The sequence below is a fragment of the Microcoleus sp. D3_18_C2 genome (genome assembly GCF_036702395.1).
Lineage (GTDB): Bacteria > Cyanobacteriota > Cyanobacteriia > Cyanobacteriales > Microcoleaceae > Microcoleus.
The window spans coordinates 1-45,968 of record NZ_JAUBTG010000052.1 but is presented as its reverse complement, the minus strand read 5'-3'; the positions used below and the strand labels follow the sequence as shown (position 1 = coordinate 45,968).

At 46.1% G+C, this 45,968-nt stretch carries 38 protein-coding genes and 1 pseudogene; 18 read left to right on the top strand and 21 right to left on the bottom strand.

From position 1 onward, the window contains the following. Positions 1–194 precede the first annotated feature (194 nt). Positions 195–1,067: a 6-carboxytetrahydropterin synthase gene (locus QUA88_RS23675; RefSeq protein ID WP_333055196.1), complete on the bottom strand. Its 873-nt coding sequence runs from the start codon at positions 1,065–1,067 to the stop codon at positions 195–197. A 441-nt stretch (positions 1,068–1,508) separates the two neighbouring features. Between QUA88_RS23675 and QUA88_RS23670 the strand changes: the two genes are divergently transcribed. Then, positions 1,509–3,008 carry a cyclic nucleotide-binding domain-containing protein gene (locus QUA88_RS23670; protein ID WP_333274149.1) on the top strand — a complete coding sequence of 500 codons (1,500 nt, stop codon included), beginning with the start codon at positions 1,509–1,511 and terminating at the stop codon, positions 3,006–3,008. 152 nt (positions 3,009–3,160) lie between these two features. Here QUA88_RS23670 and QUA88_RS23665 read toward each other — a convergent pair whose 3' ends face one another. The 7 genes from QUA88_RS23665 to psbD all read right to left on the bottom strand — a co-directional run bounded on the left by QUA88_RS23665 (position 3,161) and on the right by psbD (position 12,850). After that, positions 3,161–3,841, bottom strand: coding sequence for a J domain-containing protein (locus tag QUA88_RS23665; protein WP_333055200.1), 681 nt, complete (start codon positions 3,839–3,841; stop codon positions 3,161–3,163). Between the two features lie 555 nt (positions 3,842–4,396). Beyond that, positions 4,397–5,359: a cysteine synthase A gene (gene cysK, locus QUA88_RS23660; RefSeq protein ID WP_333055201.1), complete on the bottom strand. Its 963-nt coding sequence runs from the start codon at positions 5,357–5,359 to the stop codon at positions 4,397–4,399. Positions 5,360–5,415: 56 nt separating this feature from the next. After that, positions 5,416–5,856 carry an RrF2 family transcriptional regulator gene (locus tag QUA88_RS23655; protein ID WP_015176708.1) on the bottom strand — a complete coding sequence of 147 codons (441 nt, stop codon included), beginning with the start codon at positions 5,854–5,856 and terminating at the stop codon, positions 5,416–5,418. A 400-nt stretch (positions 5,857–6,256) separates the two neighbouring features. Then, the gene (locus tag QUA88_RS23650) at positions 6,257–8,518 is read right to left on the bottom strand and encodes an iron uptake porin (protein ID WP_333274146.1); all 2,262 of its coding nucleotides are present in this window, start codon (positions 8,516–8,518) and stop codon (positions 6,257–6,259) included. A 292-nt stretch (positions 8,519–8,810) separates the two neighbouring features. Continuing rightward, complete coding sequence (locus QUA88_RS23645; RefSeq protein ID WP_333211581.1) at positions 8,811–10,463, bottom strand: HD domain-containing phosphohydrolase; 1,653 nt, start codon at positions 10,461–10,463, stop codon at positions 8,811–8,813. A 141-nt stretch (positions 10,464–10,604) separates the two neighbouring features. After that, complete coding sequence (locus tag QUA88_RS23640; RefSeq protein ID WP_333274143.1) at positions 10,605–10,886, bottom strand: 4a-hydroxytetrahydrobiopterin dehydratase; 282 nt, start codon at positions 10,884–10,886, stop codon at positions 10,605–10,607. A gap of 905 nt (positions 10,887–11,791) precedes the next feature. Next, positions 11,792–12,850 carry a photosystem II D2 protein (photosystem q(a) protein) gene (gene psbD, locus QUA88_RS23635; RefSeq protein WP_333055206.1) on the bottom strand — a complete coding sequence of 353 codons (1,059 nt, stop codon included), beginning with the start codon at positions 12,848–12,850 and terminating at the stop codon, positions 11,792–11,794. An 89-nt stretch (positions 12,851–12,939) separates the two neighbouring features. On the opposite strand from psbD, the gene QUA88_RS23630 reads away from it, so the two are divergent. From QUA88_RS23630 to QUA88_RS23620, 3 genes are all read left to right on the top strand, one after another. Beyond that, positions 12,940–13,119, top strand: coding sequence for a hypothetical protein (locus QUA88_RS23630; protein ID WP_333055207.1), 180 nt, complete (start codon positions 12,940–12,942; stop codon positions 13,117–13,119). A 146-nt stretch (positions 13,120–13,265) separates the two neighbouring features. Continuing rightward, positions 13,266–13,535: a hypothetical protein gene (locus QUA88_RS23625; protein WP_190663726.1), complete on the top strand. Its 270-nt coding sequence runs from the start codon at positions 13,266–13,268 to the stop codon at positions 13,533–13,535. Next, positions 13,532–14,230, top strand: a complete 699-nt coding sequence (locus QUA88_RS23620; RefSeq protein WP_445243057.1) for an energy-coupling factor ABC transporter ATP-binding protein — start codon at positions 13,532–13,534, stop codon at positions 14,228–14,230. Before QUA88_RS23625 ends, QUA88_RS23620 begins: the two co-directional genes overlap by 4 nt. Before the next feature lie 129 nt (positions 14,231–14,359). Here QUA88_RS23620 and QUA88_RS23615 read toward each other — a convergent pair whose 3' ends face one another. Next, positions 14,360–15,145: a DUF4058 family protein gene (locus QUA88_RS23615; RefSeq protein WP_333274137.1), complete on the bottom strand. Its 786-nt coding sequence runs from the start codon at positions 15,143–15,145 to the stop codon at positions 14,360–14,362. Between the two features lie 158 nt (positions 15,146–15,303). Further along, on the bottom strand, positions 15,304–15,546 hold the full coding sequence (locus QUA88_RS23610; protein ID WP_333055211.1) for a hypothetical protein: 243 nt from the start codon (positions 15,544–15,546) through the stop codon (positions 15,304–15,306). Positions 15,547–15,675: 129 nt separating this feature from the next. On the opposite strand from QUA88_RS23610, the gene QUA88_RS23605 reads away from it, so the two are divergent. Continuing rightward, on the top strand, positions 15,676–15,888 hold the full coding sequence (locus tag QUA88_RS23605; RefSeq protein ID WP_172192515.1) for a helix-turn-helix domain-containing protein: 213 nt from the start codon (positions 15,676–15,678) through the stop codon (positions 15,886–15,888). A gap of 65 nt (positions 15,889–15,953) precedes the next feature. Next, positions 15,954–16,121: pseudogene (locus QUA88_RS23600) on the top strand (helix-turn-helix domain-containing protein); the annotation flags it as partial. A 269-nt stretch (positions 16,122–16,390) separates the two neighbouring features. On the opposite strand, the gene QUA88_RS23595 reads toward QUA88_RS23600, so the two are convergent. From QUA88_RS23595 to QUA88_RS23590, 3 genes are all read right to left on the bottom strand, one after another. Next, positions 16,391–16,873, bottom strand: coding sequence for a DUF6887 family protein (locus tag QUA88_RS23595; protein WP_333055213.1), 483 nt, complete (start codon positions 16,871–16,873; stop codon positions 16,391–16,393). A 16-nt stretch (positions 16,874–16,889) separates the two neighbouring features. Beyond that, positions 16,890–17,048: a DUF6888 family protein gene (locus QUA88_RS29565; protein ID WP_445251910.1), complete on the bottom strand. Its 159-nt coding sequence runs from the start codon at positions 17,046–17,048 to the stop codon at positions 16,890–16,892. A 294-nt stretch (positions 17,049–17,342) separates the two neighbouring features. Then, positions 17,343–18,851: a UbiD family decarboxylase gene (locus QUA88_RS23590; RefSeq protein WP_333055214.1), complete on the bottom strand. Its 1,509-nt coding sequence runs from the start codon at positions 18,849–18,851 to the stop codon at positions 17,343–17,345. Positions 18,852–19,026: 175 nt separating this feature from the next. Here QUA88_RS23590 and QUA88_RS23585 point away from each other — a divergent pair, with 175 nt between their 5' ends. The 3 genes from QUA88_RS23585 (at position 19,027) to pstB (QUA88_RS23575) (ending at position 23,852) form a co-directional block, all read left to right on the top strand. Continuing rightward, the gene (locus QUA88_RS23585) at positions 19,027–20,469 is read left to right on the top strand and encodes an IS1/IS1595 family N-terminal zinc-binding domain-containing protein (RefSeq protein ID WP_333055216.1); all 1,443 of its coding nucleotides are present in this window, start codon (positions 19,027–19,029) and stop codon (positions 20,467–20,469) included. Positions 20,470–20,951: 482 nt separating this feature from the next. Then, a complete protein-coding gene (gene pstA, locus QUA88_RS23580; protein WP_333055217.1) occupies positions 20,952–22,874 on the top strand; it encodes a phosphate ABC transporter permease PstA in 1,923 nt (640 codons plus the stop codon). Positions 22,875–23,036: 162 nt separating this feature from the next. Beyond that, a complete protein-coding gene (gene pstB, locus QUA88_RS23575; RefSeq protein WP_333055218.1) occupies positions 23,037–23,852 on the top strand; it encodes a phosphate ABC transporter ATP-binding protein PstB in 816 nt (271 codons plus the stop codon). Positions 23,853–23,904: 52 nt separating this feature from the next. Here pstB (QUA88_RS23575) and pstB (QUA88_RS23570) read toward each other — a convergent pair whose 3' ends face one another. From pstB (QUA88_RS23570) to QUA88_RS23555, 4 genes are all read right to left on the bottom strand, one after another. Then, entirely contained in the window at positions 23,905–24,708 is an 804-nt protein-coding gene (gene pstB, locus QUA88_RS23570) for a phosphate ABC transporter ATP-binding protein PstB (protein ID WP_333055219.1), read from the bottom strand. Further along, a complete protein-coding gene (gene pstA, locus QUA88_RS23565; RefSeq protein ID WP_333055220.1) occupies positions 24,702–25,697 on the bottom strand; it encodes a phosphate ABC transporter permease PstA in 996 nt (331 codons plus the stop codon). The genes pstB (QUA88_RS23570) and pstA (QUA88_RS23565) overlap by 7 nt, the downstream gene beginning before the upstream one ends. A gap of 223 nt (positions 25,698–25,920) precedes the next feature. After that, entirely contained in the window at positions 25,921–26,850 is a 930-nt protein-coding gene (gene pstC / locus QUA88_RS23560; protein WP_333055221.1) for a phosphate ABC transporter permease subunit PstC, read from the bottom strand. A gap of 170 nt (positions 26,851–27,020) precedes the next feature. Further along, positions 27,021–28,046, bottom strand: coding sequence for a PstS family phosphate ABC transporter substrate-binding protein (locus tag QUA88_RS23555; RefSeq protein WP_333244745.1), 1,026 nt, complete (start codon positions 28,044–28,046; stop codon positions 27,021–27,023). 333 nt (positions 28,047–28,379) lie between these two features. On the opposite strand from QUA88_RS23555, the gene QUA88_RS23550 reads away from it, so the two are divergent. The 4 genes from QUA88_RS23550 (at position 28,380) to hppD (ending at position 33,771) form a co-directional block, all read left to right on the top strand. Next, positions 28,380–29,651, top strand: coding sequence for an APC family permease (locus QUA88_RS23550; RefSeq protein WP_333233303.1), 1,272 nt, complete (start codon positions 28,380–28,382; stop codon positions 29,649–29,651). Positions 29,652–29,693: 42 nt separating this feature from the next. Then, positions 29,694–31,103, top strand: a complete 1,410-nt coding sequence (locus QUA88_RS23545) for an NYN domain-containing protein (protein ID WP_333055226.1) — start codon at positions 29,694–29,696, stop codon at positions 31,101–31,103. A gap of 184 nt (positions 31,104–31,287) precedes the next feature. Further along, positions 31,288–31,995, top strand: coding sequence for an SDR family oxidoreductase (locus QUA88_RS23540; RefSeq protein WP_333055228.1), 708 nt, complete (start codon positions 31,288–31,290; stop codon positions 31,993–31,995). 714 nt (positions 31,996–32,709) lie between these two features. Then, entirely contained in the window at positions 32,710–33,771 is a 1,062-nt protein-coding gene (gene hppD / locus QUA88_RS23535) for a 4-hydroxyphenylpyruvate dioxygenase (protein WP_333212120.1), read from the top strand. A gap of 20 nt (positions 33,772–33,791) precedes the next feature. On the opposite strand, the gene QUA88_RS23530 is transcribed toward hppD, so the two are convergent. Both QUA88_RS23530 and QUA88_RS23525 read right to left on the bottom strand, forming a co-directional pair. Further along, positions 33,792–34,325 carry a GNAT family N-acetyltransferase gene (locus QUA88_RS23530; protein WP_333212118.1) on the bottom strand — a complete coding sequence of 178 codons (534 nt, stop codon included), beginning with the start codon at positions 34,323–34,325 and terminating at the stop codon, positions 33,792–33,794. After that, positions 34,306–36,396, bottom strand: coding sequence for a diguanylate cyclase domain-containing protein (locus QUA88_RS23525; protein WP_333233305.1), 2,091 nt, complete (start codon positions 36,394–36,396; stop codon positions 34,306–34,308). The genes QUA88_RS23530 and QUA88_RS23525 overlap by 20 nt, the downstream gene beginning before the upstream one ends. A 537-nt stretch (positions 36,397–36,933) precedes the next feature. Between QUA88_RS23525 and QUA88_RS23520 the strand changes: the two genes are divergently transcribed. After that, a complete protein-coding gene (locus QUA88_RS23520; RefSeq protein WP_333057969.1) occupies positions 36,934–37,620 on the top strand; it encodes an HAD family hydrolase in 687 nt (228 codons plus the stop codon). A 153-nt stretch (positions 37,621–37,773) separates the two neighbouring features. Here the strand turns inward: QUA88_RS23520 and QUA88_RS23515 are convergent, their stop codons facing one another. Further along, positions 37,774–38,385, bottom strand: coding sequence for a CPP1-like family protein (locus QUA88_RS23515; RefSeq protein ID WP_333057970.1), 612 nt, complete (start codon positions 38,383–38,385; stop codon positions 37,774–37,776). A gap of 243 nt (positions 38,386–38,628) precedes the next feature. Further along, positions 38,629–39,507, bottom strand: coding sequence for a peptidoglycan editing factor PgeF (gene pgeF, locus QUA88_RS23510; protein WP_333212114.1), 879 nt, complete (start codon positions 39,505–39,507; stop codon positions 38,629–38,631). A gap of 160 nt (positions 39,508–39,667) precedes the next feature. Here pgeF and QUA88_RS23505 point away from each other — a divergent pair, with 160 nt between their 5' ends. From QUA88_RS23505 to QUA88_RS23490, 4 genes are all read left to right on the top strand, one after another. Next, positions 39,668–40,855: an RNA-guided endonuclease TnpB family protein gene (locus QUA88_RS23505; RefSeq protein WP_333057972.1), complete on the top strand. Its 1,188-nt coding sequence runs from the start codon at positions 39,668–39,670 to the stop codon at positions 40,853–40,855. A 265-nt stretch (positions 40,856–41,120) separates the two neighbouring features. Continuing rightward, positions 41,121–42,935: a peptidoglycan DD-metalloendopeptidase family protein gene (locus tag QUA88_RS23500; RefSeq protein WP_333212111.1), complete on the top strand. Its 1,815-nt coding sequence runs from the start codon at positions 41,121–41,123 to the stop codon at positions 42,933–42,935. A 176-nt stretch (positions 42,936–43,111) separates the two neighbouring features. Next, a complete protein-coding gene (locus QUA88_RS23495; protein ID WP_333057974.1) occupies positions 43,112–45,391 on the top strand; it encodes a hypothetical protein in 2,280 nt (759 codons plus the stop codon). Positions 45,392–45,457: 66 nt separating this feature from the next. Continuing rightward, positions 45,458–45,673 (top strand): hypothetical protein, encoded by a 216-nt coding sequence (locus QUA88_RS23490; RefSeq protein WP_333057975.1) that lies wholly within the window; start codon positions 45,458–45,460, stop codon positions 45,671–45,673. Positions 45,674–45,968: the final 295 nt, after the last annotated feature.

Sequence of the window (45,968 nt, the reverse complement as noted above, 5' to 3'; positions counted from 1 at the left end):
AACCAAAATTGGGACGTATTCTCCGCTTATAAAGCCAGTTTAGGCTTTGTTTGGGCTTAAAATTTGTTTAAGTCCCGCTAATCCGGTTGAAAAACTCTCGGAATCATCATTAGGCTGGTAGGGCGGGCTTCACCAATCTGCACAATTAGCCAAAGATCCGGGTGAACCCGCCCCAAACGATGCGATTTTTAAATCTAAACCTTAGCTAAAATCGCTTCCGGCTGCTGACTTTGTGCCGCCACTTCCTCTAAATCAGCACCGTAAATTTCACAGCTATTATTCGGACTTTCAATCAGTTTAATCTTGTGCAACTCGGCGCCCAATTCCCGAACGGGCGATCGCAATAATTGCCCGATCCGAACAGCTATATTCTCCGCAGTAGGCACAACCTTCTCAAAATAAGCAATATCCTTATTTAAAAAAGTGTGATCGAACGGTTCAACAACATAATCATCAACGGCTTTTTGCAAAGCTCCCAAATCAGCAATCATGCCAGTCCGCGCATCCATTTCCCCTTTAACAGTCACCTCTAAATGATAATTGTGACCGTGACCGTTGGGACGAGCACATTTGCCGTAAATTTCCGAGTTTTCTTCAAAGCTCAAATCGGGACGAGCCAACCGATGGGCCGCGCTAAAATGAGTGGACAAAGTTAGATAAGCTTCCATTCCGTTTCCTAAATATTCAGCCCAAAGTTCGGGATGTTCAAACAATTGAATTTTGGTCACAGGCAAATGAGGGGCTAGGCGCAGCCAAATTTGCCGTGCTATGTTTTCGGTAGTTGGCAGAGTCTGCTCAAATTCCGGCCACGCTTCGTTGAGAAAGGAAAAATCGAGATCCTTGATAACTTCCCGCTTGATGACGTGCTTGACATCAGACAGGTTGAGCACCATGCCGTACTCGTCGAGTTCGCCTATCATGGAAACGTAAAGAACGTAATTGTGTCCGTGTCCCGGTGCGCGGGCAGTTGGGCCAAACCGCTCAAAGTTCTCGGCTTCGCTTAACTCCGGCAGCCAGTACCGGTGACTCGCCGAAAACTGTGCCCGACGATTGATGATGCACTGCATAAAAGTCAAGTAGGGTAAGCTTGTTAAGTTCTGTAAAGGACTCGCTTCTTAAGGATAAACTAATTTTTGCTGGAATTTTTCGATTATTTGAGGGTGCTGTAAATGAATTTCTACCAATTTTCCCAATATTGGCAACAAGTCGGCGATCGATCGAGCCACAGATCCCATTTTACGCCACAACACAGATATCCGGCCGAAAATACCGCTACAAAACAGTTTCTCGCCATCTGTTACTAACCCATCAGTTACGAGTCTTTGAGAAAGTACGCGCGTGCGTATCTATCCCCTTGGCGAAGCGTTCCCGAAGGGTAGGGAATAGACCTTTTTTGCCACACAGGACACTCCACAGTTCGAGTTTTTCCCCTAAGCTCTGCAATAGTTAGCAGTTTGCGGTTCAGTTGCGCTAAAAACTAATCACCATTTACCCATTACCAAATATTAATGAATTCGATTACTGCACGAGCCGATCGCTTTTTTGAACATTTCTGGGGTGCGATGACAACCCCGCTATTCTATATCGGGGACACTCATCTGTCCATCAGTGCGATCGTCAAACTCATAATCTTAGCTATATTTGCCTTGATTATAGCTAAGATTATCAGTGAAGGAATCAAGCGCAGTTTGCTAGTTCGGATGGGATTGGATCGTGGCAGTCGAGAAGCAATTTCCACCATCATTAGCTATATTTTAGCAACTCTTGGCTGTATATTTGTCCTGCAAAGTGCCGGCCTCAACCTCACGTCTCTCACCGTTTTAGCTGGGGTTGTCGGCATTGGTTTCGGCTTCGGCTTGCAAAATCTAGCCAGCAACTTTATCAGCGGTCTCACCCTGCTATTTGAACACCAAATTAGAGTCGGAGACTTTATTGAAATAGACAATTTATTAGGAACAGTCGAAACAATTTCGATCCGTTCCACAATTATTAAAACAATTGACGGACTATTTGTGATCGTACCAAATATTAAGTTTGTCGAAACTAACATTATTAACTGGAGTTACAGAGACCCCAGATGTCGCCTCCACATCCCCGTCGGTGTTGCTTACGGATCTGACCCAGTAATAGTTACGGAAGCACTATTAATTGCGGCGCGGATGGAATCGAATGTCTTGTCCCATCCTTCTCCTAAAGTATGGTTTCGCGGTTTTGGAGATAACGCTTTAAATTTTGAACTTTTAGTTTGGATTGACCAGCCACAGGAAAGCGATGCTATTAAAAGTGCAGTAAATTTTTTAATAGATTACGAGTTTCGCCACCGAAATATCGAAATCCCTTTTCCACAGCGGGATTTGTGGCTGCGAAATCCGCAAGAGTTAACTCATTTTTTTCACAATAACAAAGACGAGAATTCCAACGGCAAAGTTTTTCCGCAGAATACCAAACATTCAGCAGATTTAAAATCTAATTCCACCCTTTCTGAACCTAAAAATCCCGTACCTAAATCCCCTAATAATTGGACGCTGCGAGATTTGTTGCGGCGAGTAACTTATTTTGAACAGTGTACGGATTTAGAACTGCGGCAGTTAATTGAATATGGCTACCGACAACTGTTTCCAGCGGGACAGGTGGTATGTAAAGAAAATGACCCAGGCGATTCTTTTTATATTATTCTTTCGGGTACTGTAGAAGTTCTTTCTCAAAAAGCCGATCAGTATATTGCTACGCTTCATGAGGGCGAGTTTTTTGGGGAAATATCTTTGCTGTTGGGTACTCCGAGAACGGCGACTGTTAAAACTAGCGAAGATGCAATTTTGTTTGTGGTGGAACGTCACGATTTGCAAAAACTTTTAAGAGAACAACCCAATTTAGCCGATCAGATTGCTCAAAAATTGTCGGAACCCCAGCAAGCTTTGAGAGACTTGGGATTGTTGGATGGCGACTCTCTGGGACAAACTCCTTTTATTAAAATTCGCAAGCGCATTCAAGTTCTTTTTGGAATTTGAAAGAGGGAAGTTCGGCAACGAGCAATGTACGGGATGTAAAGGATAGAAGGAAGAAGGAAGAGGGAAGTTCGGCAACGGATTTTGTAACGGATGTAACGGATGTAAAGGATAGAAGGAAGAAGGAAGAGGGAAGAGGGAACAATCTGCTTTTATTAAACTTTAATTTTTAATTCCTCCTGCGCTTCCCGCCGCAGTCTAGCGGCAATTCTAAACAGTTCTTGACCGGTGTGCAAGTGGCGATCGTCATAATTGAGGGTAAATAAATACAATTCTTCTATGCCGTCTCCGACTTGATTGATAGAGTAGTAGAGATGAGCGGCAACTCCGGCTACATTAGATGGATTAGGCATTGATGTAAGAAAGTTATGAGCTTTTTTGAGGAACTCGCGGCTGGTTTCGATATAAAGTTGAAACTTTTCTATCAGTTCGTCATCAAATGGATCTGCGGACAATTCGTCTATTTCTTTTTTAAGCGGCTTCAAGATACTGTTGAGCATTCTATTGACGGGTTTGTATACTTTAATCAGCCACTGTTCCATTAGTTCATCCGCGTCCCTTGCTGTTTGTGTTTGCTGGCGGCTGACGTTTGGTGCGGCTGGTGATTGCTGTTCGGTTTGCTCGGAAAATTGGCGATCGTAAGATTGTCTGTGCTGGGGGTCTCCTAATATTTCATAGGCTGCATTGAGGCGGACAATCTCTTCGTGACCCGCTGTGTCGCTGCGACTGTCTGGATGAAATAATTTGACTAAACGGCGGTATGCTTGTTTAATCTCGGCTTGTGTTGCGCTTGGGCTAATCTTTAGGGTTTTGTAGTGATTGATAACGGAAGACACGCTGTTATTTCCTTGAAATCTGGATAATCTGTGAAAAAGTGCTTGACAAAAATATCATTTTTTGCTAAGTTTTTAAGTATTTATCTGATATAAATGTCAAAGATTGTCAGTAAAAAAACTCAGTTTTCAACTTATCATAAATCTATTTTAGAAAAACATTGAGGCTTTGGAAGTGGTAAGCCGATCGACCTTGGGAACTCATATAGCGCTGCTCCCGCCAACAGTTAGCTCCTTCTTTTCTTTTCTCTTCCTTCGCCACAAAAGCGGTCAGCGCCCGCTTCGCTAACACGCCGAAAGCGGTTCAAAAAAAAGCGCCTTCAGAAAATCGGCATCATATCAAATCCGGTAGCATCGTCCTGTATTCATCTCTGTATTCTCTCCCTCTGCGTTCTCTGCGCCCTCTGCGGTTAAATCATTCCGATGCAACCGGAAACGATATCGATCGCGATCGAGAAAGCTACAATCTATCGCCATTCTTTCATCTACTAAAAAGCCAAGCAGAGCGTACAGTCTACGCCCTGCCCTGTGTTTCTGCGACTTGGGCCGGAGGCTAGCCTAGTTGAGGGCCATCGCCAGATTGAGTTCTGGATCTTGGAACAAGGGAGTGCTCAGATAGCGTTCGCCGAAGCTAGGCTGAATCATCACAATCAATTTCCCTGCATTTTCGGGACGCTTGCCGACTTTCACCGCCGCACATAGTGCCGCACCGCTGGAAATACCCGACAAAAGTCCTTCTTCTCTGGCTAAGCGACGGCCGTAGGCGATCGCCTCGTCATCCGTAACAACTATAATTTCGTCGATCGAATCCACATTCAGCACCGGCGGTACAAAACCAGCACCGATACCTTGAATTTTGTGAGGCCCAGGCTTTCCGCCGGAAAGTACCTGACTGTTAGCCGGCTCAACTGCGATCGCCTTAAACTCGGGTTTCCGGGACTTAATCACCTCCGAGATACCCGTAATCGTACCGCCAGTCCCAACCCCAGAAATCAGGAAATCCACTTCGCCGTCTGTATCTTCCCAAATTTCCTCAGCCGTTGTCGAACGGTGAACCTGCGGGTTTGCTGGATTCCGAAACTGCTGCAACATATAGGCATTGGGAGTTTTGTCCACAATCTCTTGAGCGCGGCGGATGCAGCCACTCATGCCCTCAATTCCGGGAGTCAGTTCTAGTTGGGCCCCGTAAGCTCGCAGCATCGATCGGCGTTCCGTGCTCATCGTATCCGGCATGGTCAAAATCAACTGGTAGCCCTTAGCCGCTGCCACCATTGCCAGAGCAATTCCGGTATTGCCAGAAGTCGGTTCCACTAAAACCGTTTTTCCCGGAGCAATCAGCCCTTCGGCCTCGGCTTGATTGACCATATTCACACCGATCCGGTCTTTCACCGATGCTGCCGGGTTCATGCCTTCGAGTTTTACCACAATCCGAGCCAAGCAGCCTTCGGCTTGGGGAATGCGGTTGAGTTGCACCAAGGGCGTCCGCCCTACCAATTCTGTAATGTCGCCAGCAATACGCATAATCTTTGTCAGTTTGTGGTTGAAAGTAAATGTTAATTCCTAGTTGGCAATATTAACTAGATGTAATACATGATATCGAGCTGCCGTCTGCCATTGCGCTTTTCGCACAGATCCTGTAGCGTATATTTTTGCAAAACTGAGTTGGCAATCGATCGAGCTTCTTGCCAAACTTCCCAAATCACCGCACTTTCTACAGTTTGAGCGGGCGAGTCTTTTTCAGAGCGATCGAACTCTGAGCCTTCGAGACAGTTGATAATTTCTAGGAGTGTAATTTTCCACGGTTCCCTCGCCAATATATAACCTCCCTTAGCTCCTCGCTGGCTACGAATCAGCCCGCAGCGTCTCATGGTAGCCAGCAACTGCTCTAAATATCGATCGGGAATATTTTGCTGAGCCGCTATCTGGCGAATTTGCAGAGGCTCGCCTTCATCGTAGCAATCGGCAAGCTCCAGCAAAGCTAAGATTGCGTATTCGCTTTTACAGGAGAGTTCTACCATAATTGCTTCCAATACCAGAATTATCAACTCCGAAGTCAGATTTTAAAATTCTCCTCAATGTTGAGTTCCAAATTCTAACTCCTAACTTTACCTTTTATTATACCCCGGTTTTCCACTGAACTTAATCGACTTTCATCACTCGATCGTTGGAACGCGATCGGCAATCTGAACCCAACAAACCCAGTTTCTCGTTTCAACTCCCTCCCCTTCCACCACTGTCTTACCTCAAGAAACTGGTTGTCTGCCTCTATGACTGATAATTTTTAATTTTTAATATATTCTTGGCGCCCCCTTCCTGCCGCAAACAAAAAAGCCCTGCGCTAGGCAGGGCTAAACTTGGGCTTTAGAGTGGCCAGCAGAGAGGTTATGTTATAACCTCCCTGCCTCCTCTAACCCGCTCTTAGAACGTGAAAGTAGTTCTCAGAGTACCAATGATGATGTCATCATTACGGTCATCTTGATTAGGATTTGTCACCCAAATCACGCCCGGAGTAACAGAAATGTTGTCAGAGAGCTGAAACTTGTAGAACCCTTCGACGTGATAGGAATCATCGTTGCGGAAGCTCCGCAAACTGCTTGCAGCTTCAAGTTTATCCAAGTAAGGCTCACGACCTACCACGAACCCTAGCAAGTTGCCTTCTTTCCCTAAATCGGGCAAAGCCAAGGTGACAGCGTAGTTCCAGATTCTCGCATCGCCGATGCCGAGAATGCGGGCATTGGTTAAACCAGCCCAGCCACCCAGGATAAATCTCGGGCTCAGTCGCAGCGAAGCCTGAGCACCGTAGGAGTTGCTGACAACTTTGCGAGCATTGAAGCCCTCAAAGCCTTCGCTCAAACCGTTGAGAGAATTAGCCACGCCGGTACCTGTGAAACCGCCGAGACTGCCTGGCCCATTGGATAAAGCATTGTCAAACCCAAAGTTACCTCTGCTAAAGTAACCGTGGTTGTAGTTGAAAGCAACTTGCAAGTTGCGTCCGGGGGTAAAAGTCAACTGACCCATCGCCGCGTAGTCGCCGTTCGTCAAGCCTGCACCCCTAGCCGGACTGGCTGCATTTGACGCCAAATAACCGAAGGACAGAGAAGTCGGGCCGAACACGCCGCCCAGCAAGCCCCTGCCACCGAAGGCATAGTCAAAGCCGATACCTGCGCCACCGCCCAAACGATAAATCGGGTTCCGCTGTCCAAAGGTGCTCAATGACCCGTTACCGCCGTCAAAGTCTTCAAAGTAAGGGTTGACAGTCGGCATAATGTCGTCCCAAACGCCAGCGTTAGCTATCAGGCTAACGTTCAGTCGCTGACCGACGGGGAACTTGTACAGCAAGGTGTCGAGGGCAACAACGTTGTCGGTTCTGCCGACAAAATTCCAAGTTTGAGTGCCTTCGCTGGTAGCCCCAAGGTTAAATCTTTGACCGTTGCCGACTTGAAGCCTGGTCAGCAGCAAGTCTCTGCCGGTGAAGCTAGTGTTTAAATTGAGACGCACCCGTTGTTGGAAGACAGCTTCGTTATTGTTGCTGCCGATTCTTTCGCCGTCTCTGCCAAAAACGCTAACGTCGCTACTAAAGTCGTCGCTGAGAGCAAAAATTGCTTCCCCAGTCAGCTTGGTAGTGGTGGAGAATTGGTTGGCTTCGAGTTCGGCTGTCCGAGATTCCAAAGCATCGACGCGACCGCGCAGGGTTGCCAGTTCCGCTGCAAATTCTTCTTGGAGCCGTTGGAGGGCTGCCAAGTCATCTCTCGTAGCGAAGTTGCCAGTGCCACCTCTAATTAGCTCGCTTACCTTGTCTAAGCAAGCATTTAAACCGGCTGCGAATTCGTAGCGAGTCATGGCCCGGTTGCCGCGGAAAGTTCCGTCGGGATAACCGGCAATACAGCCGTAGCGCTCGACTAGGGATTGCAGTGCTTGGAATGCCCAGTCTGTGGGCCGCACGTCGGAGAGTTGGGAAACAGAGGTAACTTGACCTTGAGTTTCGCCCCCGGCAGCACCTTCGCTGCTGTACTCGTTGAGCTGTTCTAATGTGGCGGCTGGGTTTTGCTCTTGTGGTGCGACAGTTTGAGCTAAAGATTCAGCCGGTTGTGGCAAACTTTGTTCTGCCGACTCTGCCACTGCCGGGGCTGGAGTTTCTAATTGAACTGCACCGATTTGCTCCACTCGAGCGGTAGCTGCCGGGGCTGGAATTTCTAGTTGGGCTGCCGGGGCAGAATTTTCTACTGGTTGAGCTACTGTTTGCTCAACTGCGGCTAAAGATTCACTTGTACGTTGTGATGCCGCTTGGGGTTCTACCTCAGCAGGGGCTGTGTTGGCTCCGACGATCGCACTTTCAGTTGTAGGCGTGGCCAAATCTGCCATCGCTGCCTGGGTTTCGCTGCCAGCGACTTGGGAAATTTCTTCTACTGGCTCGGAGGCTGCTGTTGTTTCGGAAACAGCAGCTAAAGCATTTAGTTTCGCTTCGGAGGTTTCAGCGGTTTCTGCTGTTGTTTCGGAAACAGCAGCTAAAGCATTTAGTTTCGCTTCGGAGGTTTCAGCGGTTTCTGCTTTGGCTGCAGCGGGATTGAGCGCATCAGCAGCCTGCTGAGCGTCTGCTGCCATCGCGCTCGAAGAAACTACTAGGGTAGCTCCTAAGACTGCTGGGCTGATTAGTAAGTAACTCCACAAAAATTTCGACATATTCACTCTCATCCTCACACCGATTACAGAGAAACTTTTCTAGTCTTCTATGTGGTCAGTCGTTGCTCAACTAGCATACTCTAAAAAGAGACCTAAAATTCACTTTTTCTTTTGATTCTTTTGGGCTGACTGAGTATATAGATGTGACTGACGGCTGCAGAAAGCCTGTTTTTAAACCTTTACTCAACGGCGTCAAAACCATGCCAGGATTGGGCTGTGGCTTGATTTGACGGATAACACTAGACAGCACCCGATCGCCTATTTACTTTTTAGCACAGCACGCCCGACTCGTCTAGGCTGATTCGACTTTAACATCCAAGCTGTGTCCCAGAACGCTAAAGACTTGGCGGTGATCGAACAATTCTAACAAATCGGCGTTGATTTTATTGTGAGCTGCTTCTTGCCGCAAAATTTTCATCGCTGCCTCTGTTCGCAGAGCTCGCTTGTAGGGGCGATCGCCTGCTGTCAGGGCGTCGTAAATATCCGCGATCGTCATCAATTGTGCTTGAATTGGAATTTCTGACTTGTTTAAACCTCGCGGATAGCCTGTGCCGTCGAGTTTTTCGTGATGTCCGTAGGCAATGTCTGGAACATTTTTTAAATCTTTTGTCCAAGGAATTTGTTTCAGAAACTCGTAAGTGTGAGTTACGTGAAATTCTATTGCCGATCGTTCTTCCGGCGTCAGGTTGCCCCTCGACACCATCAGTTGCAATATCTCGTCTGGGTTCAGCAAAGGTTTCTTTGCCCCATCTATATCTCTGTAAGTTTGTCGAGAAATCTCTCGCAGTTGAGCTAGGGGTTCTGCTGCCAAAATGTGAGGCTCGTTTGCCTCTAGCAGCACTTCCCAGTATTCTGCTAATCTGGTTTTCGCCTCTGCTAGCTTAGTGTCTAGCTGTTCGATTTGCTGGCAGTGAGCGCACTCTGGCTCCTGGATCGGGTGTTTTCGGTAGGCTGAATGCTCCAGCAAGTATTTATATTTAGACTGGACGCATTCCATTTCCAGCGTCCGTTGAGCTAAGCCAAAGCGGTGGCGAATGATTTCTAGCTGTGCGGGGTAGAGCTTTTTCTGTTTGGTCAAAACTGCTTCTGGCACTCCTATTTTGCCAAAATCGTGCAGCAGGGCGGCGTAGCGAAGTTCTTGAATTTGGCGGTTGTTAAAGTAAATAGAGCGCAGTCGTCCGCTGCTGACGGTGTTTACTTCTTCTGACAGGCGTACTGTCAGGGCTGCTACTCGTTCTGAATGGCCGTAGGTACAGGGGTCTCTGGCTTCTATGACTTGCACCGAGGCTTTGACGAAGCCCTCGAACAAGTGTTCTATGCTGTCTTGGAGTTGATTGCGCTCGATCGAGATTGCTGCTTGAGAAGCGAGCGATCGAACTATCCTTTCTTCCCACTCCGAATACTGCTGCGTCGCTTCCCAGGCATTGTCTGCTGTCAGCACCGTATCTGGCTTTGTTTTGCGGTTGATCAGTTGCAGTACACCTATTGTCTCCCCCTGTCGGTTTTGCATCGGCAGTACCATTACCGAGCAAGTGCGGTAATCAATATCCCTGTCAAAACTGCTATCTAGCCGATAGGGTACGCCGGGGGGTAAGTCGTAGGCATCAGATAGGTTCAAACTTTGACCGGTAATTGCCACGTATCCCGCCAAACTTTTGTCTGTCAGTGGCAGGGCAAACTCTTTAAACGACAGGCTCGGTTTAGAAGCATTTTGGGCTACCTTGAACAGCAGCTTAGATGTATCGTCGCTGTGATCTACTAAGTAAACGCTGCCAGCATCGCTGTAGGTAATTTCCCTACTTTTGGATAAAATTAAGTTTAACAAGTCGCCCAAATCTTGGGCGCTCGACAGAGCAGCGCCAATATCTAAAAGCTTTTCTATCAGATCGGTTTTTTCGGCTGCAGCAGACTCGTTCTTGAACTCTGGCTTTTCAAATACGATCATGGTCGGATGATGGGGAATAGCCTGTTATACATTGAACGTTGGGCCTCTCGACTTTTTCACACCCGATTTTAACCCCAAGTCGATTTTTTATTTGCGAGCTTTTCTCTAGCGGGGACTCTTGTTGGGTCAACTGGCACTCTTTTAATCTAGCGCAGAAATCTCTTGGGCTAGCGCAAAGTCTTTCTCAGTTAAGCCTCCGGCATCGTGAGTTGTCAAGTTAAGTGTAACTTTGTTGTAGGAAATTTCTATATCGGGGTGATGTGCTGCGGCTTCTGAGGGGGCGACCAACTTATTCACAAAGGCGATCGCTTCGATAAAATCTTTAAATATACGGGTAGAGCGCAGTTGTTTGCCTTCAACCGTCCAGCCTGACAATTGACTGACGCGCTCTTGAATTTCAGTATTGTTAAGTAGGTTAGCCATAATTTTTTTTCTTTGGGATTAGCAGTGGCAGATTAACTGCCCATGTGTAGAAACCCTGACCAAAAACTATCCGCTCTCACCAATAGTGTTGAGCCTCAAGTTTTAATACTCAAGATTTAACACTATTTGAGGTGAGAGCGGTCTAGCGGGTCTTCAGATTAGAACCTGACTGCCGGGAGAATCCCTAGCTCAGCCTGGTTCCCCGTGGAAGTCGTTTCCCGTTGGAGACGACGGCTGACTGCTAGTGAGCGGCCCCGGCGCACAGCCGGTAGTTTCCAATCTGATGACCCATGCGTTTACTACTTTCTATCATGGGCATCACCTCCAGGTTTAGCTAAATGGCTTAATATTGGAACGCACATCACCTAAATACAAGATTTAAGGTGATGATTTGTGCGCTAGCCATTGCCAGCGTTACCAGAAGAACTTGCGTTCTGAGTATCATTCTAGTATTCACAATTATTAGAATAACACAAGGAATTAGAAGTGGGGGATGCAAATTGAGATTTTTGTAAGATGAGGGCAAATTACTGCTGCTGCAAGGTCTTTGATCGATCTCTACAGCAAGCGGACGATCGCAGTTTTAGCCATTTGTCTATATTTTCTTCAAAATCCGGGCTGTGCGGTTATCAGGTGCATTGCAAATCTGGCGGCGCGGAAAGGTCGATCGATTTCTTGCCAGATAGATAGGATAGTTCACGAGATATAAAGACACAAGTTGTTCTAGCTACAAGGAGAGTTGGTTTTTGTACAAAATCAACTTTTTTTAGGGCGCTAATTCGATCGACTCCTGGAAACAAAAAGCTCCCGCCACCAGGCAGGAGCTTTTTAAGCATTAAGGGTAAAGCCTAAACTGCTTGATCTTACCCTTTTAAAATGCTGGAAATTTTGATATTTCGCGCTGATTACAGTGCGTTACCGCGAGGCAGAACTTCTTCAGGGAAGATGAAGTTTTCGTGGGGTTGGTCTGTCGGAGCCATCCAAGCACGAATGCCTTCGTTAAGCAGAATGTTCTTAGTGTAGAACGTTTCAAACTCAGGATCTTCAGCAGCGCGTAATTCTTGTGATACGAAGTCATAGGCGCGCAGGTTTAATGCTAAACCGACGATGCCAATGGAACTCATCCACAAGCCTGTGACAGGTACGAACAGCATGAAGAAGTGCAACCAGCGTTTGTTGGAGAAGGCAATTCCGAAGATTTGCGACCAAAAACGGTTGGCTGTCACCATCGAGTAGGTTTCTTCTGACTGAGTTGGGTTGAAGGCGCGGAAGGTGTTTGAGCCTTCGCCGTCTTCAAACAAGGTGTTTTCTACGGTTGCACCGTGGATGGCGCACAACAGCGCGCCGCCCAAGATGCCTGCAACGCCCATCATGTGGAAGGGGTTGAGCGTCCAGTTGTGGAAGCCTTGCAGGAATAGCAAAAAGCGGAAAATTGCTGCGACGCCGAAACTGGGGGCGAAGAACCAGCCTGATTGACCCAAGGGGTAAAGCAGGAACACCGAAACAAACACGGCGATGGGGCCGGTGAATGCTAGGGCGTTGTAGGGACGGATGCCTACCAAACGGGCGATTTCAATCTGACGCAGGCAAAAGCCGATCAGTGCGAAGGCGCCGTGGAGGGCTACGAATGTCCACAGCCCACCGAGTTGGAACCAGCGGGTAAAGTCCCACTGTGCTTCGGGGCCCCACAGGAACAGCAGGGAGTGTCCGAGGCTGTTGGCTGGGGTGGAGACGGCTACCGTGAGGAAGTTGGCTCCTTCGAGGTAGGAACTTGCCAAACCGTGGGTGTACCAGGATGTGACGAAGGTGGTGCCTGTTAACCAGCCACCGATGGCTAGGTAGGCGCAGGGGAATAGCAGGATGCCAGACCAGCCTACGAAGACGAAGCGATCGCGTTTGAGCCAGTCGTCGAGTACATCAAATATGCCTCTTTCGGTCTGGGCGCGTCCGACTGCGATTGTCATTTACGCAAATCTCCAAATGGATATAATTACAACGGATCTGTCTCTAGTCATGAGTTTTCCACCGTTGCCTCTGCTTAGCAGAAAACAAGTTGGATTATGAACAGACTTTACTTTTCTTTACCGTATTGACGATTATAGAGGTAATTCTTTACAAGAGCAAGTTTTTCTTAAAAAACTTTTGGCTGTTGACTTTTGACTTGTGCGAAGTCCCCGAAGCCCTCGAAGTCCCCGAAGTCTTTGCCCTGCATTTGGGAACTTCTACTATATAGGAGTCTCTGCGCTTTGCGTCAGAAGCCCCGTGGCTTGGTAGATGTATCGCCCTCAACCTCTGATTTTTCTAAGAAACTGGGTTTCCGTGGGTAAGTCCTATATATATACTGAGGAGAGAGCTCCAAACTTAGGTTTTTAAGACTATATGTTCAGCATTGACATCATTGTGAAAAATACGCCCGTCTCGCTGTCGGTGCAGCGGAAGTTGGAGGAGGACGCTGAGACTGTTTACCAGCAGGTACTGGCGGCGATTCGCAACTCCCAACCGCAAATTTTGGAACTCACCTGCGAGAAAAATCCTGAGAAAAAGGTGGCTGTACTCAGCAGCGAGATTTCTGGGGTGGTGGTTTCTCAGAAATCGGGGGCGTCATCTACAGGCAGATCCCCTGGTTTTGTCTCGATGACAGCAGAATGAGGGCTGGGGGTGTTGGTGCCGATATGAGCCAGTCAGCCGTTGCTGTGCGGGATTTGGGTTTTTGCTGGCCGTCGGGCGATCGAGTGTTGCAAGGTTGCTCTCTGGATGTACCCAAGGGCGAGTTTTGGATGCTTTTGGGCACTAACGGCAGCGGCAAGTCTACGCTGTTGAGGCTGATGGCTGGGCTGCTGCACCCCCAGTCGGGGGAAATTGACCTGAGTGGGCGGGTGGGTTTTGTGTTTCAAAACCCCGATCACCAATTGGTGATGCCGACGGTGGGTGCGGATGTGGCTTTTGGTTTGGTGGAGGAAAAGCTTTCTAATGTTCAGGTGCGGGAGAGGGTGGCGGAGGCTTTGGAGGCTGTGAATTTGCTGGATTTGCAGCGACGGCCGATTTATGCTTTGAGTGGGGGCCAGAAGCAGCGAATTGCTCTTGCTGGGGCGATCGCCCGTCACTGCGAAATTTTGCTGTTAGATGAACCGACGGCTTTGTTAGATCCTGATTCTCAGTTGGATTTGGTGGCGGCGGTGCAGCGGTTGGTGAAAAATCGCGGGATTACGGCTTTGTGGGTGACTCACCGTTTGGATGAGTTGAATTTCTGCGATGGGGCTTTTTTGTTGGAAAAGGGCCAAGTTGTCGATCGGGGAGATCCGGCGCGTTTGAAGCAGCGGTTGATGCAAAGCCAAGATGTTTAGCTGTTAAGCAATTTGAGTCATAGTCGCGGCCGGGGCGGGTTTATCTGAATTTCTCACTTGTGTTGTAGATTAGGGTGAACCCGCCCCTACGGTATTTGTGATAATTAACCCGATATAATCTAACTAAATTCACCGCAATCCTCGATCGCGCAACCAAGCATCTGCCCCAATTGTATCGGCTTCTGACAGCGGTGGTATGACTTCCCAGTTGCGATAATCTATCTTGAGGTCGTAACTTGCTATGTCGTAAGTTTGAGTGAATAATTCCTGCAAATTGATTATAGGTTCGGTATCGCCCGATCGCAGCGGCAAAGGAAAGGCAGGCATCGGGTTTTGCAGGTTAAAAGCGTACAAATCTGCTCTGGGACGGCGATTTCCCCGACACACCAAAACACTATAGTGGCTTTCAATGTCATGGCCAATAACTGGCATTTTTTGACCGCGCCGCAATAAATCTATTTCAATTAAATGAGTGCGACTGGATAAAATTTCTTCTCGCTTTTCTTCGTACATTTGTCGTCCTTTTCCTGTGCGCTTATTGCTAGGCGAGAGGATTTCAATCAGGGTGATTAGTTCTTGGTTTCCTCTTTCTCTAATTTCTAAATAGCCTTCCCGAACCTGGTAGGGCATGGGAATATTTACTGTCAAGGGTTGTGTTGGTGGCGCTGCAACGGCTACGTTTGATGTGATTAATTCGGTTGTAGTTCTTGGCTGAATTACGTTTACATTAGGAATGCCAATTGATAAATTGTCGTCAGCGGTTTCATACATTCTCACTTCGAACGAGACTAAATACTTAGGACGCAGTTGGGGAGACAAAAATCTAAAAATTTCACTAATTAACAAGTGATGTAGGGCAGGCCAGAGTTCGGGATGCTCTAAATACGGATCCATACCGGTAAAGGGAGATGGCATTGATGTGACTCCTTGACTCAAATCTATTTCTAGTTTAGTTGAATATTTCTGGAACAGGCATCTTGCCTGTTTCTTGGGCGGGCTCTCCGGCCCACCCCACAACATATTTTAATGTTTGTGGAACCGGCATCTTACCTGTTGTTCACACTTTTCAACGCTTAAACTTCGATCGACAATTGCATCGGAATTGGAACGCTGTTTTCATCTAAGACAGACAGCGCATTCACGAAAACAATTGTATGCGGGACTGCGGGCATTAAGCGGCGCAGTGCATTTAGGTAAGATTCGGCATCGGGGCGGCGGCTGAAACGGGCGACTGTTAACCGCTGACAGTTGGGGAGGTGGCGAATTATGCACCAAGGCACAAGTCGATCGCGATATGTCGATTGTTTTGGTATCATAGGAAAATCCTTCCCACTTTTGTGGGTGGTGAATGAAAGGCGATCGCTCTAGATTTCTCAGGTCGGAGGGCGATCGCTGTTAATTGTATATTCATTAAATTACGAGTAGTCGTAATTGTCAAGGGCGGAATGGGACGAATTAGACTGCGAGTTCGAGAACTTGCTCAAGAGAAGGGTTGGACTCTTAGGGAAGTCTCCAACAGAACGGGTATTCCATACACTACGATCGCCACCTATGCCAGTTCTCCAGGTATGGCAACTGTAGACTACACAGCTTTGGACAAGATGGCCCGTGCGTTCGATATTGCGATCGAAGATTTAGTTGAGATTTTGGAACAATAAACTGATTTATCAGCGGGAAGATGGGGCTAATACGGTTGCGAGTTCGATAACTAGCCCAGGAAAAGGGTTGGACGCTGAAAGAAGTCTCTGACAGAACGGGAATTCCCTACAGCACGGTTAAAAAATACGCCCAAGCTCCCAAAATGGCAACGGTGGACTACACGGCTTTGCAGAAACTTGCTGCTGTCTTCGATTTGATGATCGAAGATTTGGTTGAGGTTTTGGAAGGGTAAACTGATTTTTGATTTAGTTTTTGCACTTCTTGCAACAGTCCGTCGGGGGTTGAAACCCCCGCCTCAAAGCTCAAGTCGTCTAAAGACGACTGAAAAGGCGATCGAGATCCCCTTCAATCCTTTTTTTGAAATTTTTAGGATTTACGCACGGGTGGTCAGAAACCGGGTTTTTGCGGGAATACTTCGTTACAGCCCGCAGATTTTGCAAAAAACCCGGTTTCTCTGACGAAGCGCATAAGTCCCGATCGCACTCAATTCGATCGCCCATTCTAAAAATCGCAAAAATCTTCAATTCCGGCACGAATTGCCAAAAGTGCGATCGACCCTGCCAGTCTTGATGGTAAGCTGGTGGTTGACGCTAAAAATTGGGCGATCGCACTTATCAGAGCCTCAATTTCTTTTTCTAAGTTTTCCTGCAACTTCTGTTCGACTTCTAATTCAATTTGCGATCGAAGTTTTGCCTCAATTTCCCGTTCTAATGTTTGGCGTAATCGATCCTCCTGTGCTTTTTCCCGTTGTTGTTGTTTTTCGCGATCGATTTCAGCTCTTTTCTTAATTGCTTCCTCAGCGATGCGAATATTTTCTTCAATGGGTACACCTTCAGGAGTACACATCTGCCCGTACCATGTCGCTTGTGAATCTGGGGGATTACGGCGACCAAAAAATATCTGAATCGCTTCATCATCATGCCGATGCGATAGCACGTAAGCTTTTAATTCGGATCTGCTCATTTCATCAAAGTTCGGTTTCATCCAAAAACCTCCAAAGTCAATTACTAGATACGATTACTTGCAGATCATCACTTACGAAAATATACACTTCTGTGGTTTGAGCATTAAAACGGAATAGTTGAATATCTCGGTAGTAGCTAGAGAACATCTGGCAGACGCGCAGACAGGCTTGGGCTTGTTCGTCAGTGGGATTAATCTGAAGTTCCTCAATTGTGGCACAAACTTTTGAATATAATATAACTTACGCATAGGAACCCAGAAACCGGGTTTTTTCGAGAAGACTTCTTGACAGTGCAAAGACTCGGTAAAAACCCGGTTTCTTTGTCGGAGTGCGTAAATCCCGATCGCATTAAAAAGAGGTAGCTTGCGATTTTTAGTTGGTGGGGGCGGGTTTTTTAGATTGTCTATCTGTGTCATAAAGGGTTGGAAAAACCCGCCACCACAGGTCGATCGAGGATGTGCGATATGTCAGATTTTACGGTTAATTCCCCTACTTCATCTCATAACCAAACAAATTCGGATCGACTTCTCCCAAATTCAAATCAGCCAAACCATACTCAGCCCAACGCCTTTCTACCATCGCCGCCACATCCGGATCTGACTCCAAAACTTCCCCCCATTCGTGATCCGTTTCCGGCGGCATCTTCGTAGTAGCATCAATCCCCATTCTGCCTCCCAAACCAATCTTTTCACTGGCAAAATCTAACGTATCAAAAGGCGTATTCGGCAGAATAAATACATCCCGCACCGGATCGACTTTAGAACTAATTGCCCAAACTACTTGACGCGGGTCGCGAATGTTGATACTTTTATCGACAACAATCACAAACTTAGTGTAAGTAAACTGCGGTAAAGCACTCCAAAATGCTAAAGCAGCCCTGCGCGCTTGACCGGGATATGCTTTATCGATCGAGATAATTGCCGCCTTATAACTCAGCGCTTCCATCGGTAAGAAGAAATCGACAATTTCCGATACTTGCTGCCGCAAAATAGGGGTATAAATACGGTTAAGCGCGATCGCCATCATTGCTTCTTCTTTCGGCGGCCGCCCGCTAAATGTGGTCAGATAAATCGGGTCTTTGCGGTGCGTCATGCAGTGGAACCGCACCAACGGCGAATCTTCGACACCGCCGTAATAACCCATGTGATCGCCGAAGGGCCCGTCGGGCAGAACTTCCCCCGGCGTAATCGTTCCTTCTAACACAATTTCCGAGTCCGCCGGTACTTCCAAATCTACGGTTTTGCACTTCGCCAATTGCACGCCGGAACCGCCGTAAAGTCCGGCAAATAACCATTCCGATAAATCTACAGGAATTGGGGTTGCTGCGGCGAGAATGATTAAAGGATCGACTCCCAGGGCGATCGCAACTTCCAACTTTTTACCAGCCTGCGCCGCTTTCCGCAAGTGCCGCGCGCCGCCCCGCACCGATAACCAGTGTACAGTCATCGTGTTTTTTGACTGCAACTGCAACCTATAAACCCCCACATTCGGCGTGCCCGTTTCGCAATCTTTGGTAATTACCAAACCCAGGGTGATAATTTTGCCCGCATCTCCCGGATAAGGGCGAATCATCGGGATTTTGTTCAAATCCAGCCCTTCTCCCTCAATTACCACTTGCTGACAAGCTGGGAAAAAGTCGCGCCCCGGTTTGGCTTTCACTACGTCAAACAGGACTTTGCCGAATTCTATCGCTTGGGAAATCTTTTTCGGCGGTTTTGGCTGTTGCAGCATTCCCAGTTTTTTGCCGAGCTCTTCTAGTTCGATCGGCTTTTCCATGTTCATCGCCCAGCAAACGCGCTCTTCCGTACCCAACAGGTTGATTGCGACGGGGAATTCGGCCCCTTTGACGTTTTCAAACAGCAGTCCAGGGCCGCCTTTTTGCAGCATTTGGTTGGAAATTTCGGCAATTTCGAGGTCGGAATCGACTAAGGCGCTAATCCGGCGCAGTTGTCCCCGTTCTTCGAGTAGTTTTAGGAATCCCCGCAAGTCTCTAGCCATTTTTTTTAAGAATTGTTAACGTTCTTTTGTTATTATGAGCCGATCGACTGCCACAAGTTACTCCTGAACCGCTCAAAAGATACGTATTTAACGAACCGCGAAGACGCCAAGGGCGCGAAGGAAGAGGAAGAAGAAGATAGGTAATGCCTTGTTGGGTTGGGGAGTAGGCTGCATAATGGGTTACATGAAATGTCCAAGATGCGAATCTGACGAAGTTCGTAAAAACGGCCGTCCCAACGGGCACCAGCGGTATCTTTGCAAAGCTTGCCGCAAACATTTTTTTGACCCGCCCAGTCCGCCGTCTTTCAGTCGCAAATGCACGGAAACACGGTTAAGCGAAGTTATCCCGCAAGGAATCGAGTCTGCAACCACCACAGAGTCCGGCGGGATTGCGATTTTGCTGTTAGATGCCGAAAATCTGAAACTTAAGGTTAATACAGAACAATTCTTAGCCGATTTGTGCGACTATCCCCTGCAAGTTAAAATTGCTTTTGCTAACTGGAAAAATCCGAGTATCGGCAAGTTGGATGCTGAACTTTACGATCGCGGTTACGAACTGATTCACGTTCCGGGCGGTGCTAATAGTGCTGACGGTAAAATGATTGCTTTTGGCGCGGCTATTTTATATCGATATCGGGATGTAAAACAAGTTTTTGTCTGTTCTTCGGACGGTTTGTTAAATCATCTTTGCAATCAGTTGCAAAATCAGGGAGTGACTGTGTTTCGGGTGCGTCGGCAAAATTCAGTTTTATCTGTAGAAAACTGTCAGAATGGTGAGAGCAAGCACTATTCTTGCGAAAGGGAAGAGGAAATCCCTAGTTTTGCAGAATTGGCTAATCAAGTTGCAGAGTTGTTGAAGGCTGAACACAAATCTATTGATGAGCGGATCGCTCGTTTTTCTAGTGTGGCTGAGCTTTTTCAAGAGCGCCACACTATTGTTTTCCCTTCTACAACTTCCCCTGCTGCACTGTCGGAGTCAGCAGAAGACAAAATTTCTTCTGGGACTAAAGAGTGTATAACTCCTCTTGTCGTGGATCTAGATATTGAATCCCAAAAAGTTCCCGAAACCAAGTCAGTCAATTCAATTGGGATTCATTCGCTGGATGCTTTAGAAAAGATACTTGTAGCAATGATTGCGAAAGCGATAGTTGATTTAAAACAAAATGCTATTCCCGTCACAACAATCAAGAAACAATTTTATACTAAATATCAGTGTCATGCCGATTTAATTGTGAAAAATTTTTTGCCGGATTCTAGTCTAATTAATTTTTTTAAATCGCGTCCGTCTGTTTTCAAAATGGAATTGCTCGGTAACGAACATCAAGTGGCGATCGCTCCAAAAGCAGCAGCATCTTCAAAAACACAGTCCTCAGCCGCCCTGGAAGCATCTATAGCAAATATTGTATTGGCATTAACTGCTAAATCTCCAGGCAATTACATTGGCATTAACCAGGTAGCCACCGAATTTCACAAGCAATACGGTCAACCAATTACTAAAAAGCTGCAATCGCTGCATTTGGGTAGCAATTTTCACGATTTTTTGCAGTCATGCCAAAAATTCAAAGTTCAGAAAAAGGGTAAGGAGCATCAAGTGGCGATCGCCAAAGTTACGGATTAAATATATGACTCAAAAGTCATAAATTGTGAGGGTAAGGTGCCCTTGGACGTACCTTACAAGCTATAGCAGTCGCCAAGGTGCTTCGGTAACGCTTGCTCTTGGACTACGCTCATGTACTCCCTGGCGATCGTATTCAAGATTAAGGTCAAACAGACAACTTTTCGCCTCTCAGGTTTTAATCGGGCGGCCCACTTTTCTTGCAACCAGTCCGAGGCTTTAACCCTCTGTTATCGAATTGCTTACCTATTTTTAACCATTTTTGATTAGCTATTGTGATAAATTATCAGAGGACATCAGTTATTTTAAATAACCATCTACTAGCAATCATTAGTTATTAGTTTTTAAAGCTAATTTTTTGAGTCAGTTTGCAGCGACTCAATTACTGAATAATAATTAATCCCTCACTAACTAGCACGAAAAATTAATTATTTTTAAACTATCAATACACTCTCGATCGCCAACAATCAAAAGCCCAGGTTTAAATGAAAACTGCCCCTTCGCATCTGCCACCTGAGTCTAAGCTTTGGCAGCGCAATTTAACCTCAGCTATGTGGAAAGAATATGCTTTACACGCTCTATTGGGAATACTCGGATGTATTCCCGCATTCATCACCCTAGGGATTATTACAGTCCTGATTTATGAAACAGCAATTTTCTTCCAAGAAGTACCTTTGTGGAGATTTTTGACAGATACGCAGTGGACGCCGCTTTTTCCCAATAAAACCTTTGGTATTATGGTACTTGCCAGCGGCACATTGTTGACAACGGCGATCGCCATGACTGTTGCCGTGCCTGTTGGCTTCCTCACTGCCATCTACCTCAGCGAATACGCTCCCCATAGAGTGCGTTATCTGCTCAAACCCTTTATAGAAACTCTATCGGGCATCCCCACTGTAGTCTATGGCTATTTTGCTCTGTTATTTGTTACCCCGCTGCTGCAAAAACTTATCCCCAATCTAGCCGGGTTTAGCCCTTTAAGCGCAGGTTTAGTCACTGGCATAATGATTGCACCTATTGTATCTTCTATGAGTGAAGACGCTATTCAAAATGTCCCAAAACGATTACAGGAAGCAGCTTATGCTTTAGGTTTTACAAAACCAGAAATTATCACTAAAATAATTTTACCAGTCGCATTTCCAGGCATCATTGCCTCCTTTACATTAGCAGCTTCTCGCTGTTTGGGAGAAACCCTGATCGCCTCCATTGCAGCAGGACAAAATCCCCAATTTGCTCTGAATCCGCTAGAAGCAGTATCGACAATGACTGCTTTTATAATTCAAGTAAGTTTGGGCGATATACCTATAAATTCTCTAGAATTTCACACTATTTTCACAGTAGGGACGGTCATATTTTTGATGACCTCGATCCTCAACACACTGAGTCACTTGCTTGTCCGGCGTCACCGCGATTTAATGTTAGAAGTCCCAATTGGCAGCCCGGAGGTAAATCAAGAACATTTAGCTATTAATTCTCGGTCAGATATCGCTCAATACTCCCCTCAAAAAATACCGAAATTTACTCACATTTTTCAGCCTGATTTCACCAAACGTCACTTCCTAGATCGAATTTTCATAATTCTCACAGTTATTCCACCTTTGGTTTTAATAACCGTTCTAGGGCTTTTATTATTTGATGTGTCTCAAGATGGTCTCTCGCGCCTTAACTGGCAATTTATCACGTCATTTGCTTCCAGAAACCCCGAAGAAGCAGGAATTTACGTAGCCTTAGCGGGAACTTTTTGGTTGCTGGGATTAACTGCAATTTTCGCTACTCCCATTGGAGTAGGAGCAGCCATTTATCTCGAAGAATATGTCCCCAATAATCTATTTAGCCAATTCCTTGAAATTAATATTGCAAATTTAGCAGCAATGCCCTCTATTATTTATGGCTTGCTAGGGCTGGGAATATTTGTTCACGGATTAGGATTTTTAACTGGCAAGTACAGTTTACTTTCTGCGTCCCTCACCCTATCCGTAATCGCTTTACCCACCATAATTATAGCGACTCGTTCAGCACTGCGCGCCGTTTCCCATAGCTTGCGGGAAGGAGGCACCGCTACAGGAATGACTCGGTGGCAGGTTTTGTGGCATCTAGTCCTGCCATCTGCAATGCCCGGTATTTTAACGGGAATTTTTTTATCCCTTTCCCGTGCAATTGGTGAAACAGCCCCGCTAATTGCGGTAGGTGCATCTGCTTTTATTACCTTTACGCCCGCTTTATCTCTGGAGGGGTTACGCAGTCCTTTTACCGCTCTACCAGTTCAAATATTTAACTGGGTTTCTCGACCTCAAGCCGATTTCCAACAAAATGCGGCAGCAGCAATTATCTTGCTAATTGGCATTCTATTCGTGATGAATATTTTAGCTATAATATTGCGAGATAGCTGTAGCAAAAAACAAGCATAAAATATCAAAAAGCAATTAGCAATTCCCGCCAAAGTACCACTAAAATTCCGCACCTGTAAACCTAAAAATCAAGGATTAGGAGTGTAAGGGATAAATTATTGCTTCTTCCTTACACCCCCTATCTGCAATTCCCAATCGCCAATACCCAGTTTCTTTGTACCTATGCAAACAGATTTTGAATTGCCAACACCCCTAGAAGCTATTTTGCGAGTCCAGCAACTATCGGTATCCTACAATGACATTTTAGCCCTAGAAGGAATCAATATGGAAATTTACAAAAATCAAGTTACAGGATTTATCGGCCCTTCTAGCTGCGGAAAAACGACTCTGCTGCGCTGTTTTAACCGCATTAACGACTTAGTTAAATGCGCTAAAATAACCGGAAAAATTACTTTTTACGATCGAGACATCACAGAGTTCAATCTAATAGAAGTTTGCCGCAGGATCGGTATGGTCTTTCAAAAACCTAATCCATTCCCCAAATCTATTTACGAGAACATTGCTTTGGGACTTCGCGTCAATGGCTATCGGGGAAATATTGACGAGCTTGTCGAAGATGCTCTCCGTCAAGCAGCGCTGTGGGACGAAGTAAAAGATCTGCTTAATAAAAATGCTATGACTTTATCAGGCGGCCAGCAGCAGCGACTTTGCATTGCTAGAGCCTTAGCACTGCAACCAGAGGTAATTTTGATGGATGAACCTTGTTCAGCGCTTGATCCAATTTCAACTTTACGCATAGAAGAATTAATTAACAGGCTGAAGAAGCATTACACAATTGTTATAGTCACGCACAATTTACAGCAGGCTTCAAGAGTGGCTGACCTTGTTGCTTTTTTTAATATCAAGATTCAAGAAGGAAGGCGAGTCGGCGAGCTTGTAGAGTATGCTTCAGCTCCTTCTATTTTCCTGAATCCTCAACATAAAGCGACTTGTGATTATGTGAGCACTTACAGCCGCATAGAGAGTGTAATTAGTTAAAAAGTTAGGGTGCGTTATATCTAGTTGTAACGCACCTTACTTGAGTTATAGATTATCCAAATCGACCTTCTACATATTCTTGAGTTTGCTGCTTGGCAGGATTGTTAAAAATAGTCTTAGTTTGATTAAACTCGACCATTTCACCTAAATACATGAAAGCTGTATAGTCAGAAACCCGTGCGGCTTGCTGCATATTGTGAGTAACAATTAGAATTGTTACTTGTTCTTTCAACTCGGCAATTAAAGCTTCAATGCTGGAAGTTGCGATCGGGTCTAGGGCAGAAGTTGGTTCGTCAAATAAAATTATCTCAGGTTCCGTTGCGAGAGCTCTAGCAATGCACAACCGCTGCTGTTGGCCTCCCGAAAGATTAAACGCCAAATCATTTAATCTGTCTTTTACTTCATTCCACAAAGCCGCGCCCCGCAGAGCTTTTTCGACTTTTTCATCCATGACGCTGCGCTTCGTTTGACCCCGCACCCGCAACCCGTAGACTACATTTTCATAGACTGACTTCGGGAAAGGATTTGGCTTTTGAAATACCATGCTAATCCGCATCCGAACTTCGATGGGATCTACCTTGCGGCTGAGGATATTAATCTCATCGGAGTCCAGCAAGATTTCCCCTTCGTAACGATTGCCGGGATAGAGGTCGTGCATCCTATTAAAACACCGCAGCAGCGTAGTTTTGCCACAGCCAGACGGGCCAATTAGCGCGGTCACTTTTTTATCATCAACAACTAGGTTGATATTTTTCAGTGCCTGAGTTGAACCGTAGAAAAAATTCAGGTTTCTGACTTCAGCTTTTGCCTTAACGGTAGTTGAAGACGAAGAGTTGGTTGTGATTTTTTTTACCATTTGATGTTTTTGCGGAAAATATAGCGGAGATAAATTGCCAAGCCATTCATTGCCAAAGTCATCGCCAGTATTATCAGGCCTGCTGCGGCAGCGTTGTTTTGAAATTCCGGTTGCGGGCGGGATACCCAGTTGAACATTTGCATGGGCATGACTGTGAAGGGTGACATCAGCCATTTAAACGAAACATAAGGAAATTCGGATTGCAGGGGAGAGTCGGGCAAAAAGGCAATAAATGTGAGAGCCCCAATTGTAATTAGAGGTGCTGTTTCTCCGATCGCCCTTGACAACCCCACAATTACTCCTGTCATAATACTGCCAGCGGAGTATGGCAAAACGTGATCCGAAATCGTTTGCCACTTGGTAGCGCCTGTGGCGTAGGAAGCTTCCCTGATCTCATTAGGAATAGCCCTCAGTGCCTCGCGAGTAGTAACAATTACTACTGGTAAAATCAGCAGTGCTAAAGTCAAACCAGCAGTGAGAATGCTCTGACCCAAGTTTAATTGATATACAAAGAAACCTAAAGCTAAAAGTCCATAAACAATTGAAGGAACGCCTGCTAAATTAGTGACATTAATTTCGATAAAATCAGCAACCCAATTTTTCCGGGCGTACTCTTCCAAGTAAATACCCGACGCAATACCCAAGGGAACCGCGGCTAAAGCTGTTACTAACATTACTAAAGCCGAGCCTACCCAAGCAGACAGTACGCCTGCATCTTCCGCGCGACGGGATGGGAACGATGTCAAGAATTGCCAGGAAAGACGCGGTAAACCATCGATCGCCAAATCAATGATTAATGCTAACAGGACAACCACGCCTACTAGCATCAACAATAAGCCGATCGCAGCGAAAATGCTGTCCCACAGCTTAGCTTTTGCAATTATTTTTCGGATTTCCTGTATATTTTTTACGGCCATATTTTGGGAGTTAGTAATTGGCAATTGATGATTAGTAATTGGTGAGGAGTTTTGATTCTTGTGTTTAGTCAACTCAAGCCTTAAAACTTTCTTTTTATACCAATTTAATGGGTAGTTTCACATAGCTAGATCCCCCTAAATCCCCCTTAATAAGGGGAGTAGGGGTTGACTTTGAGAAGAATCCCCCCTTATTAAGGGCGGAGAGAAGAATCTTGTCCCCCCCTTACTAAGGGGGGTTAGGGGGGATCTGATTGTATGGAAACTCACCAAAAATGGGTATTACCCTTACTTAGTATTAGTAGATTTCCCTGTAACGCTTGCTCAGAAAATGCCCAATTATGTTAAATATCAAAGTCATCAACACTAGGGTAAGCCCCGCCACAAAAATTGTTTGATACTCTAAGCTGGCGTGCGGCAAGTCGCCGAGACTAACTTGCACGATATAAGAAGCAATTGTAGCACCGGGTTCCATTGGATTCCAGGTATAACTCGGCTGCAAACCAGAGGCGATCGCGGGGACCATTGTAAGGCCCACAGCGCGAGAAATTGCCAAAATGTAAGAAGCAGAAATTCCCGAAAGTGCAGCGGGAAAAACTACCGACGTTGCTGTTTGAAATCGTGTTGCTCCCATTGCATAAGCGCCTTCCTTGAGATATACTGGCACAGCTCGCATTGCATCTTCGCCGATCGAACTAATGAAGGGTACAATCATAATACCCACCACCAATCCAGCGCTCAACATATTGAATCCCGGTAAATCCGGCAGCACTATTTGCAACATCGGGGTTACAAATAAGAAGGCAAAGTAACCGTAGATTACTGTGGGAACTCCCGCCAGCAATTCCAACGCTGGCTTCATCACCTCGCGCACCCGACTGTCAGCAAATTCGCTCAGGTAAATCGCAATGATTGTACCCATAGGAATTGCCACCATCATTGAAACTCCCGCAATTACCAAAGTACCCGAAACTAGGGGCAAAATCCCGTAGCGAGGCTCGGAAAATAGGGGAGTCCATTCTGTACTCGTGAGAAATTCCACCAAAGAAACTTGTTGGAAGAAACCCAAGGACTCCGAAACTAGGATGTAAAGAATAGCGAAAGTAGTTACTACTGAGGAAAAGGCTGCGAGGAACAGCAAAAAAGCGATCGCACCTTCGCGCAAATCCCTCACTAGCTTTGGGGAAAACGCGGCTTGTTTGGATAATTTCAGTGATTTTTGAGCCATTAGTTATCAAGAGTTATTGGTTATTAGTCATTAGCGATCGGTCATTAGTAGTGACTCTCGGATTGGCACCCCGAAATATTGATATAATTTTTGTAAGTAAATGCAGCGCCACGATCGGGATTTACGCCAGTAACTAATGACTGCTGACTAAATAAATACCGATAAACTTGCTATCTGGCTTCGCGCTTCAACATTTCCTCAATCGTCAAACCTACAGCTTCTTCGCCACCGAAAATAGTACCTACACGACGCTTGGTAAAATGACCCATAGCAGTTGTATAAGCCTGTGGAGGTAGAGCTACGTACTTGACATCGCGCGCTAGTTTAGCACCGTTCTTGATATAGTATTCGACAAACTGCTTCACTTCCGGTTTATCTGCCGACTTGGCATTAACGTAGATGAACAGAGGACGGGATAGCGGTTGATAAGAGCCATTTTGCACTGTCTGTGCAGAAGGCAATACAGGTCCTCTACCACCATTAATTGCCACTGATTTGAGCTTGCCCTTATTTGCTTCGTAATAAGCGTAGCCAAAGTAACCTATGGCATTTTTGTCGCGAGAAACACCGTTGACTAACACGTTGTCGTCTTCGCTGGCAGTGTAGTCGCCCCGGCTAGATTTAGATTTACCGACGATCGCTTCAGTAAAATAGTCAAAAGTTCCAGAAGCCGTACCAGCACCAAAAAGCTTCAGGGGTGCGTTGGGAAATCCTGCCCGAATTTGGTTCCAGTTATTGATTTTACCCTGAGCTCCGGGTTCCCACATTTTCTTGAGTTCGGCAACTGTCAAGTTTTGCGCCCAGGTATTTTGGTTGTTAACCACCACTGTCAGAGCGTCATAAGCCACGGGGAGTTCTATATATCTAATCCCAGCTTGAGCGCAGGCCTGTATCTCCGCTTTCAAAATCGGTCGGGAAGCGTTGGAAATGTCAGTTTCACCGCGGCAGAATTTTTTGAAGCCCCCACCCGTACCGGAGACGCCCACGGTAACTTGTATGCCTCTGTTGGTTTTTTGGAACTCTTCGGCGACAGCTTCGGTAATCGGGTAGACTGTGCTGGAACCGTCGATTTTAATTATTCTTTGTCCTTGAGCCTGAATCGCTGGGACTGACATACCGATCGCCGCAGCTACAAATGCCGATGCACCGGCTATTGTCCAGCCGTTAAGCTTAAATTTCATCAAATTGAGCGCCATATAATTTGATCCTGTGCGTTAAGTATGATGAGCAGCGAATCCTATAGGAGGATAACAGTCGATCTTTAAATTTTGAATTAATTTAGATTATGAACAGTTTAAATTTTTCCCACCAACTGAGATAATGGACTGTTGAACCAATCTTTTGATGACTATAAAATTGATCGGGAAAAAGCTTAAACTAGAAAGGGCAGCGACAATTGTTTTTTTAAAGAGGCATCTCCAGAAAAGCCAGTTTTGAACAGGCATCCTGCCTGTTCCACAAGAATTATTGGAGATGTCTAATGTGCTATTTGCGATCGTCTTGAAAACTTTGTAAGGTTTTTTGCAAAAATGTCTTCACCACTTCTGAAGCGAGAGTTAGGTGTTTTCGGCGCAACTCTCATGGGCCTGGGCTCAATCCTCGGTACCGGAGTATTTGTGAGTATCGGCATTGCGGCGGAAGTTGCTGGGCAGGGAGTGATTTTGGCTGTAGGTATTGCAGCTTTTGTTGCTGTGTGCAATGGCCTTAACAGCGCTCAATTAGCGGCAAATCATCCTGTTAGCGGCGGTACTTATGAATATGGCTACAAATATCTCAATCCTTGGCTGGGTTTCACTGCCGGCTGGATGTTTTTGTTGGCGAAAACGGCTTCTGCGGCTACTGCTGCTTTGGGTTTTGCGGGGTATTTTTTAAATGCAGTTGGTGTAGCCGATCGCACTTACCTGATCCTAACAGCTTTAGTCGCCCTCGCCGCCATCACTTTAATTGTATTGACGGGAATTAGGCGATCGAATATTGCCAATACTGCCATAGTCTCAGTTACACTTCTATCCTTAGCAGTGTTTGTTGCTGTCGGTTTGCCAGAGGTAAGGTGGGAAATGGCCACCGTACAGAATGATAGCTCGATCGGCTCCATCTTCCAGGCCACCGCCCTGATGTTTGTCGCTTATAGCGGTTACGCCCGCATCACCACAATGAGCGAGGAAGTGCGGGAACCGAGGGAAACCATTCCCAAAGCCATAATTTTCACTTTGGTGCTGACAATGCTGCTTTACGTCGGGGTAGCAGTAGTTGTCGCGGGCGCGGGGGGAGCCGATAAATTGTCTTTACAACCAGGCGGCACGACTGCACCCTTGGAAGTCATCGCCCGCAGTTTCCGAATTCCGGGAGTTTCTCAACTGCTAGCCGTCGGCGCAATTACCGCTATGTTGGGAGTCTTGCTGAACTTAATTTTAGGGCTGTCGCGCATCTGGCTGGCGATGGGGCGGCGCTTGGATATGCCCAGAGTCTTGGCGCGGCTGAATCCAGAGGGGACAACTCCCTACGTGGCTGTGGTGGTTGTGGAAGTTACGATCGCACTTTTAATCCTCGTCGGCGATGTCAAAACCACTTGGTCATTCAGTGCTTTTAGCATTTTGATATATTACGCTATCACCAACCTCGCCGCCCTGCAACTTTCCCCCGCCGAAAGACTTTATCCGCAGTGGTTGGCTTGGGTGGGTTTGGGGAATTGTCTGTTTCTGGCTTTTTGGGTGGAGAGGCAAATTTGGCTGACAGGATTGGCATTAATTGTCGCCGGTTTAATTTGGCGGGCGATCGTCCGACTCCCGGCGAAAAACTAGAATTGTGATAAATTGAAACAGCATCCCGCATTGTAGAGGGCCATGCCCGATCGAACCTCCGAGCTTGCGACTCAAGAATCTCTCGCATTCAGCGCCATCAGTCGCTATATAGCTCAAACCCTAATTACCATTCAGGAAAAGCATCCCGAATGGATAACTGAAAAATACAGGAAAACCCCCTGGGCCAAACCTGATTTTCAGTCAGTTTTGATTGGAAAATTGACAAAAAGTTTCACAGTAGCCAGCGATACAGATTCCCTGGTGCTGAGTGCGAAAAAATACCTACAAATTCTGCTGATTCCAGAATTCGTTAATTCACCTCAATTCAGTAAATTATGTGCCAAAATTCAGCAGCTAGCCCAATCTCAAACAGCACCAGCTAAATCACAAAACTCAGTTTCGTCAGAACCTCCAACTTCAACAGCCAATCAACCAGCCCCGCTTCCTAGCGGCATTGCTATCTTGCTGCTAGATGTCGAAAACTTGCAACTCACCATCGAAACCGAAAAATTCCTAGAGGGAATTTGCCACTATCCCATCCAAATCAAAGTTGCCTTTGCCAACTGGCGCAGCATGGGCAAAAAAGATGCCGAATTTCACCAGCGTGGCTATCAACTAATTCACGTCCCCCCCGGCAAAGACAGCGCCGACTTAAAAATGGCTACAGTCGGGGCATCGATTTTCGTACATTATCCCACAGCCAAGGAGATTTTTGTCTGTTCGTCCGATCGCGCCCTCACTCACCTCAGCAACACACTGCAAGCCCACGGACTAACCGTATTTCAAGTCCGCAAACAAATAGATAAAATCCTAGTTTTAAACAGCAAAACCGGACAATTGGAAACCCATTCCCTAGTAACCACACCGGAAATAACCCCCCTAGAACAATTAGTTATTCAGCTCAAAGAATTAATCAAAAAAGAGCAAAAGCGTACCTCAACTCAGTGGATAAAACTTTCTACAGTTTCAGCTTTATTTAAGGAAAATTACGGCTTAGTCCTCAATCAAGTTGTTGCCCATCATTTGCTTGGTACTAAAACCAGGGATATATTTGTCAAATATCCCACCGATTTTGTCCTCCACAAACCCTCAGAAACTTCTCAAACTTATGTCACTCTTTTTGAAGTAAGATTATCGCCCCCACCGCCAATACTTAACCAAGAAAATCTGAATAACCACCAGCCAGCACCTGCAACTTTGACCGATATTAATTCTCTCGAAGACTTAGAAAGAGCTCTTGTCAAAATCGTTGGCGACTTAACCGACAACTCTCCTGAAAATTCTGTATTTCTCTCCAATGTTGGTAGTGAATTTCACCGACAATACGGCAAACAAATTACCCAAATAATTAAAGATTTTAATTTGGGTAAGAAATTCACTAAATTTTTGCAATCCTGCGCTTCTCTCCAGCTAAAAAAAGCCGAAAAAGGCTGGCAAGTTTCTCTCAATTAATTAAAAATTAAAATATATAGCCATCCTAAATAATTTGTGAATTTCTTACTCCCTCCCCTTGATAAGGGGAGGGTTGGGGTGGGGTCAAAAATTTACGACTCCTGCAAGGATTGCTATATCAACATCCCCATTACTAGCAACTTGAGTTATCATACAATCTGGACGTAAAGAAATGTAAAGGGATATGCAGGACAAAGTTGTGGTTGTGGTGGGTGCGACTGGCGGCATCGGTTCAGCAGTGGCCCGCAAACTCGCTGATGCGGGTGCGAGGCTAGTGCTCGCCGCCAGAGACAGCAGTAAATTAGACACTTTAGCTAGCGAACTTTCGGCAACAGAGGTACTGTGCGTGCCCACAGATATCACCGATTTGCCACAAGTCGAGACGTTGATGCAGACAACTCTGGAACATTTTGGACAAATTGATGCCCTCATAAACGCCGCCGGTGCCGGAATTCTCAAGCAGTGGAACAAGTTAGAACCCGCTGATTTAGATGCAATGCTTGACTTAAACTTAAAAGGCAGTTTTTACACGTCTCAAGCAGCGGCGAATGTGATGAAAGAGCGCAAATCCGGTCACATTTGCAATGTCATCGGGATTTTGGGCAAGCATTCGATGGCGATGGGAACGGCTTATTGCGCTTCAAAGTTTGGGGTAGTTGGTTTCAGCAAGTGCATGGCAGATGAGCTGCGGCGCTACGGCATTAAGTTTACGCTATTCTATTTTGGCGGGGTGGATTCTCCCTTTTGGGATAATGTCAGTTTGAAGGTAGACAGGTCAAAAATGCTGAGTACCGAAACTGCTGCAAATGCGATTATGTTTGCTCTTTCGGCTGACCCGCAAGCTGTGCCGATGGAGATTAATATTCAGCCGGAAAGTCATTTGTTCTTTTAGCTATTGAGGAGTCAATCGATTTTCGATTTTCGATTTTCGATTTTCGATTTTCGATTTGAGAGGCGACCCCACGGATCAATGCTCTTTCTTGAGGATTTTCGATTTTCGATTTGGGATTGATTCCACGGATAAATCACGTGGCGGGTATCACCTTTGAAATTCGCTTGTCATTTGAAGGCAGAAGACAGCTTCGATTTTCGATTTTCGATTTGAGAGGCGACCCCACGGATCAATGCTCTTTCTTGAGGATTTTCGATTTTTGATTTGGGATTGATTTGCGCGAGATAAATCACGTGGCGGGTACCACATGAAGAAATTCGCTTGTCATTTGAAGGCAGAAGACAGCGGCGCCTCAAGCCCCGAAAAATTATCATATCTTTAGGTTTGAGAACTTGCACAGCACCTAATTATGTAGAGTGCTCTTCTGCCGCGCACCTTACCCATATAAGTAGCACGTCAAACCATTTTTTGCCTTAGTCCTATTGGCGAAGGTCTAGCGGTCAAACCTAAGTTATCGCAGACAACGGGTTTGTTTTAAGTGCCGACTTATTTCTGCCTTCAGAGGGAGCTAGGATATTCAATCTTTAGGTTATTATTAAGTGGGCGCGCAATAAAAAGTATGAAACATCTCCATTACTCAGTCCCTACCTGGCAGTTTGACCTTGAAAATCAGCAGATTTTCCATTTTTCAGTTTCCATTTTCAATTATTGATTATGGAGTTCGATCGCATTCAATTTTACGTTGAAAACGCTCAAGTATCCTGCGACTGGTTTGTCGGCCAGTTAGGCTTTCAATCCATAGCAGGTTATGCTAACAGCCACACTCACACTGAAGTTGTCAGCAGTGGCAATGTATGTTTTGTTTTATCTTCGCCCCTGACACCCGCTAGTCCCGCTGCTAGTTGGTTGAAGTTTCATCCTCCAGGGATTGCCGATGTGGGTTTTCGGGTAAAAAATATCGAATTAGCGGTAGCTAGAGCTGGTGCCAAAGGCGCTAAAATCCTGGAACCGATTCAAGAAGACCTAAACGCAGGAGGCTATTTTAAGCGGGCAAAAATCGCAGGCTGGGGCGATTTAAGCCATACGCTGGTGGAGCGAATTGGCAGCCATTCACTGCTATCGGCTTCGGATAAGCTGCCGTTGTTTACCCGGATTGACCACGTAGTGTTAAATGTTGAATCTGGGGATTTATCAAGTGCTGTTAGTTGGTATCAAAAAATATTAGGTTTTCAACCGCAGCAAAATTTTGACATTCAGACTGAGAAATCGGCTTTGCGGAGTCAAGTTATGGTGCACGCTGAAGGTGGGGTGCAATTCCCGATTAATGAACCGGCATCAGCTAATTCTCAAATTCAAGAGTTTTTGAGCGCCAATCGGGGGCCGGGTATTCAGCACATGGCTTTGCAAACTAATAATATTGTGGGGGTTGTTGCCGATTTGCGATCGTGCGGTTTGCCTTTTCTGCCGGTTCCTCCAACATACTACTCGGAATTGCAGCAGCGGCAAAACTATTTGCCCGCAGATTGGCCAGCAATTGCAGCTTGTCAAGTTTTGGCAGATTGGCAAGAAGATACTCCCGCAGCAATGCTGCTGCAAATATTTACCCAGCCAATTTTTGCAGAACCGACTTTCTTTTTCGAGATTATTGAGCGCCGAGTTAGTTTAGTTAACGGGAAACAGGTACAAGCTGGAGGTTTTGGGGCGGGGAATTTTCGAGCTTTGTTTGAGGCAATTGAACGCGAACAAATGAAGAGAGGAAGTTTGATAGATGATTGATAAAAATTCCACTTTTTCGGTCATACAGGCGTGTTAATCAGCACTGCGATATCTTTCCAACCGTAGGCAATTTCTTTGAGGGCAACTCCTGCTCTAGTTGTTTGCTTTTCGTCTACTTTTTCACCTCCTAATAATTCATAAAACCTATAGGCTGAATTGTCTCCTAGTACCCAAACTAGCATCGAGTTCAAACTTAATTCTGCCAATTTTGTGGCAACTGTTCTCACGAGTTGCCGTCCGATTCCTTGACGCTGATATTCCTCCAAAATATAGATGGCAAATAATTCTCCTTTATATACATATTTGCCAGTGCGCTCGCCACCACCCGCAGCAAAACCCACAATTTCTCCCGATTCATTCTCAGCAACGCAGACAAAAACGCCAGTATTTTTGACGTTTGCCAGGATTTCTTGCCAATTGCTTTCTCGCTTTTCATAGGATAAGTGGGCGAGGTAATCTGCTGGTACAATTTCCCGGTAAGCTGTGCGCCAAGTATCTAGATTCACCCGTGCGATTGCAGGTGCGTCAGCGATGTTAGCTTCTCTCACAATCATCAGAACATACTCCTTTCGGGCCCTGAAATTCTATTTTCAAGTCTAGGGCAACTATACGATCGCGCCCTTCTAGTTTAGCTCGATACAGCGCTCGATCGGCTTGTCCAATCAACTCCTCGATCGATGAACCAGCAGCAGGTACAGTAGTAGCGATTCCCATACTGAGAGTTATAAACTCACTTACCTTGGAAGCAGCATGAACAATTGCCGCTGCTTTCAAATCCCTGCGAATTGCTTCAGCTACCTGCTTTGCTCCTTGCACATCAGTTCGCGACAAAATTACCGCAAATTCTTCGCCACCGTAGCGGGCGGCTAAATCTCCAGCCCGCTGAGCGTTGCTAGCTAAAATGTCGGCTACTTGTTTTAAACATTCGTCGCCTCCTTGATGCCCGTAACGATCGTTGTAAAGTTTGAAAAAATCGATATCGCACAAAATTAAAGATAGCGAATCTTTTTCTCGCTTCATCAACTGCCATTCTAACTCCAATTTTTTATCAAAACAGCGACGGTTGGGAATTTGAGTCAATCCATCCACCGAAGCGAGCCGCTGCAATTCCATGTTAGCTGCTTGTAATTCTAATTTTGCTTGTTCTAAAGCTACATTTTGCCGAGCTAATTCTTCACTTTGGCGTTTTTCTTGTTCGTACAAAAATCGGATTGAAGCTTCAGCTTCTTGCAATTCTTGCTCTGCATATTTGCGCTTGACAAATTCTCCTAATTGAGAACTTACTACAGCTATGATCTGAAGTAAATCTTGATCCGGTGGCAGTTCTTCCCGGCAAAAAAAAGTCATTACTCCTACAACTTGGCTCCTAGCGTGAATGGGGAAACCGAATCCCGATCGCAATCCCGCTTCCTCTGCCAAGCGCGATCGCACGAAAGTGGGATCGCCCACAAGATCAGTAATCCACTGCGTAGAACCGCTTCTGGAAACCGCTCCGGGCAAACCCTCACCCGCAGCCAAAGTAATCTGCCGATCGTTTTCGGCAAACTCCCTAACTTCCTCCGCTGCCTGCCAAACTGCCACCCGCCGCCAACAAGGAGTTTCCTCGATCGGACAGCAAAGCGGCAGGCACCAAAGCGGATCTGTTTCAGATTTTATTTCCTCACCCAATCTAGTTTCTTTCTCCGCCTCTGTCGGCGTCCAAAGTTCGCCAAAATCCCACCCAAAACTTTGGCAAATAGCTTGCAAAATTTTCGGAGTTGCGCTATCTAGAGAACTCGATTCTGACAGGATATGAGTCACAGCATACTGTGCTTCTTGACACTTTTTTATGCGTTGTTGCTTGGTAATGTCTTTGCCGATATAAACAAAATCTTGTATAAGCCCGCTATCTCCATCCTTGCTTCCTGGGCTTGTCTCGAAAGTAGAGCATGAAAATGCAACAATCAGCTTTAAACCTATTTTCGTTTGGCAAGCTACTTTTACTTGAGGCCAATATTGGCTTTTAAGTGCAGGAGGTAGCTGGCTGACTTTGCGTAACAATTCCTCCTCTGCCGTAATCAGGGATATGGATTGGCCGATTAATTCCGATTCGGTATATCCAAATAATTTCTGTGCAGCTTGATTCACTTTTTTGATTTTTCCCGATGTTCCGGTTACGAACAAAACATCGCCTAGGGAATTAATAATTTTGTCAATATAATCGCCAGTCGCAGCTAAGTAATCGACTTTCATACTGTTTTCGTTGGCAGCCTGAACCATGCTTTGCTGAGCTGCAATGCTATCTGTCACATCTTCGCATAAAATAATCAATCTGTCAGCATTGGCTTGTGCCTTATAACCAAATATGTACAAATTTAGATACAAATAAGATCCGTCTTTGAGAACTCTGTTAATTGATTTTAACTGAAAGTCTTGCTCTCGTTCTTCAATAATGCCTTCTAGGATTCCTTCAATTCCGATCAGTTCAGGAAAACTATCGCGCACGTCTTTTCCTTCGGCTGCTTCCTCATGAATGTAGGCAAAATCTTGCACTTTTAAAGATATTTCTTTAATCTTAAGTTCCCGATCGACTGCGAGGTATTCCATCCTGCGTAAGGATAACAGCTTATAAAGAAGAATATTCATACTTCTGAGGCTGCTCTCTACACTTAATGTTGGAAGTATTTCGTTATTGTAGAGCATCACTCTCCAAGGTTAGCCGGTAAAGTTAGTTGTTGTTTGGCTGCGATTTCTCAGGGAAATTTTTATACTGGCAGATGTCATCACCTGTTACCGCTGGCTAATTTATCCAAACAGTACACTTTAGATTCTCCAAGCAGTTTTTTGCCTATTTTTAAAATGAGGCAAAATATTAATTTTATCCACTTTTTTTTCAGAAAGTGTCGTCAAAATCAGCCTCAATTGAGGTAGAAATTTATGAACAATATGTAGCGGTTTACACTATTTATCCGGCACACTTTAATTTTAAATTACCCGATGTGGCTGACAACCGCTCAAGTTGATGAACAGCACAGTTTAATTCAAATGTTTGCTTTAATTAGCACCATTCCTATAGACTTTACCTCCCCTAGGTATTTGTGTCAATTTTTGTAAAGAAAGTGTTACCTTTAAATGATATAGTATCGAAGGATTTGTATACAAAGCTTAAAAATACTCTGCTAAATGCTGAGACTTATTACCGACTTTGACGGCCCGATTATGGACGTGTCCGATCGCTACTACCGAGTTTACCAGAAGTGTCTCGCCGAGACTCAACGTGAGGGTCAAGCAGTGCGCGAACTCCCCAAGGCAGAGTTTTGGGACATGAAGCGCGCGCGGGTTCCCGAAACCGAAATCGCCATCCTCTCAGGATTAGACGCTGCCCAAGCCCCCGATTTTGCCCAGAAACGCCGTCAAACCGTCCACACCCTACCCTACATGATTTACGATCGACCAGCTCCCGGCGCTGTCGAAACTCTCGAAAAGGTGCAGCGCGCTCGAGTAGACTTAGCCGTGATGACCATGCGCCGCGTTAGGGAACTAGATGAAGCCTTCAACCGCTGCAATTTAGGGCAATTTTTCCCCGAAAACCGCCGCTATTGCCTCCCCAACGATTACGTTAAAACCGGGGATGTCAAAGATAAGCCCCTGTTGATGGCAAGAGCTCTCGCCGAACTCCCGCCGGCTTCTGACACTTGGATGGTTGGCGATACGGAGGCAGATATTGTAGCAGCCAAAACGCACGGTGTCAAGGTAATTGGTGTTTTGTGCGGAATTCGCGATCGCACCCAACTAGAAATGCACCAACCGGATTTAATTGCTAACAATTTGAGCGAAGCAGTTGAGATTATCTTAGGTGGCAAAAATTAGTCATTAGTCATTAGTCATTAGTCATTAGTCATTAGTCATTAGTTATTAATTGTTAGCTGATGTTATTTTTCAGAGGTCTTGATTTCACAGTTATTAGTTGTTGGTTGCTGACTAATAACTGCTGACTAATGACTGCTGACTAATGACTGCTGACTATCGCAGAAAACTGCTGACCAGCCACAGAATTAAAAACGTAAACACAGCGATAAATTTCTCTGTTGTTATAAATGCCGGACTGACCAAAGAACCCAAAAAGCCTCCCAGCAACAAGCCTATAACCAAGCCAGCCACAGTCAGCAGCACGGCGCGACCAAATTTTTGTTCCTTGCGATTAATAAAATAAAGACAAGAGCCGACCCCAAGAGCCAGAGTCAACTGTAGTAAACCATCATTAGCCGCCGGATAAATACTCAGTCCGCCTAACCCCACATACACCCCAGCCGGCCACAAAATGTCCGATCGACTAGGAGTATCGATTAACCGCTGCAACCAAGCTGGGCTGCCACTCGGAGGAGACGGAGTAAAGCTTGGGGGTGGGGGAGTCAGCCGTTCGGGAAAGCGGATGCGTTCGGGCACTTTAATTTTCCCTTCCTGTCGCTGCCGCAGGCGATCCATGAGGATCGCATCGTAAGCAGCTTCGATCAATTCCAAACGTTTCTTGTCACCGCTGTACTGCTCGCCTAGGCGCGTGCGGGCCTCTTGCACTTCATCAAAGGAAGCATCTTCATCGACTTCAAGAAGTTGATAGGGAGTTGGCTCACTCATTGTAATAACCCGCTGAAGACTCTCGTTATAGAGTAATCTTAACAAGAGAGGAAAGCGGGGCGGGAGCTCTGCCGCTTTCCCAAAAGTTTTGCTGCTAGTTTTTAGTGCTTTAAAACAGGAACCAGCAAACCTTACGAAGGTTGAAACTAGAAGGCATTTGGCATTCGTAAATAAAAAATAATGAATCCAAAGATTGTTATTTTTATCTTGGCCGTCTAAAATTTTACCTTCTGCCAAATGCCCTCAGAAGGGACTTGTCCTGCAGGCGCTCACAATTCCCGACCACTGGACTTTTTTAAGTCGATCGCGGCGATAGGAAAAAAAGCGAGCCGAGTCAGAATAAGTACAGAAAGGAGCGATCGCCACTTGAGAAAGATCGATTCCCAACTGCTGCAATTGCAGAGCATTGCAGAGGCGAACATCCAAGCGTACTTTTCCCGGTTCTGGATCGGCTAAGACAGGCGTTTGCGGCAGTTGATGCAAAAACTCGCAGATGCCGTCTGCTGTCGCACTAACGGCACTCTTAGGAGCAATGGTGGCTCCCAGTTCCGCTGCTACTTCCACAGATACCTGGTAAACCTCTCCAGCGATCGCCGGCCCCATAGCAATCTTCAGATTTTCTAGTTGACTGCCTTGTGCCACAAGTTGAGCGATCGCCTCTGGTAATATCTTAGCAGCAGTCCCGCGCCAACCCGCGTGAACTGCCGCAACCAGTCCCGTGCGATCGTCAGCAATCAGCACCGGCACACAGTCAGCCGAGCAAACCCACAGCGCCTCCAATTCTTGATGGGCAACCAAGCCATCAGCCTCAGCATAGCTTGGGGCAGCGGTTTCCGGGCCCGGAGCCACAACGGGTGACAACTCACTCGTTTTGAGTACCGCATTGCCGTGTACCTGTTGGAGTCGGTAAACCTTAGCTCCAGGTTCGAGAACTTCCGTCAGATCGATCGGGCCCTGGGGCGAGAAATCGCGAGTAAAAAAGCCGTGAGACCAGCGAGAAAGCAAGCTGCAAGTCAGATAGGGCAAGCCTTCAAAACTCTGCCAGTCCCAACTGATACCGTCAGGTCCTCCGGCGCACTCAGAGCCAGGAAAATTTGTCAAGCGATCGCCAGCTAAAGTCATGAAATCTATCCTTACTCAAGCGAATCATCAAAAAAATGGGCGGAGCGAAGCGGAGGGCCCAAACCCCGTCCTTTTAGGAAGGCTTTACATGAATTTTTGTTAAGCTCTACCATTTCACACAAGACGTGCTATTATGTGAAATAGCGTACTTAAGGTCAGCATGACACAAAAAGCCTTCAGCTATCGATTCTACCCAACGCCGGAACAAGAAAGTTTGTTGCGACGTACTTTGGGTTGTGTTCGTTTGGTCTACAACCGTGCTTTAGCCACAAGAACGGAAGCTTGGTACGCAGAACACAAACGGGTAGGCTATGCTGAGACTTCTTCAATGTTAACCGAATGGAAGAAAACCGAAGAACTAGATTTTCTGAACCAAGTTAGCTGTGTGCCATTACAGCAATGCTTGAGACATTTACAAACGGCTTATACCAACTTTTTTGATGGGCGGGCACAATATCCTAACTTCAAAAAGAAACGCAACGGTGGTAGTGCAGAATTTACCAAGTCAGCATTTAAGTTCAAAGATGGACAAGTCTACCTAGCAAAAAGCACAGAAGCGTTACCCATTCGCTGGAGCCGGACACTACCTGATGGTTGCCGACCATCAACAATTACAGTAAAGCTTGCACCATCAGGTAGGTGGTCAGTTTCTCTGCTGGTAGAGGTTGAAATTGAAGCATTACCTAGAACAGATAATCAAGTCGGTATCGACCTGGGAGTTACAAGCTTGCTCACTCTAAGCACTGGCGAAAAGATTGCCAATCCCAAAGGATTCAAGGCAAAATATCGCAAACTTAGAAGATCGCAAAAATCTTTAAGTCGCAAACAAAAAGGGTCAAAAAACCGTCACAAAGCACGGCTTAAAGTAGCGAAAGTGCATCAAGAAATTACTGATGCAAGGAAAGATAATCTTCACAAGTTAACGACGCGGTTGGTGCGTGAAAACCAAACCATCGCCGTAGAAAACTTAGCTGTGAAGAATATGGTTAAAAACCCCAAACTTGCCGCTTCTATAAGTGATGCAAGTTGGGGGGAAGTAGTCAGACAACTTGACTACAAGTGCGATTGGTACGATCGTACTTTAATTAAGATTGACCGATGGTTTCCGAGTTCAAAACGGTGTGGTAATTGCGGACACATCGTTAACAAGATGCCGTTGAATATCCGGGAATGGGATTGTCCTAATTGCGGGACGCGCCATGACCGAGATATTAATGCGGCAAAAAATATTTTGGCGGCAGGGCTTGCCGTGTCAGTCTGTGGAGCGACTGTAAGACCAGAACAGAGTAAATCTGTTAAGGCTGGTGCGAAACCCCGTAAGGGACAGAAGCAGAAACCTGAATCGTGAGGTTTGGGAATCCCCGTGCGTTTACGCCTGGGTGGATGTCAACAGTGTGGCCGTCACAGACTTCTAGGCAAGTGCCATCGGTTCAAAAAAACCGGATATCGATCGCGACTGAATGCGTAAAGCATTTGAGCTTGTTCGATGTGCAGAAAAAATTGCCTCAAGCCCGGTAAAATCAGTTAGGCCTGTATATAAAGACAAGGATTGCCATACATTCGATCCTGACTTCGAGATCCTTGTGCCCCCTGTTGAGTTGGGAAAAAAAATCGTGAAACCAGTTCCAGACAAGCAAATAACAGCCCATTTGAAAACCAAACAGCAAAAAAAGAACCCTACAGGCGCCCGGACTCGATCGCGCCTTTTGTCCGATCGCTCACTGCTGGTGGGACTGGGTTGTCTTGCCAGTCTGGGACTGCTCAGCAAAGGCTTAGTTTGGGCCCAAGCCGAAACTCCGCCCGCAGAACAAGCCGTCCCCGGCGCAGCAGACCTCCAGCCATTATTTGAAGCTCCTCTCCCGCCCCCGGAACCCGCATACAGCCAAGTGGAACCAGAACCATACCCTGAACCGCAGGCAGAAGTTCCACCGTCCGAGCCTTTCGATCCCGAACCTGCCTGGGAGCCGGAGTACGCCAGCGAACCACCTCCTACCCAATATTATCTGCCAGAGCCCGCCCTGATTCCCCTGCCAGAAGCGACGGCCCAGGAGCCACCTTTTGAAGCGCCAGTTAACCCAGCCCACGCTGAAATCGACCAAACAGACTACAGCATTGGCGCTACCAGCGAGTACGAAGAATACCAAGAGTACGAAGCGCCAACGAGAATAGAGTTTGCAGAGCGATCGACCGGCTGCGAAGGAGAAGGCGGTTTGTGCGCGCCTCCTCCTGTTTCCGAGCCGGTGACGGCAGATGCCGGAGAACCCAACTACAGAGAGGAACCTCCGATCGCAGACGACGGCTATATTGCAGCCCCTCCTCCTCGAAATCTGCCAGAAAGCCTTCCGAGCGATGTTCGGGGAACTGTTGCCGGAAATAGTAGCGGAAATCCTGTCAGTAAACTCGGTCAAGCCGTTCAACAAATAGGCAGCCAGGTTTGGAGGGATTCAAACCCACCGGCATCTGGTTACGCACCCCCGCGCTACTCGCCGAACGCAGGATACTCCGCAGACGCAGGATACTCCGCAGACACCGGCTACTCGGCAAACACTGGATACTCGGCTAACATCGGCTACTCCGCAGACACTGGATACTCCGCAGACACTGGGTATTATGCCGGATCTGCATCTTACGGCGGCGGCGCTCCAGCGCCCAGCATGGGACTTGGGCCGGTTCAAGTCGGTGCCGTTAGTGTCAGCAGTGGCAGCAATACCGGTTTTGCTTACTACAATCTCACGCCGCGTCCCCCAGGCGTCCCCGGCAATGGCAACACCAGCTTGCTGTTCCCGCTATCTATTGCTTCGGCAATTACTTCGCCCTTTGGGTGGCGGACTCATCCAGTTCTGGGCTACGGCAGGTTTCACACCGGAACAGACTTGGGGGCCCCGATGGGAACGCCCGTACTGGCGGCCTATGCGGGTCAAGTGGCGATCGCCGATTGGTTGGGTGGCTACGGTTTGACGGTGGTTCTCAACCACAACAAAAAGTCTCAGGAAACTCTCTACGCCCACCTTTCGGAACTGTTTGTGAAACCGGGAGAGTTCGTGAAACAGGGAGAGACGATCGGCCGCGTCGGCAGTACGGGAATGTCTACAGGGCCTCACCTTCACTTCGAGGTTCGGCAAATGACCGATCGGGGTTGGGTGGCGATCGACCCGGGATCTCAGCTAGAATTCGCTCTGGCAAAAATGATCGGCAGTTTGGAAACCGCCAAAGTACCGCAAATCCCGAAAATGGTGGAAATACAAACCGCTAACTCACTCAAGGATTGGGAAAACGATCTGCCCCAGTTGCCACCTCTGCCACTGGGAATGGACATCGAAGTTCACAACCTCCAGCCGCCATTCCCGGAACTGTTAAAAGCTGACATTTCTAAGCCCAAAGATACCGAAGCCGTCAAACCCAAAACTCAGAAGCAAGCTAACAGGTAAAAATTGGGGATTGGCTAGATTAATTTTCTTGTGGAACGGTCGAAAAGCCAAACCCCTACTCCCCACAAGAAAATTAATGTTTTGTGCAACCAGCACGCTAACTCGTTGTTTTTCCTCGTTACCCGAAAGAGTCGGGTAACGAGGAAAAACTCATAAAAAATGGTAACTTGCAGCTTATGCTAATAGCGCAGCATTTGTGGGAATTAATTTTATTTCTGATTATTGTAGTCGGGCCGATTCCCTTAAGCTTGTCTCTTGCCTTTGAGAATCAGAAAGAAAACAATAACTATTCATTTCCCCATTTTCTCCTCGTACTCCTGACGGGATGGAGTATTGCCCAAGTTTGTATCGGCTTGATTTTAGGAAGTGCCGATCGACTAAATATTGCTGCGGTGATTATAGCAGAAATTCTGATTTGTGCGATCGGCTTCATCCTGATTTATACCAAAAATCACAAAACTTTTACCTTCTCCGAGTGGCAGATTCCCCAACTCAATCAACCTCGGACTCTCTCAGAATCACTAATTATTGTTGCCACCGCTTTGGCTGGATTTGTGCTGTTGGAAACTATCGCAACCAAACCCATAACCAATTATGATTCATTGTGGTTTCACCTGCCTGCGATCGCCCGATGGTATCAAACCCATTCATTTACATTATTAGATGCCACCGGAAATTGGATTTTTGAACAAGAGCAAGCACGAGTATATCCCTACAATTGGCACGTTTTATCTGCTTTGTGTGTGCTTCCCTTCGGAGAAGATTTTCTAGCAGCTTTCCCCCTGGTAATTGCGTGGGTACTTGAGGGAATTGCCGTCTATCTATTAAGCATAAAATTTGGAGCAACCCGAATTCACGGTATGGCAGCAGCATCTTTAGTATTGACAGTACCGATGATGCTCAACCAAGTTAACACCATTCAGCCCGATTTACCGCTAGCTGCAATATTTACAGTCGGCTTGTATCTAGGTTTATCCTATCATAGCAGCCGATCGCAATCCGAACTCTCGCTATTTTTGGCAAACGCAGGAATGCTAGCCGGAATAAAAATCACGGGAATAATCTATGCCGCCTCACTTTTAGGAGGATTAGCAATATTAGAAATTAAAAGATTCGCGGTTAATAAAAAATCTACACCAGCTCATTTTAGAATTCGCCACTTTCTCAAACCAGTGTTACTTGGCGGCCTAGCTTGTTGCTTGCTTTTAGGATGTTTTTGGTATGCGAGAAACTTGCTGCAAATCAATTATCCTGTCGGCGAAGTCGGCGATATTAAAATTCCCTTAGATCCTGTTTCCTTCCCGTCTCCCATAACTGCACCCATACCTCCGGTACAGAAGCAGCCCGCTTCGCCACTTCTAAAGATTTGGCAAAGCACTTTAGCAGCTCAATTTAATCCCAGCAATATTTCCCACTGGAAAACTGTCGGCGTACAAATTATCATTAGATTGCAACTGCCCTTTCTGGCGATCGCGCTTCAGGTATTGGCAGCGCCTCTGGCTTTTATCCAGGGTAAAACCAGAATAATTAATCAAAATAATATTATTTTAATTATACTTCTCGCCAGCACAGGAATTCTGTATCTAATTACACCTTACACGTCCGGTACTGCCGGAGAGTCGATCGGTCAACTCAGCCCTTTACTCGGTTTTAACCTCAGATACGGATTTCCCTTTTTAAGCGTACTCGCCGTCGCAGCAGCAGCTACAGCAACTCTCTTGAAAACTGCAAATCTAGTTGTTCTGGTAGTGGTTTTCTTTAGTGGTTTGTTCGGAATTACTAGCAACACAATTTTTGATTTTATTAAAAATTCTTCTTTCACCGGAGATAGTATTGTTTGGGGGAGTTTGTTGATTGATAATTTGAAGTCTAACCCAAGAGAAGCTCTTAATACTATATGGAAAATATTAGGCCCCAGTTGGCCATATATATTACCATATCCGATATTTTATTTTGTGTCAGTGACGCTGGCTGCGATATGGTTGAAAATCAATCCTGGCTTAGGATGGCTGAATCATCTATTTTCTACCCGAAAAAAATCGATTTACATAGTGATAATTGGTGTCTGTATAGGATTGATAGTAATTGGTCATTGGAGGGAAAAGCGAGATTTTGCACGCACCGAACTGTATCGCGGAATTTACGAATATATTGATAAAAATACAGTACCTGATGAAAGAATAGGCTTCTTTTTAAGTTCGCGCAGTTACCTGTTTTACGGGAGAAATTTGGACAGACAAGTTTTATATGTGCCGTTTAGAGCCGATCGACTTTCGGCATGGATTGACAATCTACGGCGAAATAAAATTAGGACTGTAGGATTCGGGCCCCTGACTGGGACAGACGCAGCTACCAGAAAAGCTCTATCTTGGCTGACAAGTGCCGAAGGCCCGCTGGAACCAGTTTTCGGAAAAAATTTTAATACTGAGTCGGTGTTGTATCGTTTGAAAAATTAAAATATAGCAGTTATAATTCAATACGGTTTAGTGGCTACAGGGCTGCAGAATCGGGAAAATCGATTTGTGGAAACACCACACTGCTTAATCGGAGGTATAACGGTAAACGCGCTGCCGAATAACCTCTATTCGACTGGCAGCCAGCAACTGAGCGATTACCTTTACAGCTACTATAATGCTATTAGCGATCGCGCGGAATTTTTCAGTTCTCAAAATGCTGGATTTGAAGGCACTAATATTCAGAAAATGCAGGTGCAAAAATATGTATCTCGCCGTAAATAACCGAGCCAAAAATACCTTATAGGGAGTACATTTGGCGTTGGTTGAGATGGAGGGCAGCGGGTAAATTATCTGGAACAATCTTCTGAACCTGTGCAAGAATTAATGAAGTTAGCTCGTAATAAAATTAGCTTTTATCAACAGCGTATACAGGGAGAAACCCTGAGTCGTTCTAGTTCCTAGACATCTTTGTCACCCTCCCAGAATAAATTGCTAAGGATTGCGAATTAAATAACTTACAATTTTAATTGTTATTGTGGGATGGGCGTCCCGCCCGTCATGAGTGGACGGGCGGGAC

Bases quoted from the DNA above. Each gene is read 5' to 3' on its own strand.
- QUA88_RS23675 (WP_333055196.1), bottom strand. From the start codon at position 1,067: ATGCAGTGCATCATCAATCGTCGGGCACAGTTTTCGGCGAGTCACCGG.
- QUA88_RS23670 (WP_333274149.1), top strand. From the start codon at position 1,509: ATGAATTCGATTACTGCACGAGCCGATCGCTTTTTTGAACATTTCTGG.
- cysK (WP_333055201.1), bottom strand. From the start codon at position 5,359: ATGCGTATTGCTGGCGACATTACAGAATTGGTAGGGCGGACGCCCTTG.
- QUA88_RS23655 (WP_015176708.1), bottom strand. From the start codon at position 5,856: ATGGTAGAACTCTCCTGTAAAAGCGAATACGCAATCTTAGCTTTGCTG.
- QUA88_RS23650 (WP_333274146.1), bottom strand. From the start codon at position 8,518: ATGTCGAAATTTTTGTGGAGTTACTTACTAATCAGCCCAGCAGTCTTA.
- QUA88_RS23645 (WP_333211581.1), bottom strand. From the start codon at position 10,463: ATGATCGTATTTGAAAAGCCAGAGTTCAAGAACGAGTCTGCTGCAGCC.
- QUA88_RS23640 (WP_333274143.1), bottom strand. From the start codon at position 10,886: ATGGCTAACCTACTTAACAATACTGAAATTCAAGAGCGCGTCAGTCAA.
- psbD (WP_333055206.1), bottom strand. From the start codon at position 12,850: ATGACAATCGCAGTCGGACGCGCCCAGACCGAAAGAGGCATATTTGAT.
- QUA88_RS23625 (WP_190663726.1), top strand. From the start codon at position 13,266: ATGTTCAGCATTGACATCATTGTGAAAAATACGCCCGTCTCGCTGTCG.
- QUA88_RS23620 (WP_445243057.1), top strand. From the start codon at position 13,532: ATGAGGGCTGGGGGTGTTGGTGCCGATATGAGCCAGTCAGCCGTTGCT.
- QUA88_RS23615 (WP_333274137.1), bottom strand. From the start codon at position 15,145: ATGCCATCTCCCTTTACCGGTATGGATCCGTATTTAGAGCATCCCGAA.
- QUA88_RS23610 (WP_333055211.1), bottom strand. From the start codon at position 15,546: ATGATACCAAAACAATCGACATATCGCGATCGACTTGTGCCTTGGTGC.
- QUA88_RS23605 (WP_172192515.1), top strand. From the start codon at position 15,676: ATGGGACGAATTAGACTGCGAGTTCGAGAACTTGCTCAAGAGAAGGGT.
- QUA88_RS23595 (WP_333055213.1), bottom strand. From the start codon at position 16,873: ATGAAACCGAACTTTGATGAAATGAGCAGATCCGAATTAAAAGCTTAC.
- QUA88_RS23590 (WP_333055214.1), bottom strand. From the start codon at position 18,851: ATGGCTAGAGACTTGCGGGGATTCCTAAAACTACTCGAAGAACGGGGA.
- QUA88_RS23585 (WP_333055216.1), top strand. From the start codon at position 19,027: ATGGGTTACATGAAATGTCCAAGATGCGAATCTGACGAAGTTCGTAAA.
- pstA (WP_333055217.1), top strand. From the start codon at position 20,952: ATGAAAACTGCCCCTTCGCATCTGCCACCTGAGTCTAAGCTTTGGCAG.
- pstB (WP_333055218.1), top strand. From the start codon at position 23,037: ATGCAAACAGATTTTGAATTGCCAACACCCCTAGAAGCTATTTTGCGA.
- pstB (WP_333055219.1), bottom strand. From the start codon at position 24,708: ATGGTAAAAAAAATCACAACCAACTCTTCGTCTTCAACTACCGTTAAG.
- pstC (WP_333055221.1), bottom strand. From the start codon at position 26,850: ATGGCTCAAAAATCACTGAAATTATCCAAACAAGCCGCGTTTTCCCCA.
- QUA88_RS23555 (WP_333244745.1), bottom strand. From the start codon at position 28,046: ATGGCGCTCAATTTGATGAAATTTAAGCTTAACGGCTGGACAATAGCC.
- QUA88_RS23550 (WP_333233303.1), top strand. From the start codon at position 28,380: ATGTCTTCACCACTTCTGAAGCGAGAGTTAGGTGTTTTCGGCGCAACT.
- QUA88_RS23545 (WP_333055226.1), top strand. From the start codon at position 29,694: ATGCCCGATCGAACCTCCGAGCTTGCGACTCAAGAATCTCTCGCATTC.
- QUA88_RS23540 (WP_333055228.1), top strand. From the start codon at position 31,288: ATGCAGGACAAAGTTGTGGTTGTGGTGGGTGCGACTGGCGGCATCGGT.
- hppD (WP_333212120.1), top strand. From the start codon at position 32,710: ATGGAGTTCGATCGCATTCAATTTTACGTTGAAAACGCTCAAGTATCC.
- QUA88_RS23530 (WP_333212118.1), bottom strand. From the start codon at position 34,325: ATGATTGTGAGAGAAGCTAACATCGCTGACGCACCTGCAATCGCACGG.
- QUA88_RS23525 (WP_333233305.1), bottom strand. From the start codon at position 36,396: ATGAATATTCTTCTTTATAAGCTGTTATCCTTACGCAGGATGGAATAC.
- QUA88_RS23520 (WP_333057969.1), top strand. From the start codon at position 36,934: ATGCTGAGACTTATTACCGACTTTGACGGCCCGATTATGGACGTGTCC.
- QUA88_RS23515 (WP_333057970.1), bottom strand. From the start codon at position 38,385: ATGAGTGAGCCAACTCCCTATCAACTTCTTGAAGTCGATGAAGATGCT.
- pgeF (WP_333212114.1), bottom strand. From the start codon at position 39,507: ATGACTTTAGCTGGCGATCGCTTGACAAATTTTCCTGGCTCTGAGTGC.
- QUA88_RS23505 (WP_333057972.1), top strand. From the start codon at position 39,668: ATGACACAAAAAGCCTTCAGCTATCGATTCTACCCAACGCCGGAACAA.
- QUA88_RS23495 (WP_333057974.1), top strand. From the start codon at position 43,112: ATGCTAATAGCGCAGCATTTGTGGGAATTAATTTTATTTCTGATTATT.